52 protein-coding genes and 1 tRNA gene (2 of these 53 cut by a window edge) are annotated in these 56,608 nt (G+C 68.2%); 24 read left to right on the top strand and 29 right to left on the bottom strand.

The window, feature by feature from the left end; all coding sequences use genetic code 11:
- The 4 genes from JL101_RS03630 to JL101_RS03645 all read left to right on the top strand — a co-directional run.
- A protein-coding gene (locus JL101_RS03630) for an ABC transporter substrate-binding protein (RefSeq protein ID WP_203098474.1) crosses the window boundary here: on the top strand, positions 1-127 show its final stretch. 857 nt of this gene lie to the left of the window's left edge; the window shows 127 of its 984 coding nt (coding positions 858-984); its start codon lies off the left edge, out of view; the stop codon is at positions 125-127.
- A gap of 24 nt (positions 128-151) precedes the next feature.
- On the top strand, positions 152-1,066 hold the full coding sequence (locus JL101_RS03635) for an ABC transporter permease (RefSeq protein WP_203098472.1): 915 nt from the start codon (positions 152-154) through the stop codon (positions 1,064-1,066).
- Positions 1,063-1,857 (top strand): ABC transporter ATP-binding protein, encoded by a 795-nt coding sequence (locus JL101_RS03640; protein ID WP_203098470.1) that lies wholly within the window; start codon positions 1,063-1,065, stop codon positions 1,855-1,857. Before JL101_RS03635 ends, JL101_RS03640 begins: the two co-directional genes overlap by 4 nt.
- 277 nt (positions 1,858-2,134) lie before the next feature.
- Complete coding sequence (locus JL101_RS03645; RefSeq protein WP_203098469.1) at positions 2,135-2,434, top strand: XRE family transcriptional regulator; 300 nt, start codon at positions 2,135-2,137, stop codon at positions 2,432-2,434.
- Positions 2,435-2,475: 41 nt separating this feature from the next.
- On the opposite strand, the gene apbC is transcribed toward JL101_RS03645, so the two are convergent.
- Positions 2,476-3,576 carry an iron-sulfur cluster carrier protein ApbC gene (gene apbC / locus JL101_RS03650; RefSeq protein WP_203098467.1) on the bottom strand — a complete coding sequence of 367 codons (1,101 nt, stop codon included), beginning with the start codon at positions 3,574-3,576 and terminating at the stop codon, positions 2,476-2,478.
- Between the two features lie 156 nt (positions 3,577-3,732).
- Here apbC and hflK point away from each other — a divergent pair, with 156 nt between their 5' ends.
- The 4 genes from hflK (at position 3,733) to JL101_RS03670 (ending at position 8,058) form a co-directional block, all read left to right on the top strand.
- Positions 3,733-4,926 (top strand): FtsH protease activity modulator HflK, encoded by a 1,194-nt coding sequence (hflK, locus tag JL101_RS03655; protein ID WP_203098466.1) that lies wholly within the window; start codon positions 3,733-3,735, stop codon positions 4,924-4,926.
- Between the two features lie 11 nt (positions 4,927-4,937).
- The gene (gene hflC, locus JL101_RS03660; RefSeq protein WP_203098465.1) at positions 4,938-5,948 is read left to right on the top strand and encodes a protease modulator HflC; all 1,011 of its coding nucleotides are present in this window, start codon (positions 4,938-4,940) and stop codon (positions 5,946-5,948) included.
- 116 nt (positions 5,949-6,064) lie between these two features.
- Positions 6,065-6,253 carry a DUF2065 domain-containing protein gene (locus JL101_RS03665; RefSeq protein ID WP_201077431.1) on the top strand — a complete coding sequence of 63 codons (189 nt, stop codon included), beginning with the start codon at positions 6,065-6,067 and terminating at the stop codon, positions 6,251-6,253.
- Between the two features lie 284 nt (positions 6,254-6,537).
- Entirely contained in the window at positions 6,538-8,058 is a 1,521-nt protein-coding gene (locus JL101_RS03670; RefSeq protein WP_203098464.1) for a DegQ family serine endoprotease, read from the top strand.
- Positions 8,059-8,213: 155 nt separating this feature from the next.
- Here the strand turns inward: JL101_RS03670 and JL101_RS03675 are convergent, their stop codons facing one another.
- Together JL101_RS03675 and JL101_RS03680 are read right to left on the bottom strand one after the other, a co-directional pair.
- Positions 8,214-8,507: a type II toxin-antitoxin system RelE/ParE family toxin gene (locus JL101_RS03675; protein ID WP_203098463.1), complete on the bottom strand. Its 294-nt coding sequence runs from the start codon at positions 8,505-8,507 to the stop codon at positions 8,214-8,216.
- Between the two features lie 2 nt (positions 8,508-8,509).
- Positions 8,510-8,764, bottom strand: coding sequence for a hypothetical protein (locus JL101_RS03680; RefSeq protein ID WP_203098462.1), 255 nt, complete (start codon positions 8,762-8,764; stop codon positions 8,510-8,512).
- A 275-nt stretch (positions 8,765-9,039) separates the two neighbouring features.
- Here JL101_RS03680 and JL101_RS03685 point away from each other — a divergent pair, with 275 nt between their 5' ends.
- A complete protein-coding gene (locus JL101_RS03685; RefSeq protein ID WP_203098461.1) occupies positions 9,040-9,411 on the top strand; it encodes a tyrosine-type recombinase/integrase in 372 nt (123 codons plus the stop codon).
- Positions 9,412-9,454: 43 nt separating this feature from the next.
- On the opposite strand, the gene JL101_RS03690 is transcribed toward JL101_RS03685, so the two are convergent.
- From JL101_RS03690 to JL101_RS03725, 8 genes are all read right to left on the bottom strand, one after another.
- Positions 9,455-10,726 carry an AAA family ATPase gene (locus tag JL101_RS03690; protein ID WP_203098460.1) on the bottom strand — a complete coding sequence of 424 codons (1,272 nt, stop codon included), beginning with the start codon at positions 10,724-10,726 and terminating at the stop codon, positions 9,455-9,457.
- 218 nt (positions 10,727-10,944) lie between these two features.
- Positions 10,945-11,020 (bottom strand) — tRNA-Lys (locus JL101_RS03695).
- A gap of 138 nt (positions 11,021-11,158) precedes the next feature.
- Positions 11,159-12,310, bottom strand: coding sequence for a rod shape-determining protein RodA (gene rodA / locus JL101_RS03700; RefSeq protein ID WP_203098459.1), 1,152 nt, complete (start codon positions 12,308-12,310; stop codon positions 11,159-11,161).
- On the bottom strand, positions 12,307-14,223 hold the full coding sequence (gene mrdA, locus JL101_RS03705; protein ID WP_203098458.1) for a penicillin-binding protein 2: 1,917 nt from the start codon (positions 14,221-14,223) through the stop codon (positions 12,307-12,309). Before mrdA ends, rodA begins: the two co-directional genes overlap by 4 nt.
- Positions 14,224-14,240: 17 nt before the next feature.
- A complete protein-coding gene (mreD, locus tag JL101_RS03710) occupies positions 14,241-14,753 on the bottom strand; it encodes a rod shape-determining protein MreD (RefSeq protein ID WP_203098457.1) in 513 nt (170 codons plus the stop codon).
- Positions 14,754-14,772: 19 nt separating this feature from the next.
- Positions 14,773-15,657 (bottom strand): rod shape-determining protein MreC, encoded by an 885-nt coding sequence (gene mreC / locus JL101_RS03715; protein WP_203098456.1) that lies wholly within the window; start codon positions 15,655-15,657, stop codon positions 14,773-14,775.
- A 99-nt stretch (positions 15,658-15,756) separates the two neighbouring features.
- Positions 15,757-16,800, bottom strand: coding sequence for a rod shape-determining protein (locus tag JL101_RS03720; RefSeq protein ID WP_158043941.1), 1,044 nt, complete (start codon positions 16,798-16,800; stop codon positions 15,757-15,759).
- 143 nt (positions 16,801-16,943) lie between these two features.
- Positions 16,944-18,533, bottom strand: a complete 1,590-nt coding sequence (locus tag JL101_RS03725; RefSeq protein ID WP_203098455.1) for a 2-isopropylmalate synthase — start codon at positions 18,531-18,533, stop codon at positions 16,944-16,946.
- 1,022 nt (positions 18,534-19,555) lie between these two features.
- Here JL101_RS03725 and JL101_RS03730 point away from each other — a divergent pair.
- On the top strand, positions 19,556-20,197 hold the full coding sequence (locus JL101_RS03730) for a sigma-70 family RNA polymerase sigma factor (protein ID WP_201077449.1): 642 nt from the start codon (positions 19,556-19,558) through the stop codon (positions 20,195-20,197).
- A 612-nt stretch (positions 20,198-20,809) separates the two neighbouring features.
- On the opposite strand, the gene JL101_RS03735 is transcribed toward JL101_RS03730, so the two are convergent.
- The 5 genes from JL101_RS03735 to miaA form a co-directional block, all read right to left on the bottom strand.
- Positions 20,810-21,136, bottom strand: a complete 327-nt coding sequence (locus JL101_RS03735) for a hypothetical protein (protein ID WP_203098454.1) — start codon at positions 21,134-21,136, stop codon at positions 20,810-20,812.
- 166 nt (positions 21,137-21,302) lie between these two features.
- Positions 21,303-22,322 (bottom strand): ketol-acid reductoisomerase, encoded by a 1,020-nt coding sequence (ilvC, locus tag JL101_RS03740; RefSeq protein WP_203098453.1) that lies wholly within the window; start codon positions 22,320-22,322, stop codon positions 21,303-21,305.
- 90 nt (positions 22,323-22,412) lie between these two features.
- Positions 22,413-22,919: an acetolactate synthase small subunit gene (gene ilvN, locus JL101_RS03745; RefSeq protein ID WP_203098452.1), complete on the bottom strand. Its 507-nt coding sequence runs from the start codon at positions 22,917-22,919 to the stop codon at positions 22,413-22,415.
- A 105-nt stretch (positions 22,920-23,024) separates the two neighbouring features.
- Positions 23,025-24,800, bottom strand: a complete 1,776-nt coding sequence (locus JL101_RS03750) for an acetolactate synthase 3 large subunit (RefSeq protein ID WP_203098451.1) — start codon at positions 24,798-24,800, stop codon at positions 23,025-23,027.
- A gap of 163 nt (positions 24,801-24,963) precedes the next feature.
- Positions 24,964-25,905, bottom strand: coding sequence for a tRNA (adenosine(37)-N6)-dimethylallyltransferase MiaA (gene miaA, locus JL101_RS03755; protein ID WP_203098450.1), 942 nt, complete (start codon positions 25,903-25,905; stop codon positions 24,964-24,966).
- A gap of 59 nt (positions 25,906-25,964) precedes the next feature.
- Here miaA and serB point away from each other — a divergent pair, with 59 nt between their 5' ends.
- The gene (gene serB / locus JL101_RS03760; RefSeq protein ID WP_203098449.1) at positions 25,965-26,876 is read left to right on the top strand and encodes a phosphoserine phosphatase SerB; all 912 of its coding nucleotides are present in this window, start codon (positions 25,965-25,967) and stop codon (positions 26,874-26,876) included.
- Positions 26,877-26,892: 16 nt separating this feature from the next.
- Here the strand turns inward: serB and JL101_RS03765 are convergent, their stop codons facing one another.
- Entirely contained in the window at positions 26,893-28,038 is a 1,146-nt protein-coding gene (locus JL101_RS03765) for a hypothetical protein (protein WP_203098448.1), read from the bottom strand.
- Between the two features lie 196 nt (positions 28,039-28,234).
- Here JL101_RS03765 and JL101_RS03770 point away from each other — a divergent pair, with 196 nt between their 5' ends.
- Entirely contained in the window at positions 28,235-30,397 is a 2,163-nt protein-coding gene (locus tag JL101_RS03770; RefSeq protein WP_203098447.1) for a DNA topoisomerase, read from the top strand.
- A gap of 77 nt (positions 30,398-30,474) precedes the next feature.
- On the opposite strand, the gene JL101_RS03775 is transcribed toward JL101_RS03770, so the two are convergent.
- Together JL101_RS03775 and JL101_RS03780 are read right to left on the bottom strand one after the other, a co-directional pair.
- The gene (locus JL101_RS03775; RefSeq protein WP_228435269.1) at positions 30,475-31,155 is read right to left on the bottom strand and encodes a superoxide dismutase; all 681 of its coding nucleotides are present in this window, start codon (positions 31,153-31,155) and stop codon (positions 30,475-30,477) included.
- Positions 31,156-31,345: 190 nt separating this feature from the next.
- Entirely contained in the window at positions 31,346-31,714 is a 369-nt protein-coding gene (locus JL101_RS03780; RefSeq protein WP_203098445.1) for a cupin domain-containing protein, read from the bottom strand.
- Between the two features lie 185 nt (positions 31,715-31,899).
- Between JL101_RS03780 and leuC the strand changes: the two genes are divergently transcribed.
- The 4 genes from leuC to JL101_RS03800 all read left to right on the top strand — a co-directional run bounded on the left by leuC (position 31,900) and on the right by JL101_RS03800 (position 36,079).
- Complete coding sequence (gene leuC / locus JL101_RS03785) at positions 31,900-33,306, top strand: 3-isopropylmalate dehydratase large subunit (protein WP_203098444.1); 1,407 nt, start codon at positions 31,900-31,902, stop codon at positions 33,304-33,306.
- A gap of 15 nt (positions 33,307-33,321) precedes the next feature.
- Positions 33,322-33,933: a 3-isopropylmalate dehydratase small subunit gene (leuD, locus tag JL101_RS03790; protein WP_203098443.1), complete on the top strand. Its 612-nt coding sequence runs from the start codon at positions 33,322-33,324 to the stop codon at positions 33,931-33,933.
- A gap of 78 nt (positions 33,934-34,011) precedes the next feature.
- The gene (leuB, locus tag JL101_RS03795; protein ID WP_203098442.1) at positions 34,012-35,124 is read left to right on the top strand and encodes a 3-isopropylmalate dehydrogenase; all 1,113 of its coding nucleotides are present in this window, start codon (positions 34,012-34,014) and stop codon (positions 35,122-35,124) included.
- A gap of 103 nt (positions 35,125-35,227) precedes the next feature.
- Positions 35,228-36,079 carry an RpnC/YadD family protein gene (locus JL101_RS03800; protein ID WP_203098441.1) on the top strand — a complete coding sequence of 284 codons (852 nt, stop codon included), beginning with the start codon at positions 35,228-35,230 and terminating at the stop codon, positions 36,077-36,079.
- Between the two features lie 301 nt (positions 36,080-36,380).
- Here JL101_RS03800 and JL101_RS03805 read toward each other — a convergent pair whose 3' ends face one another.
- Positions 36,381-36,644 (bottom strand): hypothetical protein, encoded by a 264-nt coding sequence (locus JL101_RS03805; RefSeq protein ID WP_201077482.1) that lies wholly within the window; start codon positions 36,642-36,644, stop codon positions 36,381-36,383.
- A complete protein-coding gene (locus JL101_RS03810) occupies positions 36,641-36,991 on the bottom strand; it encodes a DUF962 domain-containing protein (RefSeq protein WP_203098440.1) in 351 nt (116 codons plus the stop codon). The genes JL101_RS03805 and JL101_RS03810 overlap by 4 nt, the downstream gene beginning before the upstream one ends.
- A 169-nt stretch (positions 36,992-37,160) precedes the next feature.
- Between JL101_RS03810 and JL101_RS03815 the strand changes: the two genes are divergently transcribed.
- The gene (locus JL101_RS03815) at positions 37,161-38,180 is read left to right on the top strand and encodes an aspartate-semialdehyde dehydrogenase (RefSeq protein WP_203098439.1); all 1,020 of its coding nucleotides are present in this window, start codon (positions 37,161-37,163) and stop codon (positions 38,178-38,180) included.
- Positions 38,181-38,346: 166 nt separating this feature from the next.
- Here the strand turns inward: JL101_RS03815 and pdxY are convergent, their stop codons facing one another.
- The gene (gene pdxY / locus JL101_RS03820) at positions 38,347-39,207 is read right to left on the bottom strand and encodes a pyridoxal kinase PdxY (protein ID WP_203098438.1); all 861 of its coding nucleotides are present in this window, start codon (positions 39,205-39,207) and stop codon (positions 38,347-38,349) included.
- Positions 39,204-40,571: a GGDEF domain-containing protein gene (locus JL101_RS03825; RefSeq protein ID WP_203098437.1), complete on the bottom strand. Its 1,368-nt coding sequence runs from the start codon at positions 40,569-40,571 to the stop codon at positions 39,204-39,206. Before JL101_RS03825 ends, pdxY begins: the two co-directional genes overlap by 4 nt.
- 233 nt (positions 40,572-40,804) lie before the next feature.
- Here JL101_RS03825 and JL101_RS03830 point away from each other — a divergent pair, with 233 nt between their 5' ends.
- Complete coding sequence (locus tag JL101_RS03830; protein WP_203098436.1) at positions 40,805-41,695, top strand: HpcH/HpaI aldolase/citrate lyase family protein; 891 nt, start codon at positions 40,805-40,807, stop codon at positions 41,693-41,695.
- A gap of 41 nt (positions 41,696-41,736) precedes the next feature.
- Positions 41,737-42,795, top strand: coding sequence for a MaoC family dehydratase (locus JL101_RS03835; protein WP_203098435.1), 1,059 nt, complete (start codon positions 41,737-41,739; stop codon positions 42,793-42,795).
- 157 nt (positions 42,796-42,952) lie between these two features.
- On the opposite strand, the gene JL101_RS03840 is transcribed toward JL101_RS03835, so the two are convergent.
- From JL101_RS03840 to JL101_RS03855, 4 genes are all read right to left on the bottom strand, one after another.
- Positions 42,953-44,350, bottom strand: a complete 1,398-nt coding sequence (locus JL101_RS03840) for a M28 family peptidase (protein ID WP_203098434.1) — start codon at positions 44,348-44,350, stop codon at positions 42,953-42,955.
- Positions 44,351-44,465: 115 nt separating this feature from the next.
- Positions 44,466-45,254 carry a transglycosylase SLT domain-containing protein gene (locus JL101_RS03845; RefSeq protein WP_203098433.1) on the bottom strand — a complete coding sequence of 263 codons (789 nt, stop codon included), beginning with the start codon at positions 45,252-45,254 and terminating at the stop codon, positions 44,466-44,468.
- Positions 45,255-45,543: 289 nt separating this feature from the next.
- Positions 45,544-46,716, bottom strand: coding sequence for an NAD(P)/FAD-dependent oxidoreductase (locus tag JL101_RS03850; protein WP_228435270.1), 1,173 nt, complete (start codon positions 46,714-46,716; stop codon positions 45,544-45,546).
- Between the two features lie 472 nt (positions 46,717-47,188).
- Entirely contained in the window at positions 47,189-47,566 is a 378-nt protein-coding gene (locus tag JL101_RS03855; RefSeq protein WP_203098432.1) for a hypothetical protein, read from the bottom strand.
- 197 nt (positions 47,567-47,763) lie between these two features.
- On the opposite strand from JL101_RS03855, the gene JL101_RS03860 reads away from it, so the two are divergent.
- Positions 47,764-48,750: a zinc-dependent alcohol dehydrogenase family protein gene (locus JL101_RS03860; protein WP_203098431.1), complete on the top strand. Its 987-nt coding sequence runs from the start codon at positions 47,764-47,766 to the stop codon at positions 48,748-48,750.
- A gap of 105 nt (positions 48,751-48,855) precedes the next feature.
- Positions 48,856-49,314: a hypothetical protein gene (locus JL101_RS03865; RefSeq protein ID WP_203098430.1), complete on the top strand. Its 459-nt coding sequence runs from the start codon at positions 48,856-48,858 to the stop codon at positions 49,312-49,314.
- Between the two features lie 34 nt (positions 49,315-49,348).
- Here the strand turns inward: JL101_RS03865 and JL101_RS03870 are convergent, their stop codons facing one another.
- Positions 49,349-51,352, bottom strand: a complete 2,004-nt coding sequence (locus tag JL101_RS03870; protein WP_203098429.1) for a YjbH domain-containing protein — start codon at positions 51,350-51,352, stop codon at positions 49,349-49,351.
- Positions 51,353-51,451: 99 nt separating this feature from the next.
- A complete protein-coding gene (locus JL101_RS03875; RefSeq protein WP_228435271.1) occupies positions 51,452-52,648 on the bottom strand; it encodes a pentapeptide repeat-containing protein in 1,197 nt (398 codons plus the stop codon).
- A 247-nt stretch (positions 52,649-52,895) separates the two neighbouring features.
- Here JL101_RS03875 and JL101_RS03880 point away from each other — a divergent pair, with 247 nt between their 5' ends.
- The 3 genes from JL101_RS03880 to JL101_RS03890 form a co-directional block, all read left to right on the top strand.
- A complete protein-coding gene (locus tag JL101_RS03880) occupies positions 52,896-54,575 on the top strand; it encodes a L,D-transpeptidase family protein (protein ID WP_203098427.1) in 1,680 nt (559 codons plus the stop codon).
- Between the two features lie 235 nt (positions 54,576-54,810).
- A complete protein-coding gene (locus JL101_RS03885; protein WP_203098426.1) occupies positions 54,811-55,392 on the top strand; it encodes a DUF882 domain-containing protein in 582 nt (193 codons plus the stop codon).
- A gap of 661 nt (positions 55,393-56,053) precedes the next feature.
- On the top strand, positions 56,054-56,608 hold the 5' portion of the coding sequence (locus tag JL101_RS03890) for a polysaccharide deacetylase family protein (protein ID WP_203098425.1). It continues 333 nt past the right edge of the window; 555 of the gene's 888 nt are visible here — the first part of the coding sequence; the start codon lies at positions 56,054-56,056; the stop codon falls past the right edge of the window.

Raw genomic sequence — 56,608 nt, forward strand, 5'->3', positions numbered from 1 at the left:
GGGGGACATTCCCGTGAAGTCGGCGGAGGGAACGGACCTGTACGTCAATCCCAAGGCCGCGGCGGCGATGGGCATCGCCCTTCCCGAGAGCGTGGTCGCCCGGGCCAGCAAGGTCGTCGGCCAGTGAGGATTTCGAATCGATGACCCTGGCATGAGCACCGTAGCCCTGCTGGGCGCCGCGGAACTGGGGCTGGTCTTCGCCCTGGTCGCCCTCGGCGTCTTCCTGTCGTTCCGCGTCCTCGACTTTCCCGACCTGACCGTGGACGGCAGCTTCCCGCTGGGCGCCGCCGTCGCCGCGACCCTGATCGTGGCGGGCTGGAACCCGTGGCTCGCCACCGGGACCGCCATGGCGGCGGGCGCGCTGGCCGGGATCGTCACCGCCACCCTGAACGTGCGCTTCAGGATCCTGCACCTGCTGGCCAGCATCCTGACCATGATCGCGCTGTTCTCGGTCAACCTGCGCATCATGGGCCGGCCGAACGTCGCGATCATCATCCAGGACACGGTGCTGACGCCGTTCTACGGGCTCGGCCTGTCCGACGCGGTGCTCCGGCCGCTGTTCGTGCTGGTCGTGGTCGCCGTCGTGGTGGCGCTGCTTGCCCGGTTCCTCGGCAGCGAGTTCGGGCTCGCCATGCGGGCGACCGGGGTCAACGCCCGGATGGCGCGGGCCCAGGGCGTCTCGACCGACCTGCACATCTATGCCGGGATGGCGCTGAGCAACGCGCTGGTGGCCCTGGCCGGCGCCCTGTTCGCCCAGACCAACGGCTTCGCCGACGTGACCAGCGGGATCGGCACCATCGTGATCGGCCTGGCGGCCGTCATCGTCGGCGAGACGGTGGTTCGCAGCCGGGTGATCCTGTGGGCGCTGGTCGGCTGCGTCGTCGGCTCCATCCTGTACCGGATCGCGATCCAGGTGGCGCTGAACGCCGACTTCATCGGGCTCCAGGCGTCCGACCTGAACCTGGTGACGGCCCTGCTGGTGGCCGGCGCGCTGATCCTGCCGCGCCTGCGCAATCCCCTCCGGGCCGGAAGACAGGAGCCCGGAACACAGGGAACTGCGCGATGATCGAGGTCAGGGACCTGCACGTCACCTTCGGCCGGGGCACGCCGCTGGAGAAGCACGCGCTGCGCGGCATCGACCTGACGATCCCGGGCGGCCAGTTCGTCACCGTGATCGGCTCCAACGGGGCTGGCAAATCGACCGTCCTGGGCTCGCTGGCCGGCGACGTCATCGCCGAGCGCGGCACCGTCGCGATCGACGGCACCGACGTGACCCGCTGGCCCACGCCGCGCCGCGCCGGGCTGGTCGCCCGGGTCTTCCAGGACCCCATGGCGGGCACCTGCGCCACCCTGTCGATCGAGGAGAACATGGCGCTCGCCGCAGCAAGGGGCCGGCGGCGCGGGCTGGGTCCCGCCGTCGGGCAGGGCCAGCGCGCCGGCTTCCGCGACCGCATCGCGGAGCTGGGCCTGGGGCTGGAGAACCGGCTGAAGGACCAGATGGGCCTGCTGTCCGGCGGCCAGCGCCAAGCGGTCAGCCTGCTGATGGCGACGCTGGCGGGATCGCGGATCCTGCTGCTGGACGAACACACCGCCGCCCTCGACCCCTCGACGGCGGACTTCGTCCTCGACCTGACCCGCCGGATCGTCGCCGGCCACGGCCTGACCACCCTGATGGTCACCCACTCCATGCGCCACGCCCTGGACCACGGCGACCGCACGATCATGCTGCACGAGGGCAGGGTGGTGCTGGACGTCGGCGGCGAGGAACGCGCCGGCCTCGACGTGCCCGACCTGCTGGCGATGTTCAGCCGCGTCAGGGGCCAGCAGTTGGCGGACGACAGCCTGCTGATCGGGTGAACCTTATACGGTACATCATCGGCAGCGATATCGCCGATATGGAGTTCTGCTGGTCGGTGGGCATGCCGGTCCGCAAATCCTTCGGCGGCGGCCTTTGAAAAGTTCGCTCCACGATCCGAAGCGGCAGAGTGGAGGCACGCGTTTACTTCGGAATCGATGGCAACCATGCGGTTTTCCTGCATGGCCATCAAGGCAAGGACGATCAGAGTCACGAGATCGCGGTGGCACGCCGCAGATGGTCCGATTACCTGAGGCGCAGCGGGAAGGGGCAGAAATCATGAAGGGGGAAGACATTTCTCCGATCGGCGACACTTTCGAGTCGTTCCTGGAGTCGGTAGACAGCCGGGAGGAAGTCTACAGCGCTGCCATCAAGCGCGTGATCTCATGGGAGCTTGAGGAGGCGCGCAAGGCTACCGATCTCACGAAGACCGCGATGGCGGAGGCGATGCAGACCAGCCGCAGCCAAGTGGAGCGCGTCCTCCACCCCGAGAATGTCGCGGTTTCCCTGGATGTCCTCAGCCGGGCGGCGCTTGCGGTAGGAAAGCGCCTCAAGGTGGAGCTCGTGGACGCCCCCTGATTTCCGACCCGGGTACCGGGCCGGAAATCAGGATGTCCCCCTCACTCGATCACGATCTTCGGCGTTCCCCGCTGCGGCCCCGCGACCTTGGACCAGACCCTGGCCGCGATCTCGCGGTAGACCTTGGCGTGCTCGCTGTCGGGGCGGGACATGACGATCGGCTGGCCGTCGTCGCTGGTCTCGCGGATCGCGATGTCCAGCGGGATCTCGCCCAGGAAGTCCATGCCCAGCGCCTCGGCCTCGCGCCGGGCGCCGCCGTGGCTGAAGATGTCGGTGCGGTGGCCGCAATTGGGGCAGCAGAAATAGCTCATGTTCTCGACGATGCCGAGCACCGGCACGTCGACCCGGCGGAACATGTTCAGCCCCTTGCGGGCGTCGAGCAGGGCTATGTCCTGCGGGGTGGAGACGATCACCGCCCCGGCCAGCGGGACCTGCTGCGCCATGGTCAGCTGGGCGTCGCCGGTGCCGGGGGGCATGTCGACCACCAGGATGTCCAGCTCGCCCCAGGCGACGTCGCGCAGCATCTGCTGGAGCGCGCTCTGCACCATCGGCCCGCGCCAGATCATCGGCGTGTCCTCGGCGACCAGGAAGCCCATGGACATCACCTTGATGCCGTAGTTCTCCATCGGCTGGAGCGTCTTGCCGTCGGCCGAGTTGGGCTTGCCGTTGATCGCCATCATGCGCGGCATGCTGGGGCCGTAGATGTCGGCGTCGAGCAGGCCGACTCGGAGGCCGTTCGCCTTCAGCCCGAGGGCCAGATTGACCGACGTGGTGGACTTGCCGACGCCGCCCTTGCCCGACGCGACCGCGACAATGGCACGCACGCCCGGGACCAGCGCCTTGCCGCCCGCGGCGGGGGCCGATGCCGGCCTGGAGGGGGCGGCGGGAGCCTCGCGGTGGGCGGTCAGCACCGCCGTCACCGAGGTGACGCCGGGGACCGCCTGCACCGCCTTTTCGGCCGCCTGGCGCAGCGGTTCCAGCTGCGGCCCGCGCTTCGGATCCACTTCTATCGAAAATCCTACGTTGGAATCCTTGACGACCAGCCCGGAAATCATGTTCAGACTCACGATGTCCGCCTGCCTGTCGGGATCGATCACGGTCCGCAGTGCGTCTAGTACCTGCGTCTCGGTAACCTGCGCCATGGTTGAAAACTCCGATCTTTTCCCAATATTGGCGGATAACTGTCAGCCCGGACGGCGCCGCGCCTACCGGCCGTTATAAGACCGGACCCGCGGCTTGGAAAGAGCCCGGAGTCCGACGTAAACGCGAGAGAATAAGAGAGAAAGGGACCGAGAGGCATGCCTTGGAGCAATCAGGGAGGGGGCGGTGGTGGCCCCTGGGGTCCGCCGCCCGGCAATGGGGGCGGAAACAACCCGTGGGGCAGGCCCGGCGGGTCCGGCGGCGGCGGTTCCCAACCGCCCGATCTCGAGGATCTGCTCCGCAAGGGACAGGACCGGTTCCGCCGGGTGATGCCGGGCGGCTTCGGCAGCGGCAAGGGGATCGCCATCGCGGCCGCGGTCGTCGTGCTGATCTGGCTGTTCAGCGGCGTCTACCGGGTCGAGGCCGACGAGCAGGGCGTCGTCATGCGGTTCGGCGAATGGGTGCGGACGGAGCAGCCGGGCCTGCGCTACCACATCCCGGCCCCGATCGAGACCGCCCTGACGCCCAAGGTCACCCGCGTCAACCGCATCGAGATCGGCTTCCGGTCCGGTGTCGGCGACGGCCGGCGGGCCGGCGGCGACCGCGACGTGACCGACGAGAGCCTGATGCTCACCGGTGACGAGAACATCATCGACATCGACTTCACCGTCCTGTGGGTGATCAAGGACGCCGGCCAGTACCTGTTCAAGATCCGCGATCCCGAGACCACCGTGAAGAAGGCCGCCGAGAGCGCCATCCGCGAGGTCATCGGCCGCACCGACATCCAGCCGGCCCTGACCGAGGCCCGGCAGGAGATCGAGAACAGCACGCTCCAGTTGCTCCAGACGATGCTCGACGACTACCAGGCCGGCATCGAGATCACCCAGATCCAGCTGCAGAAGGTCGATCCGCCGGCCCCCGTGGTCGATGCCTTCAACGACGTCCAGCGCGCCCGCGCCGACCGCGAACGGGTTCGGAACGAAGCCGAGGCCTACCGGAACGACATCATCCCGCGTGCCCGAGGCGAGGCCGAGCGGCTGATCCAGGAGGCCTCCGCGTACCGCGAGCAGACCGTCAGCCTGGCCCAAGGTGACGCCCAGCGCTTCCTGTCGGTCTACGACGCCTATTCCGGCGCCCGCGAGGTCACCGCCCGCCGGATGTATCTGGAGACGATGGAGCAGGTCCTGCGCGGCACCAACAAGGTGATCATCGACGGGAACGGCAACGGCGAGAACGGCGGCGCCAACGGCGTCGTGCCCTACCTGCCCCTGACCGAACTGCAGCGCATGCAGCGGCCCGCGGCTGCGGGGGGGCAGAATTCCGCTCCCGGCCCCACCCGTACGGCGCAGTGAGGAGCTGAGACATGAACAGAAATCTCGCCATCGTCGGCATCGTCGTCGTGGTCCTCGGCATCCTCGCGTCGGCCAGCCTGTTCACCGTCAACGAGACCCAGCAGGCGCTGGTGCTCCAGTTCGGCGAGCCGCGGCGGGTCATCCAGGAGCCGGGCCTCAAGGCCAAGATCCCGTTCATCCAGAACGTGGTCCTGTACGACCGGCGCGTGCTGGACGTCGATCCGCCGGTCGAGCAGGTCATCCTGGCCGACCAGAAGCGCCTCGACGTGGACGCCTTCGCCCGCTACCGGATCACCGATCCGCTGCGCTTCTTCCAGTCGGTCGGGTCCGAACAGATCCTCGAGCAGCGGCTCAGCACCGTGGTCGTCTCGGCGCTCCGCCGCGTGCTCGGCAATGTCACCGTCCTGTCGATCCTGTCGGACGAGCGCTCCCGCGTGATGACCGACATCCGCGATCAGGTCAACGGCGAGGCCCAGCGCTTCGGCATCGAGGTGGTGGACGTCCGCATCCGCCGCGCCGACCTGCCGGAGGAGACCAGCCAGTCCATCTTCGCCCGCATGCGGTCGGAGCGTGAACGCGAGGCCGCCGAGTTCCGCGCGCAGGGCCAGGAACAGGCCCAGCAGATCCGCTCCCGGGCGGAACGCGAGCGGACCGTCATCCTGGCCGAGGCCCAGCGCGATGCGCAGGTGCTCCGAGGCGAGGGCGACAACCAGGCGTTCCGCATCATCGCGGAAGCGACCGGGCGGGACCCGGAATTCTACTCGTTCTACCGGACGCTCCAAGCCTACCGCGACAGCCTGCGCAACGACGACACCACCATGGTGCTCTCGCCGACGGGCGACTTCTTCAAGTATTTCGGCAACCTGACCGGCGCTCCGGGCAGTGCCTCGGGAGTTCCGGGCGGGGCTCCCAACGGAACCCCCGGCGCCGCGGGCGGTCCGCCGGCGGCCCAGATCAGCCCGCCGTCTCCGTCGGCCACCCAGGGCGCGGAGAACGTCCAGCCGGGCGGCACGGCCAACTGAACCACGTACGACCCGGGCCGGCACCCACCTGACGGGTGCCGGCCCGTTCATTCCATGGACTTCCGCCGCGGTGCCGAATCGGCGCGCCGCGGCGCCCTCTCCTTCAAGGCATCGCGTTGACCACTGAACTGCTGACGGCGCTGGCTCTCGTGCTCGTGCTCGAGGGTATCGCCTATGCCCTCTTTCCCGACCTGATGCGCCGCATGCTGGCGATCGCCCTGATGACCCCCGTGGGCCAGTTGCGCATCGCCGGCCTGATCGCGGCGATCAGCGGGGTGGGGCTGGTCTGGCTGCTGCGGGGATGACCGCGGCCCGGCCGGCATCCCCGCCGGGGCGCAGATCCTTCGGCCGATGCCCATGCAATGCCTTACTTTCCCACCGCAAGAGCGTTTATTATCCGCGCTGACGGCATGACCCGGACTGGCCGTTGCCGGTCTGCGTGTACATATCGGCTGACACCGGCGATCGGCTGCGGTGCCCCTGGGCGGGCGCGCGGCGGCGCGGGCGGTGGCATAATCGAAGCAAGGAGAGAGCTTCCGTGACGAACAGTGCTCGAAGGAATGCCGCAGCGAATGCCGGAGGAGACGCCATGGCGATAGACAGCGGGCGGCGGCGCCCGGCTTGGTTCAGGCCCGCCTTGATCAGGTTCGCCGCCGGACTGCCGGTGATCGCGGCTCTGCTTTTCGCCTCCCCCGACATGGTCCATGCCCAGGGCCGCGCGAACGCTCCGGAGAGTTTCGCCGACCTGGCGCAGAAGCTGCTTCCCGCAGTCGTGAACATCTCGACCACGCAGAATATTCCGGAACGCCGCGGCGCCGGCCCGCGCCCCGGCCCCGAGATGCCGCAGTTCCCGCCAGGATCTCCCTTCGAGGAATTCTTCCGCGACTTCTTCGACCGACAGGGGCGGGAGCAGAACGCGCCGCCGCGCCGCGCCACCTCGCTCGGCTCGGGCTTCGTGATCGACGCCGAAGGCCTGGTGGTGACCAACAACCACGTGATCCAGGACGCCGACGAGATCAACGTCATCCTTCAGGACGACACCAACCTGAAGGCCGAGCTGGTCGGCCGCGACCCCAAGACCGACCTGGCGCTGCTGCGCGTCAAGACCGACCGCAAGCTGACGGCGGTCACCTTCGGCGACAGCGACGGGATGCGGGTCGGCGACTGGGTGCTGGCGATCGGCAACCCGTTCGGCCTGGGCGGTACGGTGACCGCCGGCATCATCTCGGCGCGCGCCCGCGACATCAACGCCGGCCCCTATGACGACTTCCTGCAGACCGACGCCTCGATCAACCGGGGCAATTCCGGCGGCCCCATGTTCAACATGCGGGGCGAGGTGATCGGCATCAACACGGCGATCTTCTCGCCGTCCGGCGGCTCGGTCGGCATCGGCTTCGCGATCCCCTCGACGCTGGCCCGCAGCGTCGTCGCCCAGCTCAAGGAGTATGGCCGCACCCGGCGCGGCTGGCTGGGCGTCCGCATCCAGGGCGTCACGCCCGAGATCGCGGAGAGCCTGGGGCTCCGCTCCGCCACCGGCGCGCTGGTCGCCAGCGTGACCCCGAACGGCCCGGCCGCCGAGGCCGGCATCCAGGCCGGCGACGTCATCCTGACCTTCGACGGCAAGGAAGTGAACGAGATGCGCCGCCTGCCGCGCGTCGTCGCCGAGACGGGCGTCGAGGAGCGGGTGCCGGTCAAGCTGTGGCGCCGCGGCCAGGAGCAGACGGTCCAGGTCAAGGTCGGCGAGCTCGAGGCCGCCGAGGAGTCCGGCATGCTGGCCGCGATCCCCGACGAGCCGGCCCCCGCCGCCCCGGAATCGGTCGAGGCGCTGGGCCTGAAGCTGACCGGCATCACGCCCGAGCTGCGCCAGCAGTTCGACCTCAACGAGCAGCTCCGCGGCGTCCTGGTCACCGAGGTCGCCGGCAACAGCAGCGCCGCCGAGAAGGACCTGCGCCCCGGCGACGTGATCGTCGAGGTCGGCCAGGAGGAGGTCTCCACGCCCCAGGACGTCGCCGCCAAGGTCAAGGCCGCCAAGGACGCGAACCGCAAGACCGTGCTGCTCCTGATCGACCGCCGCGGCGACCTGCGCTTCGTGGCGCTCAACGTGACCTGACGCCCAACGCCTGCTTCACGGGGAGGGGCGGCGTCCCGCCGCCCAAGGTGCGCGGGACGCGCACCCTCCCACGGGGGTGGCGAAGCGAGGCAGTGCCGGAGAGCGCGATGGCTGGAAGTCCTGACGGCGCTGGCCGGTCGCTTCCAGCAGGGCTGTTAGGATCTGAACAGGTCAGGAAGACTCCGCGCGCCATGCAGGATACGGACGATAAGGACGCCGTCGTCGCGAGGGCGGTAGAAAATCAGGTATTTACCGAACGGGAACATGCGGATTTCACTGCCTAAATCGTCCCGCTCACGGCCCAGCAGTGGGCTTTTTGCCAATGTTTTGAATGTTTCGCGCATACCCGAAACGAACTGTTCTGCCATGCGCGGACTGTCCTTGGCGATGAACGCACCGACACCTGCCACGTCCTGGATAGCGCGACGCGTGAGGCGAACGGATGGCATTCTTACTCGGCTCTATCGTCGATTATTCGCTGGATCTCGGCAAAGGCCTCGTCCTCGTCCAGAATCTTGCCTGCTTCGATGTCCGCCAGTCCCTCCTGTACCTTGGCGCGGATTTCAAGGAACTCGGCCGCGTCCTCCGCGGACAGCTTCCGGATATGGACGGCGTAGATCGCCCCTGCCTCTCCACCGTCCAGCGCGGCGGACAGCTCTGGCGGCAACCTGTCTACCGGAAACGCAAGTCTCGCATCTTCCCGCATGACCGACCTCTTCCCTGCTCACAGCCGCAGTCTACACAAGCGAGATCCCCTGTGGAACATGAAGCGAATGCCAAACCGGTAGCAGCGACCACGCCGGCGGTGACGCCAAAAAGCGAAGGTCCTGGAACGCATCGCCTTCCAGGGCCTTCAAAATTTGGTGGCGCGCAGAGACTCGAGCCTTGGGCCCGCTGATCAAGGAACAGCACGGCCAAAAGGCGGATTGATTCCAGGATAGCCACCCAACGGGAAATGGCCCGCCTCAGCCCCATGCCGGAATGGCCGCCGCCCGGGTTTGGGTGCCGGCCTCGGCCGAGCTGCGCCAAGTTCTCGACCCGTGGCTTGCAAGCCAACAGCATTTGACGATGCTACCGACCGAACGCGGCGGCGGTCGACGCCTGACCATTGACGCCTTCAGGCACATGATGGGCGACGCGATCGAAGCCGCAGGCCTTCCCGACGACGTCACCACCCACGGCCTCCGCTACACGGCCGCCACGGTCCTGCACGAGATCGGCTGCGACTGGGAGACGATCGCCTCGATCACAGGCCACGAGACGGTGGCCATGGTCCGCAAGTACACCGAGAAGCGCCGCCGCTCCCGCCTGGCAATCGCCAAGCTGGACGATGCCCGGAAGGGCGGAAAGTAAACTGGGTAATCGCCAATTCTCTGACCGGCAGAGGCGAGGAGCGCTAGCTCTCATCCGACTCGCGCGCTCCAGGTTGGAGTTGAAACGGGCGAGCGGCTGCGTAGGCTTTGAACAAGCTATCTTTGAAGCGGTAGTAACGTTCCCGTGTCTTCTCCAGAACTGCCCCATACTTCTCGTTCACCAACTGGCCGACATAGACGCTCACCACGCTCGCATCGACGCCCAGTTTAGCAGCCACGCGGGCATAAAGAGCCTGCGTGTGGATTTCATCAGCGTCCTCTCCAGCGAATTCTTTGAGGATCGTCTCGCGCGGGTAAGAATGGCCGATGGCGGTTTTGTAGAGTGTCTCCTGAATAGGCGCCGACTCTCGGATGGCGATCTCCTCAAGAGCGTGCTGTGCCATTTCGGGAGTGACCATGTCGACGCCCGCTGACATCGACGCGATCAGGGAATGTCGGCCAAGCAGGTGCACGAAGTAAGGGTGTCCACGGGCGACCTTGATGATCCAAGCCCGGGTCTCCGCGGGAAAAAGTACACGGTAGCCAAGCGCCTGCTGCGCAAGGTCGAATATCTCCTGCATTTCCTGATCGCTCATGGGCGGCACAAGTACGCAGCCACCTGTCAACTGACGGGCGACGGACTCGTGGTCGCGGATGAGTTCCTGAGGCGTCGTGGCGACACCGACCAGAGCGAACTTGACCATGTCAGACCCAACACTTTTGAGGATCGACGCAAGGCCCGCCTTGTCCTTGATACGATCGAACTCATCGATGATTATCAAGACGCCGGAGCCTGCCACCCCAGCCTTGGTGATCTCCTTGAGAGCGGTGGCGAACAAACCGTACAGGTCGGCCTCGACCTCCTCGCGCTTCTCCACAAACTTAGATCCGCCCTTGCCGCCAACATCCACAATCTTGAGCTTCAAGGTACCCGACGCTTCAGCGGTCCGCTCGCGAGAGACAATGCGGAAAGGCAACCAATCACCAAGTGCATCCGCATTAGTTAGCAACCGCACCAGAAGCTCTTCCACTCCGGTAATGCTGTCATCGCATTGGAGATAGACCGGTATGAAATCGAAAGGACTGAATGGCTCACGCTTCAAACGCTTTATGACCGCAGGGTCATTCTGCGACATCAGTTGGAGTTGCCGGGCGAGGCTGGATTTTCCCACGCCGCGGTTCCCGTATATTACGATGTGGCCACCCTCCATCTCCAACGCATCGGCCAATGCCTGCAACTGGTCCTGCCGTCCGGCGAAGCGGTCGGTATCCTGAATTTCCTTGGTCGGCGTGAACACGTTTGCAGGGGAAACCATGCGGGGCGTCTCGCAATTATGGAGAGGAGATGGATGATCGTATAGCAGCGCCGGCTAGGCGGGGTTAGGCTTATCTGATGTGTCCCTATCCTATAGTAGGATCGCTTCAGTGCCGCCAGATCAGAATTGTAAAATGCCTTCTGACCAGTCTGCAAAACGCCATTAAGCCGGAAAAGCAAAGGCCCTGGAAAGCGTCGCTCTCCAGGGCCTTCTGAATTTGGTGGGTGCACAAGGACTCGAACCTTGGGCCCGCTGATTAAGAGTCAGCTGCTCTACCAACTGAGCTATGCACCCGCAATGTCCGCCGCCGTGTTTCGTTCGTTCCCGACCGTTGCCCAGCGACGAGGGGTAGATAGCAAAGCGGACCCGCCTTGTCGATGCCAAAAAACCGCTTCCATGACAGTTTTTTACCAGTCCGCCACGGCTCTCCGGTCACAGTTCCCCGGCGACGGTGCGGCGGGTGATCCGGACGTCGCGGTGGATATAGACCGACATCACCAGCCCGAAGCCGAACAGCACCGTCAGCATCGCCGTGCCGCCGTAGGAGATCAGGGGCAGGGGGATGCCGACCACCGGGATCAGGCCCATCACCATGGCGATGTTGATGAACACGTAGAGGAACAGGTTGGTGGAGACGCCCAATCCCACCAGCCGGCCGAACTGGTTGCGGCAGCGGAGCGCGATGATGACGCCGTAGGCGATCAGCAGGCTGTAGAGCAGCAGCAGCCCGGTGCCGCCGATCATGCCCAGCTCCTCCGCCAGCATCGTGAAGATGAAGTCGGTCTGCTTCTCCGGCAGGAAGTTCAGATGGCTCTGGCTGCCCATCATGTAGCCCTTGCCGGCCACGCCGCCGGACCCCAGCGCGATCTTCGACTGGGTGATATGGTAGCCGGCGCCCAGCGGGTCGTTCTCCGGGTTCAGGAAGATCAGCACCCGGTTCTTCTGGTAGTCGTGCAGGAACTGCCACGCGACCGGGATCGAGGCGGCGCCGCCCGCGATGATCACGGCGAACTTCCACAGCCGCACGCCGACCAGGAAGAAGATCGCCCCGCCGACCATCATGACCATCAGCGCGGTGCCCAGGTCCGGCTGCTTCATCACCAGCCCGACCGGGGCCAGCACCATCAGCAGCGGCACGATCAGGAAGGTCGGCCGCCCGACCTCCTCCAGCGACGCGGCATGGAAGTAGCGGGCGAGCGCCAGCACGATCGCGATCTTCATGATCTCCGACGGCTGGATCTGGATGATGCCCAGGTCGATCCAGCGCTGCGCGCCCATGCCGATCTCGCCGACGATCTCGACCGCGATCAGCAGCACCAGGGCGACGGCGTAGATCGGATAGGACAGGCGGATCCAGAGCCGCAGGTCGATCAGGCCCACCACCACCATCACGCAGATGCCGGCGCCGAACCGGACGGCCTGGCGCGACGCCCAGGGGTCGACGTTGCCGTTGGCCGCCGAATAGAGCATCGCCCACCCGACCGAGGCGATGGCGGTCAGCAGCAGGATCAGCTTCCAATTGATCTGCCACAGCTTCTCGCCCAGCGAGAGCTCCGGCTGGTGGCCCAGGAAATCGCCGTTCATCCGCCGATCCTCCCCGGCTTGTCGCCCAATCCCGGGGGCGGCGCCGGCTGGGCCGGCTCCGCCGGGACCGCGCTGGAGACCTGGGGCACGCCCCGCGCGCTGTCGCGGCGCTGGACCTCCAGCAGGATGTCGCGGGCGATCGGCGCCGCCACGGCCGAACCGCCGCCGCCATGCTCGACGATGACGGCGCAGGCGTAGCGCGGCGCGTGCAGCGGCGCGAAGCCGACGAACAGCGCGTGGTCGCGCTGGCGCCACGGCAGCTGCTCGTTCTTCAGGACGCCGGTGCTGCGCTCCGCCATGGTGATCCGGCGGACCTGGCTGGTGCCCGTCTTGCCGCCCATCTCGAAGCCGGCCTCTGCTATGCGCATCTTGTAGGCGGTGCCGCCGGGCTGGTTCATCACGGCGTTCATGCCCTGGAGCACCAGGTCCAGGTGGCCCTTGTTGACCCCCAGCGACGGCCAGGCGGTCTGTTCCGCCGGCCCGCGCTCGATCTGCTTGGTCAGGTGCGGCTTGACCGCGAAGCCGCCGTTGACCAGCCGCGACAGCATCACCGCCAGCTGGAGCGGGGTCGCCAGCACGTATCCCTGGCCGATCGCGGCGATCAGCGATTCCCCCTGGGTCCACGACTTGCCGAGGTTGGCCTGCTTCCACTCGCGGCTGGGCATCAGCCCCGGCCGCTCGCTGGGCAGGTCGAGCTGGGTCCGCTGGCCCATGCCGAACTTCTTCGCCATGTCGTGGATGCGGTCGATGCCGATCCGGCGCGCCAGGTCGTAGAAGAAGGTGTCGCAGGAATGCTTGAGCGCGCCGACCAGGTCCAGCGTGCCGTGCCCGCCCTTCTTCCAGCAATGGAAGCGGTGGTCGCCCAGGTCCATGTGGCCGGGGCAGAACACGGTGTGGCGCGGGCCGACGATGCCGCTGTCCAGCGCCGCCAGCGCCACCAGCATCTTGAAGGTGGAGCCCGGCGCGTACTGCCCGGCGACCACCTTGTTGGTCAGCGGCGTCGTCGGGTCGGACAGCAGGTCCTCCCAGGTCTCCGCGTTGATGCCCGTCGTGAACAGGTTGGGATCATAGCTGGGATTCGACGCCATGGAATAGATGCCGCCGGTATGCACGTCCATCACGACGGCCGCGGCGCTCTTCTCCTCCTTCAGCCGGTCCTGGGCGTATTGCTGCAGGCCGATGTCGATGGTCAGCGTGATGTCTCGGCCGGGCTGGCCCTCCTGGCGGGACAGCTCGCGGATCACCCGGCCGACCGCGTTGACCTCCAGCTGGCTGGTGCCGGCGACGCCGCGCAGGCTGGCGTCGTGGAACTTCTCCATGCCGGACTTGCCGATGCGGAAGCCGGGCAGCGCCAGGACCGGGTCGCCGTTCAGCTCGGACTCCGACACGGCGCCGACATAGCCCAGGAAATGGGCGGTCGCCGCCTCGTACGGGTAGCTGCGCAGCTCGCCGACCTCGATCGAGACGCCGGGCAGGTCGGGGGCGTTCACTTCGATCATGGTGACCTGGTCCCAGGTCAGGTTCTCCTTCACCGTGACCGGCACGAAGGCGCGCTTGCGCTGGATCTCGCGGGTGATGCGGCGCCAGTCCGCCTCGGTCAGCGGCACGATCTCCGAGATCAGCGTCAGCATGCGGTCGATCTTGCGCGCCTGCTCCGACACCATGACCACGCGGAAATTCTGCTGGTTCACCGCCAGCGGCACGCCGAACCGGTCCAGCACCTGGCCGCGCGACGGGGCGAGCAGCCGCATGTTGATCCGGTTCTCGTCCGCCAGCACCGTGTAGCGGTCGGACTCCAGCACCTGCAGGTAATACATCCGGGCGACCAGCGTCGACAGCAGGCCGGCCTGCATGCCGCCCAGCATCAAGGCCCGCCGGGTCAGGCTGCGGTATCTATCGGTATCGCGCTCCATGGCGGGAAGGGACCTCGTCAGGCCTGGAGAAAGGCGCGGTGGATGCGGATGAACAGCCAGCCGAACAGCGGGAACACCGCCACCGTCATGGTCGACTGCATCAGGGCGGAGTTGGGCGACAGCAGCCGCAGGTTCAGGATCGACCAGGCGAGCCAGCCTACGAAGCCGGCGCCGAAGGCCACCAGCGCGAACCCGAACCACAGCATCGCGAAGGACGTCCCCAGGAAGAAACGCCGCTGGGTCAGCACCACCCAATAGACCAGCACATGGATCAGCGGCGTCATCCCGAGCGGGGCGCCGCTCAGCAGGTCCTGCAGCAGGCCCAGGCCGAACGCCATGCTGGGGCGCAGCAGGTCGGGGCGGTGGATCACCCAGTAATAGACCGCCATCAGCGGCAGCATGGGGGCCACCGGGGCATAGTTGGGCAGGTGCAGGGGCACCATGCCGACCAGCATCAGGGCCGCCGTGATCGCCAGGGGCGCCATGTTGCGCCCCGTCTGGTCGATCCTGCTCCAGAAGCCGCCGGTCATGGGCAGGGTCCCGCCGGCGTCAGTTCAAGCCGCCGGCGGCGTCCGCCGGGGCATTGGCGCCAAGGCCGCCGGGAAGCCCGAAATTGACCAGCTGGACATGCTCGACCCGTCCGGGATCGACGAAGGGCTGCACCCGGATCGCGCTCTCGCCCACCTCCGCGACCAGCCCGACCGGCAACCCCGGCGGGAACATGCCGCCATGGCCCGAGGTCACCACCCGGTCGCCGACCGCCGGCGCGGCGTCGCCCGGCAGGTAGAGCAGGCGCGGCTGTCCGGAATTGTCGCCGCCCATCACGGCGCGCTGGCGCGACGGCTCGATCACCACCGGGATGCGCGAGTTGAGGTCCGTGATCAGCAGGACGCGCGACGACCATTCCCCCGCCTGGACCACGCGGCCCATCAATCCCCGGCCGGACACGGCCGCCTGGCCGGGCCTGACGCCGTCGCGCTGGCCGGCGGTGACGACGACGGTCCGGACGAAGGCGCCGCCGGGATCGGCGACGACCCGGGCCGTGATATAGGAGGCGGCCAGTTCGGGCTTGTAGTTCAGCAGGCTGCGCAGGCTGCGGTTCTCGGCGTCGAGCCGCTGGGCCGCCTGCTGCCACTGCAGCAGGGCCGCGTTCTCCTGACGGAGCCGCTCGTTCTCACCCCGCAGGTTGACGATCTCGTGCAGGCTCTCGACGAAATGGGCCGCCGTCGCCGCGGGGCGGGAGATCGCGTCCAGGATCGGGGCGAAGGCATCGGTCACCCGGACGCGCAGCCCGTCCACCAGGACGGTGTCGACCTTGCCGACCATCATCAGGGCTATGGCGGCGAACACCAGGAGAAGGAACGAGAACCGCTGGGCCAGCGCACGCAGGGGTGCGGCGAGACGAACCACGGATCCGGTGGCACGTGTCTTCACGGGGCCTTTCCTGTGCTCTGCGGGGCTGAAAGCCGGATGTCAGGAGGTTGCACGGGCGGCAGCCCTCCTGGAGGGAGTTTGCCGCGCCAATTATGAATATCAGGAGTACATCTGGATGAGAACGTGCTTAAGCGTCTTCATCTCTTCGAGAGCCCGGCCCGTGCCCAGCGCCACGCAGGACAGCGGATCGTCGGCGATGGAGACCGGAAGGCCCGTCGCGTGGCGCAGCACATAGTCCAGGTTGCTGAGCAGGGCGCCGCCGCCGGTCAGGACGATGCCCTTGTCCACGATGTCGGCGGCCAGTTCCGGCGCCGTGTGCTCCAGGGCCACCTTCACCGCCTCGATGATGGCGCTGACCGGTTCGGACAGGGACTCCGCGATCTGGCGCTCGCTGATGATCAGTTCCTTGGGAACGCCGTTCATCAGGTCGCGGCCCTTGATCTCCATGATCCGGCCCTCGCCGTCCTCCGGCGGGCAGGCGGAGCCGATCTCCTTCTTGATCCGCTCGGCCGAGCTTTCGCCGACCAGCAGGTTGTGGTTGCGGCGGATATAGCCGATGATCGCCTCGTCCATCTTGTCGCCGCCGACGCGGACCGAGCGGGAATAGACGATGCCGCCCAGCGACAGCACGGCGACTTCGGTCGTGCCGCCGCCGATATCGACCACCATGCTTCCGGTCGGCTCGGTCACCGGCAGGCCCGCGCCGATCGCGGCGGCCATCGGCTCCTCGATCAGGAAGACCCGGCGGGCGCCGGCCGACTCGGCCGATTCCTGGATCGCTCGGCGCTCGACCGCGGTGGAGCCCGACGGCACGCAGATGATCACCTGCGGGCTCGCGAAGCTGCGCCGGTTGTGCACCTTGCGGATGAAGTGCTTGATCATCTCCTCGGCGACTTCGAAGTCGGCGATGACGCCGTCCCGAAGCGGCCGGATCGCCTGGATGTTGCCGGGCGTGCGCCCCAGCATCATCTTGGCCTCGTCGCCGACCGCGAGCACCTGCTTCTTGCCGCGGATGGTGGCGATGGCGACGACCGACGGCTCGTTCAGGACGATTCCCCGCCCCTTGACGTACACGAGGGTGTTGGCCGTACCCAGGTCGATCGCCATGTCGGCCGACAGGACGCCGAGCAATTTGGAAAACATGGAGTTGATTAACTCTTCATCCGGTTGACGCGGCCCATCCGAGACAACGGCGGCTCATTGGCGAGCCGCCGTCGGAGGTAATCTGGATGGAGGCTCGGGGTACGAACCACCATCCGTTTGAATAGAGCAACGCCGCAAACCACTCAAGCGGAGAGTGCTTCGGGCGCCGTTTTCTGACGCTTGGTCAGCAGCTTGTTCAAGGCGTGCACATAGGCGCGGCAGCTCGCCACCAGGGTGTCGGTGTCGGCGCCCTGGCCATTGACCGTCTTGCCGTTCTCCTCCAGCCGGACGGTCACTTCCGCCTGCGCGTCGGTGCCCTCGGTGACGGCGTGGACCTGGTACAGCTGCAGCTTGGCCTCGTGCGGGAACAGCGCCGAGATCGCGTTGAAGGTGGCGTCGACCGGGCCGGACCCGGTGGCGACCGTGCTCACCGTCTCGCCGTCGATCTCCAGCTCCAGCTCGGCCCGCTGCGGACCCTTGGAGCCGGCGACCACCGCCAGCGAGACGAAGCGGATGCGCTCGTTGGTGCTGCCGATGCTGTCGTCCACCAGTGCTACGATGTCCTCGTCGAAGACGTCCTTCTTCTTGTCTGCCAGGTCCTTGAAGCGGACGAAGGTCTCCTCGATCGCGTTGTCGCCCAGCGCGTAGCCCAGGTCCTTCAGCTTGGCGCGGAAGGCGGCGCGGCCGGAATGCTTGCCCATGACCAGGGTCGAGCGGTTCAGGCCCACCGACTCCGGGGTCATGATCTCGTAGGTCTGGGCGTTCTTCAGCATGCCGTCCTGGTGGATGCCGGACTCGTGGGCGAAGGCGTTCTTGCCGACGATCGCCTTGTTCGGCTGGACGACGAAGCCGGTCACCGCCGATACCAGGCGGGACGCCGTCATGATCTGCTCGGTCTGGATGCCGGTGGTGTAGGGCAGGGCGTCGGCGCGGGTGCGCAGCGCCATGACGATCTCCTCCAGCGCCGCGTTGCCGGCGCGCTCGCCCAGGCCGTTGATCGTGCATTCGATCTGCCGGGCGCCGGCGGTGACCCCGGCCAGCGAGTTGGCGACCGCCAGGCCCAGGTCGTTGTGGCAATGGACCGAGAAGATCGCCTTGTCGGCATTGGGCACCCGGTTGATCAGCATGGTGAACAGGGCGCCGTATTCCTCCGGCACGCCGTAGCCGACCGTGTCGGGGATGTTGATCGTGGTGGCGCCGGCCTTGATCGCGGTCTCGACGCAGCGGCACAGGAAGTCGTGCTCGGTGCGCGAACCGTCCTCGGCGCTCCATTCCACGTCCTCCACATGGTTGCGGGCGTGGGTGACGCTGTCCCAGACGGCCTGCAGCACCTTCTCCGGCTCCATCTGCAGCTTGTACTTCATGTGCAGCGGGCTGGTGGAGATGAAGGTGTGGATGCGCTTGCGCTCGGCGAACTGCAGGGCCTCGGCGGCGCGGTCGATATCGCGGCGGTTGGCGCGCGACAGTCCGGCGATGACCGAGTTGCGGACGACCTTGCCGATCTCGCGCACGGCCTCGAAGTCGCCGTTGGAGGCGATCGGGAAGCCGGCCTCGATCACGTCCACGCCCATCTCCTCCAGGACGCGGGCGATGCGCAGCTTCTCCTCCAGGTTCATGGAGGCGCCGGGCGACTGCTCGCCGTCGCGCAACGTGGTGTCGAAGATGATGACGCGGCCGGCGTCGGAAGAGGAGGGGACGGCGTTGACTGGGGTCTGGTCGGTGGCGGCGGTCATGGAACTTGATCCTTCTGTGCTTACCGGTGCCCGCGGCCCCCTTGACGGGACCGGATTGCGGGCAGGACCGATATCAATGATGCGACGGCGATGGATGGCGCGAGCGCCATGATCCCCCTGAACACCTGTCAATGACGACGGCGGCGCTCAGGGGCGCATAAGTCGCAGAAGGAGAGCCCCATGCAGCCCACGGGCAGACAGCAGCACTTCCGGCAGGGGCAGGGAGCCGCCCGTGCTGGCGATGGCCGGGGCGCGCGCACCGATCCGGTCCCCGCGGGGGGCCTTCATGATGTCGGACGTGCGAGCCTGCGTAATCACCAGTTTCTACCTTCGGTCAATCGGTCAGCACCGCCGGGGTGCCGGGACCGGCTGCTGGTGCCAAGGTGGCGCCGGTATGGTTAAATTTGCGTTAAGGCGTCTGGCCGGCTATCGTGCCCGACCAAGGCCCCAGGCCCGGTATGTCTAAAGCAAGGGGCGGGTGTCCCGCAACCGTTTTCCGCCTGATGTCCCGGATGCCTCGGGACGTTCCGGACTGGGATCCGGGTCTCGAAGGCAGGCCAAGGACAGGATTGTGACATGTAAATGATTACAAAACGTCAGAATATGACGTTGGAGGTAGCGTTCTGTTTCTTAAAGATAGGTCGTGTTGCGGGGCAGGGGGCTTATATCCTAGACGTAACGGCGACGCCCCGGTGATCCGGTTCCGGGAAGTCCTGCAGGATGTAAACCGATGATGACGAAGGAAATCACGCGGTCTAAGCCGCAATCTTTCGAAGCCGGAATTTTTTGCGGGTCGCGGGAACAAAGCGGCGTCCAAAGGTTTTACTGCCCAGGAGTTCGTGTGTTTGGCGCGCCGCTGGCGTCCAGCCGCGGGACCGGGCGGTGGTTCACCCAAACAGGCCGGCGCTGCCGTCTCGGGACGGCGGCCGGCTGGTCAGGAAGTGGAATAATGGTGTTGCGCTCAACCATCCCATCCTTGCTCAACAGCGCGAAGTCGGAAATGTCCGGGGAGGCTGTCACCCATGTCTGAAAACACGCTTGACCGGTTGGAACAGGAAATTCCCGCTCTGCGCCGTTTCGCGCGGGCTCTGGTCGGTCACCCCGAGCGGGCCGACGACCTCGTCCAGGACACCCTCGAGCGGGCGCTGACCCGGTTGGACAGCTACACCCCGGGCACCAACATGCGCGCCTGGCTGTTCACCATCCTGCGCAACGCCCACATCAACGAGCTGCGCCGCGCCCGCACCACCGCGACGCCGGACGAGACGCTGGAGGCCCTGAGCCCGCCGGCGCCGGCCGCCCAGGAGCACGGCCTCGCCGTCCGCGACCTGGAGCGGGCCCTGGCCCGGCTGACCCCGGAAATGCGCGAGGTGCTCCTCCTCATCGGCCTTGAAGGCATGAGCTACGAGGAAGCGGCCGACGTGCTGGGCGCCAAGGTCGGCACCGTCAAGTCGCGCCTCTGCCGCGGCCGCGAGGCGCTCCGCCGCCTGATGGACGGCGAAGTGGGCGAGGACGGCGTGACCCGGTTGCCCGGCCGCCCGCTGACCCCCGCCACGAGCCGCGAGATGGCCGCCGTCGTCCTCGCCTTCCAGCGCTCCGCCGCCGCCGCCGCGCGGACCGTGCATTCGGGCATGGAGTTCGAGGAACGCCGCACCGGGACCTGATCCCGCATCGGACCGAGACCGGAAAGGCCGCCGCCCCGGAAGGGGCGGCGGCCTTTTCTTATGGCTCTGCCACAGGCAAGACTGCAGGTTCAGGACGACGCCGGGACGGTTCGGCGACTTGACGCCCCGCCGGACCGCAGACCGCGTAAGCGGGGCGGCAAGGTGCTGCCTGTCGGCGGCGCTGATGGCAGCAAGAGCAGCGTGCCGTTCCACTCGCCGCGATGCGTTGTTCCACGGCCCCACCTACGGTTTGGTGCAGGGCGGAGGTGACGCGGGCCGTCGATCGTAGGTTGGGCCGTGGCCCAACGCATCGGTCCGGCTGCCCCGGCCGGATCAGGCACAGCCCTAACAACTACGACGAAATCCACGTGCGCCGCCTTTCGCACTCCTGTTCGCCAATCTCGGTGTTCTCGATGACGAAGTGCGGCTACTTGCTGTCGATGAACGCTTTCGCGGCCCGGTCCTTGGGATAGTGCAGGTCGCTGTTCAACCCGTCACCGACTGCATCGACACGACCAATCGCATGTCAAAGGGCCGGCAGCAGATCCAGCAAGTCGGCCATCCGGAGGCCGTTGAACGACCCCGCAGCGGGAATGATGACGGTGCACCTTTTCACGACTGCTGCCAGAGTTTGGCGAAAGTCACGGCTTGGTTCTCGACGTCATAGGGTGGCGGCAGCGGCAGGTCGGCATCCCCAAGCGCGACGAGCAACTCGGCGTAGTCGCGCAGCCCGAGAAGTCGAATGGCCTCGTTCCTGGCCAAGCGTCCCTGCGAATACGCCAGCAACGGATCGTCCGCGACGGGGTCGGTGCCATTCGAAGTCACCGCCTCCAAGTTCTCTCGGACAATCGCCGTCATCGTCGTCCCATGCGCGGCGGCATACGGCTCGGCCCGAGCCATAAGATCGTCTGACAGGTTGAGCGTCGTGTTCCTGAGCATATGGCACCCGCACGCATCACAGATAGATGTGAGAACCGCTTCCGGGATCGATGCCACGCCGACGCAAGGTGCGAACAGAGCCCTTTATTCGACGATCGCCGGCCGGAGCCTGGGAACCGGGGCTGACCCCGGTTCCCTTCGCCTGCACCGGCGCAGGACGCCCCGATCAGTTCTTGGTCTTGTCCACCAGCTTGTTGGCGGAGATCCAGGGCATCATGGCGCGCAGCTTCTCGCCGACTTCCTCGATCTGGTGCTCGGCGTTGCGGCGGCGCATGGCCTTGAAGCTGGGCTGGCCGACCTTGCACTCCTGGATCCAGTCGCGGGTGAAGCGGCCGGACTGGATGTCGTCCAGGATGCGCTTCATCTCGGCCTTGGTCTCCGGCGTCACGACGCGCGGGCCGCGGGTGTAGTCGCCGTACTCGGCCGTGTTGCTGATCGAGTAGCGCATGTTGGCCATGCCGCCCTCGTAGATCAAGTCGACGATCAGCTTGACCTCGTGCAGGCACTCGAAATAAGCCATCTCGGGCGCGTAGCCGGCTTCCACCAGCGTCTCGAAGCCGGCCTGGATCAGGGCGGTCAGGCCGCCGCACAGCACGGCCTGCTCGCCGAACAGGTCGGTCTCGCACTCTTCCTTGAAGGTCGTTTCGATCACGCCGGCGCGGCCGCCGCCGTTGGCAGAGGCGTAGGACAGCGCCAGCTCCAGCGCGTTGCCCGAGGCGTTCTGGTGGACCGCCACCAGCGAGGGCACGCCGCCGCCGCGCACATACTCGCTGCGGACGGTGTGGCCGGGACCCTTCGGCGCGATCATGAACACGTCGATGTCGGCGCGCGGCTCGATCAGGTTGAAGTGGACGTTCAGGCCGTGGGCGAAGGCCAGGGCGGCGCCTTCCTTCATGTTCGGAGCGAGATGGTCGCGGTACAGGTCGGCCTGGAGCTCGTCGGGGGTCAGCACCATGATCACGTCGGCGACCTTGGCGGCCTCGGCCGGGGTCATGACGGTGAAGCCGGCGGCCTCGGCCTTGGCGCCGCTCGGGCTGCCCGGACGGGCGCCGACGATCACGTCCTTTACGCCGCTGTCGCGCAGATTGTTGGCATGGGCGTGGCCCTGGCTGCCGTAGCCGACGATGCAGACCTTCTTGCCCTTGATCAGGTTGACGTCGGCATCACGATCGTAATAGACGCGCATGGTGGATGTTCCTCGGTTTTCGCTACAGTCGGTTAATTCCGGGCACAATAGGCCGGGTTTGGGGCTGGGGGAAGTTCCGCGCTTTCGTTTCTACAGGCTGGCGGCGCCTTTGGAGATGGCGGCGGCGCCGGTCCGGCTGACATCGACCAGCCCGAGCTGACGCATCAGCCCGATGAAGTCGTCCAGCTGGGCCGCCGTGCCGGTCATTTCGAACACGAAGGAGTTGAGCGTCGCGTCGACCACGCGGGCCTTGAAGATGTCGGCGATCCGCAGGCTCTCGATGCGCCGGTCGCCGGTGCCGGCCACCTTGATCAGCGCCAGCTCGCGCTCGATGAAGGGACCCTCGTCGGTCAGGTCGCGCACCCGGTGGACCGGAACCAGCCGGTCGAGCTGGTTCTTGATCTGCTCGATGATCATGCGGGTGCCGCTGGTCACGATGGTGATGCGCGAGACCTGCTGCTCGGCATCCACCTCGGCGACGGTCAGGCTCTCGATGTTGTAGCCCCGGCCGGAGAACAGGCCGATGACGCGGGCGAGCACGCCCGGCTCGTTGTCGACCAGGACGGAGATGGTGTGCTTTTCGATGTTGATTTCCACGGAACGGGCTCCAGCAGGGATGGCATTGGGTTGGTTGGTATGGGCGCATGACGACCGGCCCCGCGCCGTCGCGGGACCGGCCTTTCGACCGCGGAAAGCGGCGCCTTATACCAGGACCATGCCTTCCTCGGGAGTGCTGTCCCGCTGCATCCCGTTGCCCTGCTGGTCCGCCGGGCCCAGCAGGATTTCGTTGTGTGCCCTCCCGCCGGGGATCATCGGGAAGCAGTTTTCCTTCTGGTCCACGCACATGTCGACGATCACCGGGCGGCGGACGTCGATCATTTCCTGAAGCACCGCGTCCACCTCCGACACCTTGGTGGCGCGCAATCCCACGCCGCCGAAGGCCTCGGCCAGCTTGACGAAGTCGGGCAGGGCCTCGCTGTAGCTCTCCGAATAGCGGCTGCCGTGCAGCAGTTCCTGCCACTGGCGGACCATGCCCATGTACTGGTTGTTCAGGATCAGCACCTTGATCGGCAGGCGGTACTGGACCGCGGTCGCCAGCTCCTGCATGTTCATCATGAAGGACGCCTCGCCCGACACGTCCACCACCAGCGCGTCGGGATGCGCGATCTGGGTGCCGATGGCGGCCGGCAAGCCGTAGCCCATGGTGCCCAGCCCGCCCGACGTCATCCAGCGGTTCGGCTCCTCGAAGGGGATGAACTGGGCGGCCCACATCTGGTGCTGGCCGACCTCGGTCGTGATGTAGGTGTCGCGGTTCCGGGTCAGCTCGCGCAGCCGCTCAAGCGCGTATTGCGGCTTGATCACCGGGTCGGAGTGGATGTAGCGCAGGCAGTCGCGGCCCCGCCACTCGGCGATCTGGGCCCACCACTGCTTCAGCGCCTCCTTGTCCGGACGCTTCTGGCGGGCCTTCCAGATGCGGATCATGTCTTCCAGGACATGGGCGCAGTCGCCGACGATCGGCACGTCCACCCGGACGTTCTTGTTGATCGAGCTGGGATCGATGTCCACATGGATCTTCTTGCTGCCGGGCGAGAACTCCGACAGCTTGCCGGTCACGCGGTCGTCGAACCGCGCGCCGATATTGATCATCACGTCGCACCCGTGCATCGCCAGGTTGGCCTCGTAGGTGCCGTGCATGCCCAGCATGCCCAGGAACTGCGGGTCCGACGCCGGATAGGCACCCAGGCCCATCAGGGTGTTGGTGCAGGGATAGCCCGTCATGCGGACGAACTGGGTCAGCAGCTTGGAAGCCAGCGGGCCGGAATTGATCACGCCGCCGCCGGTATAGAAGATCGGCCGCTTGGCGTTGGCGATCAGCTCGACCGCCTCTTCGACGCGGGCGATCTCCGGCTTGACCTGCGGGCGGTAGGTCTTGTGCCTGACCTCGTTCGGCGGCACGTACGGGCCGTCTGCGAACTGCACGTCCTTGGGGATGTCGATCACGACCGGGCCGGGGCGGCCGCTCTTCGCGACCCAGAACGCCTCGTGCATGGTCCGCGCCAGGTTGGCGACGTCCTTCACCAGGTAATTGTGCTTGGTGCAGGGCCGGGTGATGCCGGTCGTGTCGGCTTCCTGGAAGGCGTCGTTGCCGATCAGGTGCGTCGGCACCTGGCCGCTCAGGCACACGATCGGGATGCTGTCCATCAGCGCGTCGGTCAGGCCGGTGACCGCGTTGGTGGCGCCGGGGCCGGACGTTACGAGAACGACGCCGACCTTGCCGGTCGAGCGCGCATAACCTTCCGCCGCATGGACAGCCGCCTGTTCGTGACGCACCAGGATGTGGCGCAGGTCGTTCTGCTTGAACAGGGCGTCATAGATCGGAAGTACCGCGCCGCCGGGATAGCCGAAAATGACGTCTACGCCCTGGTCCTTCAGGGACTTGATGACGATCTCCGCACCGGTCAGCTTGTTCTCGGACATCTTTGACTACCTTCGTGTGTAGCGCACCCGCGCGCACCGCGGATGCCTCGTCTCCGTCTATGAAAATCCCGTTGTTTCTCAGGAATTTCAGCAAGTTGGCACTTCGGCCCGGGGCTGTGCCGAGGGCCGGGAAGCCGCAACCTAATCAAAACATTTTCCAGGGTCAACCCATTTTGCGAATTATGTTGCGAACCGTTTGTTGCATGCTTTCCGAATCTTGCGCGTTAATCACATGGCTGCCATGCGCCGGGCCGAGCTGGTGGCGGAACCAGGTGCCCTGCCGTTTGGCGTAGCGCCGGGTCGAGGTCTTGGCGGCGGCGACCGCGTCCTCCAGCGCGGCCTCGCCGCGCAGATAGGCCGAAAGTTCCGGCACGCCCAGCGCCTTCAGGGCCGGCAGGCCGGGGGAGAGGTCCAGCTCCAGCAGCGCGCGGACCTCGTCCAGGGCGCCGCGCTCCATCATGATGTCGAAGCGCCGGTCGCAGGCGGCGTACAGCGCGCCGCGCGGCGGATCGACCACGAACGGCACGAAGCGCAGGCCGGGCGGCGGGCCGGCCGCCGGGGCGGACTGCCAGTCGGTGATCGACCGGCCGGTCGCCTCCAGCACCTCCAGCGCGCGGCCCAGGCGCTGGCCGTCGCCCGGCTTCAGGCGGGCCGCCGTGGCGGGGTCGCGTTCGGCCAGCAGCGCGTGCAACCCCGGGGCACCCAGCGCTTCCCGGCGCTCCCGCACGGAAGCCCGGACCGCCTCGGGGATCGGCGGGATGTCGGCCAGCCCCTCCATCAGCGCCCGGATATAGAGGCCGGTGCCGCCGACCACGATCGGCAGCCGCCCGGCCGCGTGGGCCTCGGCGATCTCCGCCAGGGCCAGCGCCTGCCAGCGCGCCGCCGAGCAGCGCTCCGACGCCGGCAGCGCGCCGTAGAGCCGGTGCGGCGCCCGCGCCTCGTCCTCCGCGGTCGGCCGGGCGGTCAGGACCGGCAGCTCGGCGTAGATCTGCATGCTGTCGGCATTGATGACGGTACCGCCGAATTCCTCGGCCAGATCGAGTGCCAGCGCGGATTTGCCGCTGGCGGTAGGTCCGCCGACGACGACTACGGGTTTATCTGGCATGGACAACGCTTGGTGAGACATTTCATAAAGGCGGCCGACCCTCGCCCGCGGATACTTCCATGAACAATGTTCTGACCCTGATCGCCGATCCCGCCGCCGCCGACCTGGACGATAGCACGGTAGGCGCCGCGCGCGCCGCCCTGAAGGACCTGGGGGCCGAAACCGGCGCTCCGGACTGGCTCGCCCCCGGCGTCGCCTGCGACATCCCGTTCGACGGGCTCAACTGCGACCAGGCCGACGCGGCGCTCCACACCGCCTTGCCCGGGCGTCCGGTGGACCTGATCACCCAGCCGGCCGAGGGACGCCGCAAGCGGCTGCTGGTGGCCGACATGGAGTCCACCATCATCCGGCAGGAGATGCTGGACGAACTGGCCGAGCTGGTCGGGCTCAAGGACCTGATCGCCGGGATCACCTGGCGCGCGATGAACGGCGAGATCGACTTCAAGGACGCGCTGCGCGAGCGGGTGGCGCTCCTCAAGGACCTGCCGGTCGAGGCGCTGGACCAGGTCTACGGCCGGGTCGACCTGATGCCGGGCGCGCTGGCGCTGGTCGCGACCATGAAGGCGAACGGCGCTTACTGTACCCTGGTGTCCGGCGGCTTCAAGTTCTTCACCGAGCGGGTGCGCGCCACGGTCGGGTTCGACGAGGACCAGGCCAACGATTTCGAAATCGCGGACGGAAGGCTGAGCGGCCGAGCGGTCGAGCCGATCCTGGACAAGGACGCCAAGGTGGCCGCCCTGATCCGGGTCGCCGGCGCCCAGCGGATCCCGCTGCGGGAGTCCATCGCGGTGGGCGATGGCGCCAACGACCTGCCGATGCTCCAGGCCGCCGGGCTGGGCGTCGCGTTCCACGCCAAGCCGGCGGTGGCGGCCCAGGCGCGGGCGCGGGTGGAGCGCTCCGACCTGACGGCGCTGCTTTACGCCCAGGGCTACCGGACCGAGGAGATCCAGGCGCCCCGCCTGATCTCCTGACGTCCGGCGCTTCCCGTCACGCCGTTTTCCGCTCCGCGTCCGGAGCATCCGGAGCGTCCGCCGGCTGCGGAGCGTCCGCCGGCGGGGCGGCCTCTGGCTCCGCGGCGGCGGGGGCCATGGCGGCCGCCGCGGCCGTCGTCGCGGCGGCGACCGCCGCTACCGCCGCGGCGCTGCCCGCCAGGGTGCCCGGGGCACCCTCCGCCGGGGCCTGAGCATCCGCCGCCGCGGGAGCGGAGGTGGGAGCGGGAGCAGGCGCGGGAGCCGGAGCAGGCGCGGGAGCCGGAGCAAGAACCGGCGCGAAGTCCGAAGCCGCCGGGGCGGAGCCGCGGGCGGGAGCCGCGGACGGGTCCGTCTTCTGCTTGAACAGGGATTCGACCGTGTCCACCAGCCGCTGCAGGATCGTGTAGACCAGAGTCGCCGAGAAGCCGCCGAGCAGGGCCAGCAGCGGCTTGCTGAAGGTGGCAGCCGCCGAGGTCGAGGTGACCGCCCCGGTCGCCTGGTCGATCTCCGGCCCGATCGGGATCATCTGCGACAGGACGAGCCCGGCGATCACGCCCAGGCCGATCCGGATCCAGTAGGACGATTCGAAATGCGGGTCGTAGGTGCCGGCCCCGATATAGGAGTGGGCGATGAACAGCGCGTGGAAGCACCCACCCATCGCCGCCGCGCTCATCAGGAAAACCAGCACCAGGAAGCTTTCCATCCCGCTCATCGAATAGATGTCGGACGCCAGGTTGGGAAGGTTGACGGCGTCCGACAGGCTGGTCAGCACGAACAGCAGGGTGAACAGAGTGGCGCCGACCACCAGCCTCCGGATCGACGGCAGCGGCCCCAGGCAGGAGATCCAGCCGTTGCGCGCCCGGTCGATCTGGAGCAGGTAGATCGTCCGGGGCGACGCCGGCGCCACCACCCTGGCCAGCTGGGTATGGATCGCGCCGAGCGTCGCGAGCGGCACCCCTCCGGAATTCACCGCCGTCTCGACCAGGTCCAGGGACTGCATCAGCGGATCCGGTATCACGGTCCCGCTGCCCATCGCGTGCCGGGCCATGGCGTCGCATTCCAGGGCGATCCGCTGGGTCAGGGTGACCTCGCCCCATTCCGCTTCGGGCGAACCGTTCGCGGCCGCCAGCCGGACCAGATTGTTGACCGATGTATCCGTCACGGATGGCCTCCAGGAAATTGACAACCGAAAGGACATGAGATTTCGCGGAAAGCATAAATAAATTATAAAAGACAAATCATGCACTACCGCGGCGTGTGCGGCTCTGGCGGAGGGCTGCAACCCTCCGCCGATGTTCTTGATTTGTTTGCGCGTACCCCTTAATGTAGACCTGTCCCCACAGCCCGGCATGCTTCCCATGGCGACCGTCATCATCACGGAAAAATCCAGTCAGGCCAAAGACCTGCGCGCCGCGCTGGGCGACCGGTTCGGCCGCATCCTGCCGGCGGAGGGGCACCTGCTGCGGCTGGCCGAGCCGGACGAGGTCAATCCCGCCTGGAAGCGCTGGTCCTCGGCCCTGCTCAAGCCCGACGGGCTGTACCCGACTCGGCCGGACCCGAACGGCAACAAGCCGGCCAAGTTCCAGGCCATCGCGTCGGCGCTGAAGGCGTGCGACCGGGTGATCCTGGCGACCGACTGCGACCGCGAGGGCCAGCTGATCGGGCAGGAGATCCTGGAGCATGTCGGGTTCCGCGGGCCGGTGCTGCGCGCCATCTTCACCGCGCAGGACCCCAAGACGATCCGCGACGCCTTCGACCGGCTGAAGCCCAACGCCGAGCTGCGCCCCGTCTACGAGGCGGCGGTCGCGCGCCAGCAGGCCGACCAGATCTTCAACCTGTCCCTGACGCGCACCGCGACCACGACCCTGCTGGCGCCGGGCGTCAAGGGCGTCATCGGCATCGGCCGGGTCAAGACGCCGACCCTGGCGATCGTCTGCCTGCGCGAGCTGGAGATCCTGAACTTCAAGCCGGAGGATTATTTCGAGGTCACGGCCACCGCGACGGTGGGGGCCGGCACCTTCCTGATGCGCCACGCCCCGCCGCCCAAGGACCGGATCAAGGACCGCGCCCGGGCGGAGGCGATCGCCGCCGCGGCGGAAGGCTGCCGGGGACCCCTGGCGGTGACGGTGGAGGAGAAGCGGCAGGGTCCCCCCCGCCTGTTCGACCTGCCCGCGCTCCAGAAGACCTGCGGCCAGCGCTGGGGCTGGAACGCCGACAAGACCCTGGCGGTCGCCCAGGAGCTGTACGACGGCGACGGTAAGAAGCTGATAACCTATCCCCGGGCCGAGGCCCGCTACCTGTCGGAGAACCAGATCGCCGACGTGCCGGCGGTCGTCGGCGCGCTCACGGCATTACGGGGCTTCGCCCACCTGGACATCTCCCGCCCGGTGATCCGCAAGGGCAAGTCCGGCCATTTCCACGACAAGTCGCTGGAAGGCGTGTCGCACCACGCGATCGTCCCCAACGTCAACGTCCTCAACGACCTGGAGCCCCGGCTGGCCCGGTTGAGCGACGACGAGAAGCGCCTGTTCGCGCTGATCTGCCGCTCCTACCTCGCGATCGTGATGCCGGACTACGAGTACCGCCAGACCACAATCACCATGCCGGTGCCCGTGCCGGGTTCAATGCCGCCGGGCAAGCCCGTGGAGTTCCGCACCATCGGCCGCGTGCCGATCCGGCTGGGCTGGAAGCAGGTCTTCGGCGGCACCGAGCCGGGCGCCCCCGCCGAGCCCGAGAACGAGCAGACCCTACCCCCCGTCAACGACGGTGACCCCGCCACCCTGTCCGACGCCAAGGTGGAGGCCAAGCGCACCCAGCCACCGCCCCGCTACAACGAGGGCACCCTGATCGACGCCATGCAGAACGCCTGGCGCTTCGTCGAGGACCCGGCGCTGCGCGACCGGCTGAAGGAAGCCAAGGGCATCGGCACGCCGGCGACCCGCGCCGAGGTGATCAAGGGGCTCAAGCGGCAGAACATGCTGGCGACCGACGGCAAGCTGGTGGTGCCGACGCCGGCCGGCCTCCACCTGTTCGAGCTGCTCCGGACCTCCGCGCCCGTGCTGGTCGATCCCGGCACCACCGCCGTCTGGGAGATGCGGCTGGACGAGATCGTGACCGGCCGGGCCGAGTTCCGCCACGTCATCGACGGCATCGCGACCGAGGCCGAACGCCTGATCGGCGCCCTCCGGTCCCGCCGGGGCACGGCCCTGGACCTGGGCGCCCCGGCCCCTCCCGTCGCCAAGACCCCGTCCAAGCGCCGCGCCGCCGCACCCGGAACCGCGCGCAAGCGAAAGTCCGCGGCGCCTGCCGACGGCGAGGCTTCTGCGGCACCGAAGCGCCGCCGGGCCACCACGCCGCGCAAGGCCGCGCCCAAGCCGTCCGGCAATCCGCCGACCGAGAAGATGCTGGCCTTCGCCAACAGCCTCGCGACCCGCAAGGGCGTCCCGCTGCCCCCGGAGGTAAGCACCGACTTCGACGCCTGCCGCAAGTTCCTGGACGCGCACGCCAAGGTCTCGCCCTGACACCCGGAGGGTGCGCGTCCCGCGCACCATGGGCGGCGTGACGCCGCCCCTCCCCGGAAACGACGCCGGCGGCGGCCTCAGACCGTCAGCGACCCCGCCTTGGCGGCGGCGTAGCGCTCGCCGACCTTGGCCCAGTTCACCGTGTTCCACCAGGCCTTCAGGTAGTCGGCCCGGCGGTTCTGATAAGTCAGGTAATAGGCGTGCTCCCACACGTCGTTGCCCATCAGCACGCGCTTGCCGTCCATCAGAGGCGTGTCCTGGTTCGGCCGGCTGTCCAGCGCCAGCTTGCCCTGGCGGTCCACCGTCACGAACACCCAGCCGGACCCGAACACCCGCGCCCCGGCGCCGTTGAACAGCTCCTTCATGGACTCCAGGCCGCCCAGGTCGCGGTCGATCGCGGCCTTCAGCTCGCCCGCCGGGGCACCGCCGCCCGGCCCCATGATCTGCCAGAACATGGTGTGGTTGGCGTGCCCGCCGCCATTGTTCCGGATTGCTGTCCGCACCGCCTCGGGCATCTCGCCGAGCTTCGCCAGGATGTTCTGGAGCGGCATCTCCGCGACCCTGGAATGGTCCTTTACCGCCGCGTTCAGGTTGTTGACATAGGCCGCGTGATGGCGCCCATGGTGGATCTCCATGGTCTTGGCATCGATGTGCGGCTCCAGCGCCGACGGCGCATAACCCAGCGGCTCCAGCTTGAACGGCCCCGACGGCGCCTGGGCCCACGCCCGGCCCACCGCTCCGCCCGCCAGCGTGACCATCGAGACAGCCCCCGCAGCCGCAAGAAATCCGCGGCGCCCCATCATCAGCATCGCTCGTGCCCTCCCTGATGCAGTCTTCGGCGGGTGCCTCATGCCGGCACCGCCCCATTGCCTAAATGGGCGCCGTGCATTTTCTCTTCGAGACTGATCGGAGCGCACTTTCGATCAGTCTCCAACAGATCACCGCCTCCTACTCCACCGCCTCGAAGCTCGCATAAAGCTTCCGCGCCCGCTCCACCACCTCCCAAGTCCCCACGAACCCCGCCGGCATCACGAAGGCATCCCCCGCCTTGAAGGTCCGCTCGCCGCCCGCCTCGTCGCGCACCACGACCACGCCCGCCAGCAGATGGCAGAACTCGTTCTCGGTGAAGTTCACCCGCCACACGCCGGGGGCGCCCTCCCAGATGCCGGCCGAGAACTGGCCGGTTGCATCGGTGAAATGGTTCCACGCCACCTGGTCGGGAGATCCCGCAAGGATGCGCTCCTCGTCCGGGCGGATGACATATTCCTCGGACGGGGTCTCCCCGATCACGGCGAGGTCGGAGATGCGTTTCGACATGAAATTTCCTTTTTCCGGGGGCGCCGCGCATGGGATGCTCCGAAATGCGCTGGCTGTATTGCATTAAAGTCTAGTCCCTTGAGACGCGGAGGGGCAGGGGCTATGTTGACGCCCAGAGGCGAGTCCGGCCCCCGGGCCGGGCAGTTCGGGTCCCCCGATGGAACGTGAATCAGAGAATTAAAGAAATGGCCAAGCCGCGCACTCTCTTCGACAAGATCTGGGACAGCCACGTCGTCCACCGCCAGGAGGACGGCACCTGCGTCCTCTATATCGACCGTCACCTGGTGCACGAAGTGACCAGTCCGCAGGCTTTCGAGGGACTGCGACTTGCCGGGCGCAAGGTGCGCCGCCCGGAAGCGACGCTGGCCGTCGCCGACCATAACGTGCCGACCAGCGACCGCAGCCAGGGCATCGCCGACGAGGAGAGCCGCATCCAGGTCGAGACGCTGGAGATGAACGCCCGCGACTTCGGCGTGCCTTACTACGCCATGGACGACATCCGCCAGGGCATCGTCCACATCATCGGGCCGGAGCAGGGCCTGACCCAGCCGGGCATGACCATCGTGTGCGGCGACAGCCACACCGCGACCCACGGCGCGTTCGGCGCGCTGGCCTTCGGCATCGGCACGTCCGAGGTCGAGCACGTGCTGGCGACCCAGACGCTCCAGCAGCGCCCGGCCAAGAACATGCGCATCACGGTGGACGGCGACTTGGCTCTCGGCGTCACCGCCAAGGACCTGATCCTGGCCGTGATCGGGGTGATCGGCACCGCCGGCGGCACCGGCCACGTCATCGAATACGCCGGCAAGGCGATCCGCGACCTGTCCATGGAAGGCCGCATGACCGTCTGCAACATGTCGATCGAGGCGGGCGCCCGCGCCGGCCTGATCGCCCCGGACGACACCACCTTCGACTACCTGAAGGGCCGCCCCTACGCCCCCAAGGCCGGCGCCTGGGAGCAGGCCGTGGCCTACTGGCGCACGCTGCCCAGCGACGAGGGCGCGGTCTACGACAAGGAAGTGGTGCTGAAGGCGGAGGACATCGTGCCGCAGGTCACCTGGGGCACCAGCCCGCAGGACGTGCTGCCGATCACCGGTTCCGTGCCCAACCCGGCCGACATCGCCGACAAGGCGAAGCGCGCCGCGATCGAGCGCGCGCTGGACTACATGGGCCTGACCCCCGGCACGCCGCTCAACCAGGTCAAGGTGGACAAGGTCTTCATCGGCTCCTGCACCAACGGCCGGATCGAGGACCTGCGCGCCGCGGCCACGGTCGCCCGGGGCCGCAAGGTCGCCGACGGCGTCTACGCCATGATCGTCCCCGGCTCCGGCCTCGTGAAGGAGCAGGCGGAGGAAGAGGGCCTGGACGTGATCTTCAAGGAGGCCGGCTTCGACTGGCGCGAGCCCGGCTGCTCCATGTGCCTCGCCATGAACGCCGACAAGCTCAACCCCGGCGAGCGCTGCGCCTCCACCTCGAACCGCAACTTCGAGGGCCGGCAGGGCCGCGGCGGCCGTACCCACCTGGTCAGCCCGGCGATGGCCGTGGCGGCGGCGGTGACCGGCCACCTGACCGACATCCGCGAACTCGCCTGAGGAGCGTCCCGCATCATGGAAAAATTCACCACGCTGACCGGGGTCGCGGCCCCGCTGCCGATCATCAACGTCGATACCGACATGCTGATCCCCAAGCAGTTCCTCAAGACGATCAAGCGGACCGGCCTGGGCAAGCACCTGTTCGACGAGATGCGCTACACCCCGGAAGGGGCGGAGAAGCCCGACTTCGTGCTGAACAAGCCGGCCTACCGCCAGGCGAAGATCCTGGTCGCCGGCGACAATTTCGGCTGCGGCTCCTCGCGCGAGCACGCCCCCTGGGCGCTGGCCGACTTCGGCATCCGCTGCGTCATCGCCCCCAGCTTCGCGGACATCTTCTACAACAACTGCTTCAAGAACGGCATCCTGCCGATCGTCCTGCCGCAGGAGCAGGTGGACTTGCTGATGGACGACGCCGAGCGCGGCTCCAACGCCGTCGTCACGGTGGACCTGGAGAAGCAGGAGATCACCGGCCCCGACGGCGGCACGATCCGGTTCGACGTCGATCCCTTCCGGAAGCACTGCCTGCTGAACGGCCTGGACGATATCGGGCTGACGCTGGAGCACGCCGGCTCGATCGACACTTACGAGACATCGCAGCGCGGCACGCAACCCTGGCTGTGGGCATAGCGCATCAGGGGAGCTTTTCAGGAGCGCCCCGGCGCACTACAAAGCTCCGCAGCACATAATCCATGGAGTGAACACGCGATGTCCGCCAACAAGAAGCTGCTGATACTGCCCGGTGATGGTATCGGCCCGGAAGTGATGCGCCAGGTGCGGCGCGTGATCGACTGGATGGATCGCAAGAGGCGTGTGACGTTCGACGTTCAGGAAGGCTTGGTCGGCGGCATCGCCATCGACCACTACGGCGTTCCCATTTCCGACGAGACGATGGCCGACGCCATGGGCGTCGACGCCGTGCTGCTGGGCGCCGTCGGCGGCCCCAAGTGGGACAATATCGGCTTCGACAAGCGCCCCGAGGCCGGCCTGCTGCGCCTGCGCAAGGAGCTGGGCCTGTTCGCCAACCTGCGCCCGGCGATCGTGTTCGACGCTCTCGTGGACGCCTCGACCCTCAAGGCGGACATCGTCCGCGGCCTGGACCTGATGATCGTCCGCGAGCTGACCGGCGGCGTCTATTTCGGCGAGCCGCGCGGGATCGAGGAACTGCCCGACGGCCAGCGCCGCGGCGTCAACACCCAGGTCTACACCACGTCGGAGATCCACCGCGTCGCCCGCGTCGCCTTCGAGTTGGCGCGCAAGCGGCAGAACAAGGTCTGCTCGGTCGAGAAGGCCAACGTGATGGAATCCGGCCTGCTGTGGCGCCAGGAGGTGACCGCCCTGCACAAGGCCGAATATTCCGACGTCGAGCTGTCGCATATGTACGCCGACAACTGCGCCATGCAGCTGATCAAGAACCCCAAGCAGTTCGACGTCATCGTCACCGACAACCTGTTCGGCGACATGCTGTCGGACGAGGCGGCGATGATGACCGGCTCGCTCGGCATGCTGCCGTCTGCCTCGCTGGGCGCCCCGGACGACACCGGCCGCCGCCGCGCCCTGTACGAGCCGGTCCACGGCTCCGCTCCGGACATCGCCGGCCGCGACCTCGCCAACCCGATCGCGACGCTGCTCAGCTTCGCCATGATGCTGCGCTACTCGTTCGACATGAACGAGGACGCCGACCTGATCGAGAAGGCGGTCCAGACCGTGCTGAACGGCGGCACCCGCACCTCCGACATCATGGCGCCGGGCATGGCCCGCTGCTCCACGTCGGTGATGGGCGACTCGATCGTCCGCGTGCTGGACAAGATCGCGTCCTGAACCGATCCGAAGCGCGGGCCGGCCCCGGCCCGCGCTTCCCGATATCCCGATACGCCTCGCGTCACCGCGCCGCATCGACCATCGCGCGCAAAACCGCCATGAGATGCATGCACAGGCATGCAAGGGGCGGCTCGTGGGGCACGATTACGACGCGACGATCAAGGCGCTGGTCTGGACCGGCACCCCGGCCCTGCTGCGCATGCTGACCGGCGCCGACGTCGAGCGCTTCGTCCCCACCGAGTTCGCCAGCATCCGCCTGCGCCGCCCCGACATGGTGGCCGAACTGGCCGGCGGCGGCGTCTTCCACCTGGAGCTGGAATCAGGCACTTCTCCGGACATCGTCTGGCGGATGTACGAGTATTACGGCCTGATCTCCGAACGCTACGGCAACGCGCCGGTCACCCAGCTCGTGCTGCGCCTCGGCGAGCGCCGGGCCGACGAGCCCGTCGGCATCTTCCATCCCAACCTGAACTTCCGCTTCGAGGTCCGCTACATCGCCGACTTCGACGCCGGCCCGCTGCTCGACAGCCCGTCGCCCGACGACGCGGTACTGGCAATCCAGTGCAAATGCGACGATATTCGAGAGCGCGTGCGCGCGATCCTGGCGCGGCTCGCGACACTCGGCAGGCGGGACCGGAACGACGCGGCCAACCGGCTCCTGACCCTGTCGAAACTGCGGAAAGCCGCCCCGGTCGTAGTGGAGGAGGTCAGGAACATGGCAGTGCAGTTCACTCTGGAAGAGTACCCGCTGTACGACGAGGCCTTCGCGAAGGGACAGGTGAAAAGCCTGCTGCGCCTTATCGAGCGCCGCATCGGATCGGTTCCCGGCCATGTGGCTGAGCGCGTCCGCCAGGGATCTGCCGATGATCTCGACCGCTGGTTCGACGCCATCGACGATAGCCGGAAGCTGACTGCCGCCGAACTCGACGCGATCCTCGATCTGCGTCCAAACTGACATGCAGTTCCTGGACAACCACCGCCCTGATCGGCAAAGCGCCCCATCCCCGTAGGTCGGACTTCGCCCGCAGGGCGAACTCCGACAGCGGGCTATACCTAACCCATGATGGAGACCGGTAACATGGCCGGCGCGGGCACGAAAGCAATCCTTAACCGTTCAAGGATAAAATACCTAAAATCCCACCTCTCCGCGAAACCTCCGGCCATGCCCGCATTCCCTGCCGAGCCCGGCGCCGTCACCCCGTTCGGGTCCCCATGATGACGGATGCTGACACATGCGGCCAAACCCCGGGGGGTCCTCACGGGAATTTCCGGCTGTTCTCCACCAGCAGCACATACAGTTCCTTGATGAAGTCCTGCTGCTTCAGCCGGCCGAAGGGCAGGTTGTCGCAGGCGAAATCGACCAGCCCGTCCGAGGCCTTGGTCGGCACGATCTCGAACCCGGCCTTGCGCAGCGCGATGATCACCGCCGTGGCCTGCTTCACATAGTCCTCGTTGAAGAACGACTTGTCCGCGTCCTTGATCGCCAGGGCGATCGTGTCGCGCAAGAGATTGGTGCTCACGCCGGCTCCCGTCTGGAGTGCTGATCCGCGTGACGGCGCAGTTCGGCATCCAGCCGCCCCGTCACGAACAGGTAGAACATGCGGAAATCGCTGGCCAAAGACCAGAGCGGATAGGTGAACGTCGCCGGCCGGTTCCGCTCGATCGCCATGTGGCTGATCCAGGCGAACGCGTAGCCGGAGACGACGGCCGCCACGACCAGCCAGCCGTTGCCGGTCGCGGCGGCGGCCCCCAGCAGGACCAGCGCCAGCGCGGTGCCGGCGAAGTGGAAGGCCCGGGTGCCCGGCCGGCTGTGCTCGGCCAGGTAATGGGGCCAGAACTCGCGATATGTCGAATAGTCGCGCGCCATGTCCATCCTCCAGGAGCAGCGTCCTCCGGGGACTCATCATGTCGAATCACCCCCGTCCTTGCAAACGGGCGGCGCGGGGCATAAGTCAAGTACCCTTGACGGATAGTCACGGGCGCCGTCCCAAAAGGCGCGCCCGGTCCGATACCCAGAAAAGAAACAGGAACGCATCATGGGCTACAAGGTCGCGGTCATCGGCGCCACCGGCAATGTCGGGCGCGAGATGTTGACCACCCTGGCGGAGCGCAATTTCCCGGTGGACGCCGTCGCCGCCCTCGCGTCGGAAAACTCCATCGGCACCCAGGTCTCCTTCGGCGAGAAGGATATCCTGGACGTCCAGGACCTCGCCAAGTTCGACTTCCGGGGCTGGGACATCGCGCTCTCGTCGCCCGGCGGCAAGGTGTCCGCCCAGTACGCGCCAAAGGCCGCCGGCGCCGGCTGCGTCGTGATCGACAACACGTCCCATTTCCGGATGGAGCCGGACGTGCCCCTGGTCGTGCCGGAGGTCAACCCCGAGGCGCTGGCCGGCTACACCAAGCGCAACATCGTCGCCAATCCCAACTGCTCGACCATCCAGATGGTGGTGGCGCTGAAGCCGCTGCACGACCTCGCCCGCATCAAGCGCATCGTGGTCTCCACGTACCAGTCGGTGTCGGGGGCGGGCAGGGACGGCATGGACGAGCTGTTCAACCAGACCCGCGCCATCTACGTCAACGACCCGGTCGAGAAGCGCAAGTTCGACAAGCAGATCGCCTTCAACGTCATTCCCCACATCGACAGCTTCATGGAGGACGGCACCACCCGGGAGGAGTGGAAGATGATGGTCGAGACCAAGAAGATCCTCGACCCCCGCATCACCGTCACCGCCACCTGCGTGCGCGTGCCGGTCTTCATCGGCCATGCCGAGGCCGTCAATGTCGAGTTCGAACGGCCGATCACGGCGGAGGAGGCGACCGAGGCGCTGCGCGAAGCCCCCGGCATCACCGTGATCGACCACCGCGCCGACGAGGGCTTCGTCACCCCGGTGGAATGCGCCGGCGACGACCCCGTCTTCGTCTCGCGCATCCGGGAGGACTTCTCGGTCGAGAACGGCCTGAACCTCTGGGTCGTCGCCGACAACCTGCGCAAGGGCGCCGCCCTCAACGCGGTGCAGATCGCGGAACTGCTGGCAGGCAGCTATCTGCGGAAGTAACGGGCGGCAACACGCTTCCTTCATCATGCCCGGATCAAGTCCGGGCATGAGGAGATCATGAGGAGACCTCGATGAGACCATGAAGAGGTCATGGGGAGATCAGGCGCCGCACCGCCGTGGATCATCCCTGTCCATCGCCGTAATCTGTGGCAAGAATCCCTTCCCCCTAGCGCACCTTGGCGACGTCGAACAGCCGCCCCGGGCGCACCAGCTCGTCCTGGGCGGCGATCAGCTGAAGCTCCCGCGTCCCGACCTTCAGCGTCGCGGCGAACACGCCGTAGATCGCCGCCGCGGCATGCCCCAGGGCCGCCGCCGCGTCGCCGGTCTCCAGGTACTTCGCCAGGAACACCGCGGCCACGCAGTCGCCCGCCCCGTTGGGCGGCGGGTCCAGCGGCAGGCGGGGCGTCGCCACCACATAGGCGCCGTCCGGCGTGTCCAGCAGCATCTCGATGGTGTCGGGGGCCGCCTCGGCACGGGTCAGGCTGGTCAGCAGCACCAGCTTCGGCCCCAGCGCGCGGGCAGCCGCCGCCGCGGCCAGCGCGTCCTCCATCGAGCGGACCTCCCGCCCGGTCAGGAACTCCAGCTCGAACTGGTTGGGGGTGATGATCCCGGCGGCGGGGACCGCGTGCTCCCGCATGAAGCTGCGGATGTCCTCGCTGACGAAGAAGCCGCGCCCGACGTCGCCCATCACCGGGTCGCAGCAATAGACCGCGCGGGGGTTGCCGGCCTGGACCCGGCGGACCGTCTCGACGATCACCTGGCCCAGGGCCGCCCCGCCCATGTAGCCGGACAGCACGGCGCCGCAACGGTCCAAGCCGCCGCGCTGGCCGATGCCGTCGATCACGTCGGCGATGTGCTCGGGCGTGAAGACCTGGCCGGTCCAGGACCCGTAGCCGGTATGGTTGGAGAACTGGACGGTATTGACCGCCATCGCGTCGAACCCGAGGCGCTGGAGCGGGAACACGGCCGCACGGTTGCCGACATAGCCGAAGGCGACGTGGGACTGGATGCTGAGGATCTGTTTCATGGCGCCGCCAACGGTGCCACAAGCTCGCGCGCCGCACCAGCCCGCATCACGCGGTTCCGCCCCGCGGCCTTGGCCTCGTAGAGCGCCTGGTCGGCCCGGGCCAGCGGCTGCTCGATCCGGCTGTCGTCGCGCCGGCCCTCCGCCACGCCCAGGCTGACGGTGAAGCGGATCCCGGTGCCCGGCGCGCCCGCGGCGGACATGCCGGACATGGCGGGCAGGCGCAGGCCGGCGACATGGTGGCGGACCCGCTCCGCCACGGCCATGGCCTCGTCCTCGCGGGCTTCCGGCAGCAGGATGGCGAACTCCTCGCCGCCCATGCGGCCGGCCAGGTCGTTCTCCCGGATCACCGGGCGGAAGGCGGACGCCAGGAGCATCAGCGCCTCGTCGCCGACCGCGTGCCCGTAGGTGTCGTTGATCCGCTTGAAGTGGTCGACATCGGCCATGATCAGGCTGAACGGGGCGCCCGACCGGCGCAGACGCGCCAACTCGCGCTCGGCGCAGTCCAGCAGGTGGCGCCGGTTGGCGATCCCGGTCAGCGGGTCGGTGGTCGCCAGCAGCACCAGCTCCGCCTCGGTCCGCTTGCGGCCGGTGATGTCCCGGATCATGGCGGTGAAGATCGGGCCTTCCGGCCCCTCGGACCGGGACAGCGAGATCTCGACCGGAAAGCCGGTGCCGTCGCGGCGCCGGCCGCTCACCTCGGGCCGGTCGGCCATGACCTGCGCGGTCACGGCATTGCGCAGGAATTCGCTGAAATGGGCGGAATGCCGGGCGCGCAGCGGCTCGGGGACCAGCCGCGACAGCGGTTCGCCCAGGATCTCGTCGGTGCGGTAGCCGAACATCCGTTCCGCCGCCGGATTGAACAGGACGATGCGCTGGCCGGCATCGACCGACACGACGGCGTCGTGGGCGAGGTCCAGGATGTTCTTCAGCCGCGCCTCCGACCGGCGCAGCCGGTCCTCCAGCTGGCCGCGCGCGATCGCGTGCCGCACCGCGCGCTCGATCATGGCGTCCTCGAACTCGCCCTTCACCAGGAAGTCCTGGACGCCGGCCTCGACCGCGGCCAGCGCCATGTCGTTGTCGCTCAGCCCGGTCAGGACGATCAGGGGCAGGGTGGGCGCGGCGCGGCGCACCGCGCCGATGGTCTGGAAGCCCTGGCTGTCCGGCAGCGACAGGTCGAGCAGGACGACATCGTAGCGCGTCTCGGCGAGCAGCGTCAGCGCGTGCGCCAGCGTCTCGACCCAGGTCACCCCGAACTGGCCGCGTCGGCCGCCCAGCGTCCGGGTCACCAGATCGGCGTCGCCCGGCTGGTCCTCGACGAGCAGGACGCTGATGATCTCGGCGGTATGGCCTGCGGGAGCGAACATTCTGATTGCGGTCCGCCGTCCGCCAGGGGAAACGGAGCCTCCCGGGGATGGGCGATTCATCGGTGGAAACGACGATATCATATCAAATTGCGGGGGAGATCGGACGCAAAATCCGCCACCTAAGCGTGGCGCGTCATTGTGCTGCACCTCCGCCCATGTCGCCGATTGCCCTTTGCCGCACCCGCGCTGTAAGGTCCCGGCCGAATCAAGCCGGCATCTTCGGGAGAACACCCATGGCAATGACTGTCCGCCCCCGTCGCAGCGTCCTCTACATGCCGGGGTCCAACCCGCGGGCCATGGAGAAGGGCAAGACCCTGCAGGCCGACGGGCTGATCCTCGACCTGGAGGACGCGGTCGCTCCCGATGCCAAGGCGCAGGCCCGGACCCAGATCGGCGACGCGATCCGGGGCGGCGGCTACGGAAGGCGCGAGCTGATCGTCCGGACCAACGGGCTCAATACCCCCTGGGGCTACGAGGACCTGGTGTTCGCCGCCACCTCGGGCGCCGATGCGGTGCTGCTGCCGAAGGTGGAGTCGGCCGACATGGTCCGCCAGGCGGAGCAGGTGCTGGCGGCGTCCGGCGCTCCGGCCGACCAGCGGATCTGGTGCATGATGGAGACGCCGCTGGCGATGCTCAACGTCAAGGAGATCGCCGGCGCCTCCCCCCGGCTGGGCGGTCTCGTGATGGGCACCTCCGACCTCGCCAAGGACCTCCACGCCGCCCACACGCGGGACCGCCTGCCGATGATCACCAGCCTGGGCCTGTGCCTGCTGGCGGCGCGGGCCTACAACCTCGCCATCCTGGACGGCGTCTATCTCGACCTGAACGACGACGAGGGGTTCGCCGCCAGCTGCCGGCAGGGGCTGGAGCTGGGCTTCGACGGCAAGACCCTGATCCACCCCAAGACTCTGGCCGCCGCCAACGCGGTGTTCGGCCCGTCCGCCGAGGAGGTGGCCTGGTCCCGCCGAATCATCGACGCCTTCCAGGCCGCCGTGGCCGAGGGGAAGGGCGTGGTTCTGGTGGACGGCAAGCTGGTGGAGAACCTGCACGTCGAGAACGCCCGCCGCCTGGTGGCGCTCGCCGAAGCGATCGAGGCCATGGACGGCGACGCCGCGGCCGCCTGACACCCCCATCCCAGTTCCCGCGTCAGGAGAGAGCCAAGGCCATGACCAAGACCAATCCCGGCAACTACTTCGAAGATTTCCGCCTGGGCCAGGAGATCGTCCACGCCACGCCGCGCACCGTGACCGAAGGCGACATGGCGCTCTACGTGGCGCTCACCGGCTCCCGCTTCGCCCTGCATTCGGCGGACACCTTCGCCCAGGACCTCGGGTTCGAGGGTGCGACCATCGACGACGTGCTGGCCTTCCACGTGGTGTTCGGCAAGACCGTGCCCGACGTCTCGCTGAACGCGGTCGCCAACCTGGGCTACGCCGCCTGCCGCTTCGGGGAGCCGGTCTATCCCGGCGACACCCTGTCCTCGGTCTCCCAGGTGATCGGCCTGAAGGAGAATTCCAACGGCAAGACCGGCACGGTCTATGTCCGCTCCATCGGCGTCAACCAGCGGGACGAGATGGTGCTGGATTATTGCCGCTGGGTGATGGTCCGCAAGCGCGACGAATCGGCCCCGGCGCCCGACCCGGTGGTTCCCGAGCTGCCCGACGCCGTCGCGGTCCACGACCTGATCGTGCCGACCGGCGCCGGCTTCGCGGTCTACGACACGGTCGCGGCGGGCTCCCCACACCTGTGGGACGACTACGAGGAGGGCGAGCGGATCGACCATGCCGACGGCATGACGATCGAGGAAGCGGAGCACGCCATGGCGACCCGCCTCTACCAGAACACCGCGCGCGTCCACTTCAACCAGCACACCGAGAAGGACGGGCGGTTCGGCCGGCGGCTGATCTATGGCGGCCATATCATCAGCATCGCCCGCGCCCTCAGCTTCAACGGGCTGGCCAACGCGGTCCGCATCGCCGCGATCAACGGCGGGCGCCACGTCGCCCCGACCTTCGCGGGCGACACCATCTATGCCTGGAGCGAGGTGCTGGAGAAGCACGAACTGCCCGGCCGCCACGACATCGGCGTGCTGCGCCTGCGCACCGTCGCCGCCAAGGACCGGCCCTGCGCCGACTTCCCCGGCACCGGGGCGGACGGGAAGACCGACCCGTCCGTCGTGCTCGACCTCGACTACACCGTGCTGATGCCGCGCCGGGTGTCCTGACCGGCCCAGCCGCCCTGGTGTTTCGGCGCAACCGTAGGTCAGCCTTCGCCCGCAAGGGCGAACGCCGACACCCTGCGCCGACGCTCCGGCCATGCTGTCGGCGTCGGCCTTCGGCCGAGGCCGACCTACGATAAACCGATCAACAAAACCGTGCCGCTCACGAGGGCTCGCGCTCCTTCCCGGCCTCGGGATCGCGGGCCAGCGTGAGGACGGCATGGGCCGCGGCGTCGGCCATCTGGTGGAGCACGGCGGCGTCTATGTTGGTCAGGTCGTCGCAGGCTTGGTGGTAGCAGGGGTCGAACGGCTGTCCGGCGGTGCCGCCGAACCGGGCGGCCGACTCCTCCGACTTGATCTCCCCGGCGCCGGTATAGAGCCCGCCGGTCGGGATGCCCGCCCGGGCGAAGGGCGCGTGGTCAGATCCGCCGCGCATCGGGGTGGACCCCGCCTCCAGCCCGATCGCGGCGAAATAGTCCCTGAACACCCGCTCGATCGCGGCCGGGCCGTCATAGATCAGCCGGCCGGGATTGGGCGAGCCCAGCATGTCGAAGTTGAGCACGGCGGCCAGCCTGCCGCGCTCCTCCTCCGGCAGGGACTGCAGATGGTGGCGGGAGCCGACCAGCCCGACCTCCTCGGCGCCCCAGAAGGCGAACCTGACCCGGTTGGCCGGCTGCTCTCCGCCGCCCAGTTCGGCCATGCGGAGCGCGGTCTCCAGCACGACCGCGGCGCCGCTGCCGTTGTCGTTGATGCCCGGCCCTTCCGGCACGCCGTCCAGGTGGGCGCCGACCAGCACGGTGTTGCCGGTGGTCCCCTCCGGCCCGTCGGCCACGACGTTGCGGCTCGACCTGGTGCCGGTGCGGGCATCGACCGCCAGCCGCACCTCCGGCCGGGCCTCGCGCAGCCTCAGGCCGATCTCCGCCGGAACGCCGACCACCGGGACCGGCGCCGGATCGCCCAATTGGCCACGGAAGGCGCCGGTGCGCCCCTCCGTGCCCTCGTTGTAGATCACAACGCCTTTGGCCCCGGCCGCCGCGGCATGGCCGACCTTGGTCTGGAAGGTGCAGGTGCCACGCCGGACCAGGGCGATGGCGCCGCGGGTGAAGCCCTGGAAGTCGGACGCCTCGCAGGCGAGCGACGAGCCCGACGGCGGGACCACGCGGGCGGTCACGTCGCCGCTGCCGGAATTGGCGAGGGTTCGGACCTGGTTCCGCTCCAGCGCGACGCCCGGCGCGGCCAGCACGGGCGGCGCGGTCTCCTCGAAGAAGGGGAACTCGAACCGTTCGAAGCGGACCGTGTATCCCGCCTGTTCCAGCAGGGCGGCGACATGGTCGGCGGAGCGCTCGTGGCCGGGCCGTCCGGCGGCCCGGTTGCCGCCGTTCTCCTCGGCGATCCGCTGGAACGAGCGGAGATGGCCCAGCAGGCCGTCCTCCGTCACCGCGTTCCGGAGCGCCTCGGTGGCCGCCACGTCCGCGACGGCCGGGACTGCGGCGAGGCACAGGGCACCGGCCAGGACGGCATGGCGCGCGGCGGACATCCACGGCGACGCTCCATCACGCATCGGATCTGCTCCAGGTTCGGGAAGGCACGATCGGATACATAGGGCCGCGACGCGGATTGTCCGCTTGGCAAGGGAAATACCTTGGTTTCGCCCCAATCCCGGGCGACTCGGCGGATCAGTCCAGTTCCGCCACCTCGGAGGAGGCGAAGACGCCGGACGCCTTGGCGATGCTCGGCTCGTAGGGATGGCGCTTGCGCGGGTAGACGCCGCTCAGCCGCTTCACATAAGCCTCGGTCTCGCGGTAGGGGGGAATGCCGCGGTACCGCTCCACCGCGCCCTCGCCGGCATTGTAGGCGGCGGCGACCAGCGCCACGTCGCCCCGGAAATAGGCCATCAGCCAGCGCAGGTAGCGCATTCCGCCCTGGATGTTCTCCTTCGGATCGAACGGGTCCTTGACCCCGAAGCGCTCCGCGGTGTCCGGGATCAGCTGCATCAGCCCCTGGGCGTTGCGCGGCGACACCGCGTCGGCGCGGTAGCCGGACTCGATCTGCATGATCGCCAGCACGAAGTCGGGATCGAGGCCGTAGCCCGGCGCCATCGACCGCACCATCTTCTCGATCTTGGCCGGGGCGGGCAGGTGGCCGGCGCCGCGGACGCCGGGGACGTAGCAGCCCGGCGCCTGGACCTGCTTGACGCTCGCCACCTTTGGCATCAGCTCGCGGGCTTCCATATGGCCAAGCTCGATCGCCCGGCGGACCCAGGCTGCCGCCATGGCCTGGTCGCGCGGCGCGCCCTTGCCGGCGAGGTAGAACTGGCCGAGCCGGTACGCGGCGATCGGATGCCCCTTCGCCGCCGCCTGGCAGTACAGGCTGAAGGCCCGGCCATGATCCAGGGCGACGCCGACGCCGTTTTCGAACCGCCGGCCCAATTCGAACTGGGCCCGGGTGCTTCCGGAATTGGCCAAGGTCTCAAGGGCAAGTACAGTGCGATCCGGCGTTGCGGCATATGCGGGAATAGTACTGAAGCAAAGGCCGAAAATAATCAACGTTCGTCGGATTGCCTTCATTGCCGAGCGACTTTCATTTGATCAAGACTGACCTGTTCGAAGTAACACAGGGCGTCTCGTCGCCCAAGAGCAACTTTCGGCTATCGGGAAGCCCATCCGGTTCACCCCGATGCCCGCCATGGCCGCCCCCGCTTCTCCGGTCGATACCCGGCGAAGCGGGGCGGCCCTGCTGGCGGGCCGGGCCGGATCAAGCCTGGAGGGGAGCCGTCTCGCGCTCCAGCAGGACCGCCTCCGCCTCCGCCGCGATGGCGAGCGAGGCGGTGATGCCAGGCGATTCGATGCCGTAGAGGTTGAGCAGCCCCGGCACGCCGTGCTGGCGCGGTCCCTGGATCATGAAATCGGCGTCGGCCACCCCGGCCGCGACCAGCTTCGGCCGGATGCCGGCGTAGCCGGGCTGGAGCGCGTCGTCGGGCAGGTCCGGCCAGTAGCGGCGGATCGCTCCGTAGAACTTGTCGGCGCGGCGGATGTCCACGTCGTAGTTGATCCGGTCGATCCATTCGACGTCCGGTCCGAACCGGGCCTGCCCGGCCAGGTCGAGCGTCAGGTGGACGCCCAGGCCGCCCGGTTCCGGCACCGGATAGATCAGCCGGCTGAACGGCGCCCGCCGGGCGAGCGAGAAATAATTGCCCTTCGCCAAGTGGATCGGCGGGATCGAGTCCGCCGGGATGCCCTGGATCGACCGCGCGATCTCCTGGGCGAACAGCCCGCCCGAATTGACCACCAGGTTGGCGATCAGGCGGAACGGCTCCGGGCCGCCCGTCTCGATGATGATGCCGTCGTCGGTGACCCGCCCGCCGGCGACCGGGCTGTTGAAGGCCACCATGCCGCCATGGTCCTCCAACTCGCCCTGGTAGGCCAGCATCAGCCCGTGGGTGTCCACGATGCCGCTCGACGGGGAATGCAGGGCGCCGACGGTGTGCAGCGCCGGCTCCAGCGCCGCGACGTCGGCGGCGCTCAGCCATTCCAGGTCGGTCACGCCGTTGGCCCGCGCCTTGGCGTCGATCTCGGCCAGCTTGCCGCGCTGGCCCTCGTCGGTCGCGACCAGCAGCTTGCCGCAGCGGCGATGGGGAACGCCCCGGTCGGCGCAGTAGGCGTAGAGCGCGTCGCGGCCCCGGACGCACAGCCGCGCCTTCAGGCTGCCCTTGGGATAATAGAGGCCGGCATGGATGACCTCGCTGTTGCGGGAGCTGGTGCCGCTGCCGATGCAGTCCGACCCTTCCAGCAGGACGACGTCCCGGCCGGCCAGGGCCAACTGGCGGGCCACCGCCAGCCCGATCACTCCAGCGCCGATCACCACGCAATCGACTCTCTCCGGGGCCACGCCGTCCAGGGCGCGGTTCGGCTGAATTTCGCTCATCATCACCTGACTGATCGCTGAAACCCGCGGATCGGCCCGCCTGCGCGCCGGCCCCGTCCGCCAATCTGTCCAGCGGTCACTATGCCGCGCGACGACGGGGCACGTCCATGGCTCCGACGAACGCGCCCAAGAAAGAGGGCGGCGTCCCCTTCGGGGGACACCGCCCTTGCCAGTGCGAGGCTAAACATCGAGAGGCATTGGGATAGAGAAACGGCCCGAACCCCACTTCGTCCGGACCCGGCGCCGGGTACTGCAGTAACGACGGTCCGGCGACGCCGATCCAGACCGTCATCCACGGTACGACGGCAATCGTGTCGATCAAGGATGGAGGATCCACGGTCGATACCTTCCGCTTTTATCCTCGGTAGTCGGAGAACTATTGAACCTCCGACCCTGATCCAGCGACTGCCGAAGTTATACCCGGTTAACATTGGCTGCGGGCTTCACGTTCCCTTGGCGGTTCAAAATTTTCTTTTCACCGCCTCGTGCCAGCCTTCGCCTTGCCGAGCGCATTGGCCGGGGTCCAGGTCGGCCGGCCTCGGCCGGTCCCGTTCATGCCGGTGCGCTGCGGCGTGGCCTTGGCTACCGCCTGGGGTTTGGGCGGGGCCGCCACCCGGGCCGGCGCCGGCCTTGCCGGGACCGGCGTCCGTGCGGGTGCCGCCTTGGCGGGGCCGGCGGTTCTCCGCGCCGGAACGGCGGCTTCCTGCGGCGGCTCTGCGCAGGAAAGCAGCCCGTGGTAGGCGGTTCGGAAAAGCTGCGGGAAGGCGTCGAACGTCTCGTTGTGGGATCGGGCATACGACAAGGCGATCTTCGTGGCCATCCTGTGGATGTCTGCACGCTCGCTGATGCTCATCGGTGGGGGCTCCTCAGTGTCCGCCCGGACAGGGCAATCCTGCCCATTCGGCTGATTAACGCCGGCCATGCCGCTGTGTTCCCCCAAGGACTCGCCGAAATTGCGGAAACGGCGGCGGTACTCCCGAACGACTCGCAACCGCTTTCGCCCGTCGTCGTTAACGTATTGGAATCAACCCCAACAGAGAAAGCCAGGCCATGCGAAGTATTCGATACGAGCGCTTCGGCGAGCCGTCGGATGTCCTTTTCCTGCAGGAGCGGGAAAAACCCCGGCCCGGCCCCGGCGAGGCGCTGGTGCGCCTCCGGCTGCGCTCGATCAATCCGGCCGACCTGCTCCAGGTCCGCGGCCTCTACGGCCAGTTGCCGCAGCTCCCGGCGACCGCCGGGATGGAAGGCGTCGGGGTGGTCGAGGAACTGGGCGAAGGCGTCGGGGAAGGGACCGGCCCGGCGGTCGGCAGCCGGGTCATGCCGCTGGGGAGCCCGGTTTGGCAGGAATATGCCTGCGTCAAGGCGGCGGCGCTGCTCCCGATCCCCGACGCCATGCCCGACCCGGTCGCGGCGCAGGCCTTCGTCAACCCGGTCACCGCATGGCTCATGACGGTGGAGGAGCTGAAGCTCAAGCCGGACGACACGGTCCTGGTGACGGCGGCCGGCTCGGCCCTGGGGCGCATCGTCATCCAGCTCTCCCGGCGCCTCGGGTTCAAGGTGATCGGCACCGTGCGCCGGGCGGCCCAGGCCGACGAGCTGATGGCGCTGGGCGCCCACGCCGTCGTCTCGACCGCCGACGAGGACCTGCGCGGGCGCGTGCTGGAACTGACCGGCGGCCGGGGCGCCGACGGCGCGATCGAGGCGGTCGGCGGCGCGGTCGGGGCGGCGGCGGCGGGCGCGCTGGCGCCGGGAGGCACGATGCTGGTCTATGGCCTGATGTCCGGCGAGCCGATTCCGGTCCCGGTCACCGACATGATCTTCAAGAGCTTGCGGATCAGGGGCTTCTGGCTGGCAGACTGGGCCCGGACGGCGCCGGAGGAAGCGCGCCGCGCCGCGATTTCCAAGGTGTTCGGCCTGCTGGCCCAAGGGGAGATCGATCTTCCGGTGTCCGCCGTCTATGATCTGGCCGATATCCGCGACGCGGTCCTTGCCGCGGAGTCTTCCGGCCGTCCCGGCAAGGTCCTGCTCGGCGGCTAGCGTACCGGGATCCGGGGGGCGGGATCTCCGGCAGCGTCCGGGGCCGTTCCGGCCCTCCGCCCCGGTGCATAGAGCCTGTCGCAAAGAAATGAGGAGGAATCCATCATGAAGACGAACCGCGCTCCGGTCGTGGCGATCCCCGTCATGCTCCGTGCCGTGATCCTCGGGGCCGCCATCCTCGGCGCCGCCGGACCCCTGGCGGCCCAGCAGTCCGCGCCCGCCGTCACGGCGACTCCCAACCGCCAGATGCAGCCGACCGCCACCGGCCGCACCCAGGCTCCGCCGGCGGCTCCGATGGCTCCCTCTTCCGGCGCCTCGTCCGGGACCCAGCTCAGCCTGGAGCAGGGGCGCCCGTCCGTCACCGACCGCATGGGCAGGGACCAGCGCGAGATGGAGCTGGTGCAGACCAGCCTGCTGAACCGCTTCGGCGGCATGGGCTTCGCGGAAATGCGCAACTTCCGCAAGATCGGCGAGAACTACGCGGCGGAGGTGCGGACCGTCGAGGGCGTCTGGATCAACGTCGTGATCGATCCCGCGACCGGCGCGGTCACCGTCCAGCAATAGGCGGTTCCCCGGGGGGCGCCGCCGTCCGGCCGGCTCACTCCAGCAGGCGGTTCCAGGTTCCCATGATCCGGCCGACGCCGGAGCCTCCGGTCAGGTCGTACAGGCGCAGGGGCTGGTCGACCCGCTGGCCGGCGTCCCGGCCCAGGGACCTGACCGCGACTTCCGATGCCAGCCCGCGCCCGGAACCGGACAGGGGGCCCGGCAGCAGCCCGAGCGGGATGCGGATGCTGATCCCCTGGTCCATCGCCCCGGTTCCCGCGTCGGTGACCGTGGCATAGGCCCCGATGCGCACGCCGCCCTCGAAGGCGCGGCTCAGCTCCAGCGTCGCCCCGAGGTCGCCCGCCAGGTAGCGGCCGGCCCTTATCGTCCCATGGGTCAGGCCGTCGCGGCTCTCGTAATAGACGCTGGCATGGGCCGAGGCGTAGCCCTGCGCCTCGAAATAGAGCAGGTTGCCGGGTACCCGCTTCGCCACCAGGTCGGCATCGGCCCCGGCGGCCCAGCGGGCGCCGAACGGCCGGAACAGCACCTCGGCCTCCCAGCCGCCGAACATCTCGTCCAGGTGTCCCGCGGACAGGCGGGTGTGCCAGTCGGAGACGGGGTTCCACAGCCACGCGGTGTACAGGTGGTCGGCCGTGACCGCGACGCCCTCGGCGTACCGGGCCAGGTCGCCGCGCACCGTCGGCAGGCCGGCGTCCCGCCCGCCGGCCGATCGCCGTGCCAGATCGCTGCCCAGGTTGAAGCGCAGCCCGGCGCCGGTGACGAACCCGCCCGCCAGCCCGCTCGCCACCGCCGCGTCGAGGGTCGCGCGGTAGGCCGGCGACCCGGAGCGGAAGGCGGGCGACAGGTCGAGCCGCGGGGTCAGCGTGAAGTCCCAGCGCTCGCCCGGCGGCCGTGGCGGGGCGTCGATGCTCCCGGCCCGTTCCAGCTCCGCCGTCCGCCAGATCTCGGCCGGCGAACCGGCATGGCGATCCGCGCGCTCCAGGTCGGCGCGCAGGATGGACACAGCGGTCCCGTTCAGCTCCGCCGGGCCGAGCACCACGGTCAGCATCTCGACCTCCGCAGGCGCGCGTGCCGCCATGATCCGGGCCGCCCGACCGGCCGTGCGTGCCGGCGGCCCGTCGGGAATCTCGTCCAGCCAGACCGTCGCTTCTTCTTCGTCGATCCTGGCCGCCCGGGCGGCCATCCCGGCGGACCGGAGCGCCGCCAGGATGCGCCGTTCGGCGGTGCGCGGAGTCGTCCGCGCCGGGCGGGCAACCGGCGCAGGGCGCGCGGCCTTGGCCGGCGGGGCTGCGGAGGGACGGCGGTCCAGCCCGGCGGCGTCGAGGAGGAACGCGCCGCGCAGCATGGCGTAATGCCCCTGCTCGAGCCCGGCGCCGACCTCGATCCAGGGCAGCGGGCGCCACGCCAGGCCGACATTCACCGGGAACGGGCGGGACAGGCCGGGGTGGGCCGCCCGTTCGGCCCGCAGCAGGTCGCCGGTATAGTCCAGCTTCAGCGACAGCCCGTCGACCGGGGTCCGGACCTCGACCCCGCCGATCGGCGAGACGCGGGAGCCGAACGGGCTCCCCTGCGCGAAGCGGCCCCAGCCGACGCCCAGGGTCCAGTCGGTGTCGAACCACCGCCGGCTCATCACGAGATAGCCGGCCGCCTGTCCGCCGGTCTGGAACAGGCCGCGGGCGCCGATCGAGACCTCGGGCCGGCCGGCATCCTCGCGAAGCAGCCTGAGCTTCAGGTCCAGTCCGCCCGACTGCCCGCCGGGACGCTCATGGGTCGCGATCCCGGTGGATTGCCGGAGGGTCACCTCCAGGTCCGGCAGGGCCTGGAGCGTGACGAAGCCGTGCCGGTACAGCGGCGTCCAGGCCACGCCGGCGGCCAAGGTGTCGGGCGGCAGCATGCGGGCGCCGGGGACCTGCAGCAGGCCGGTCCCGCCGGTGTCGGTCAACGAGGGGCCGGCACCGGCGGGGGACGCCAATGCGGCGGCCAGGAACGCCCCGAGGCCGACGAGGCCGTGCCGGCATGACCCGGTGGATGGAACCATTGCCGACACGCGCATAGACCGGGAGCGGACTTGAGGATTGCTCCCATTTAGACGCGATCGGAATACGATTGCAACCGCCGGGATGCCGCAGCGGCCCGGTCAGCGGAAATAAGGCGCTCCGGGCAGCTTGGCGCCGGTCAGGTCGGCGCCCGCGAGGTCGGCGAGGTCGAGATTCGCCTCGCTGAGGTTGGCCGAGGCCAGCTGCGTGCCCACGAGATGGGCCCGGCGCAGGTCCGCCCCCAGCAGCGACGTCGCCCAGATCCGGCCGCTCGGCTTGCCGTTGCCGTCCAGGATCTGCGCGGGGCACAGCAGCGCGTCGTGCAGGTCCGCGCCGTTCAGGCGGGCGTAGCTGAGGTTGGCGCCGGACAGGTCGGCGCCGCTGAGGTTGGCGCCGGACAGGTCGGCGCCGGACAGGTCGGCCATGATCATCCTGGCGCCCGCCAGCAGGGCCTTGACCAGCGACGCTCCGCGCAGGGTGGCGCCGCTCAGGTTGACGTTGCGCAGGTCGACGCGGTTGAGGTCGGCGCCGTCCAGTTCGGCCCGGGCGCCCCGCGCGCCGCCGCTCTCGATCCAGCGCTCGTGGTTGTTGATCACCCGCTGGATCTCCAGCCCCAGGGTGTCCAGCATCTTGGTGAAATGAGCGCCCGCGAGGTCGGCATGGGTCAGGTCGCAGCCGGACAGGCGGGTGCCGACCAGGTCGGCGTTGTGGAACCGGGTGCCGGCCAGCGCCGCGCCGTCCAGGTTCGCGCCGCACAGGCGGCATTCCGACAGGTTCGTGCCGGTCAGGTTGGCTTCGCTGAGATCCGCATTCTGCAGGTTGCAGCCGGTCAGGTCCGCCCCGGTGAGGTCGGCCCGGCGCAGCGACGCGGCGGTCAGGTCCGTCCGCGAGCACAGTCCCGCGGGCACCGGCAGGCCATGCCAGGGCGCGCGGGGCCTGGCCTGCGGATCCGGCGGGCCGTCGGCGGGAGCCATCAGGTTCCCCTCGCGCAGGTCGGCGTCCCGGAAATTGGCCCCGGCGCAGTCCGCCGAATGCAGCCGGGCGCCGCGCAGGTCGGCACCGGAAAGATCGGCGCCGCGCAGGTCGCAGTGGCGCAGGTCGACGCAGAACAGGTCGGAGCCGGACAGCCTTGCGCCCGCCAGGTTGGCCCTGGCAAGCTTGGCGCCGCGCAGCAGGGCGCCGCGCAGGTCGACATGGCAGAGATCCAGTCCCTCGAGGTTCGACAAGGAAAGATCGGCGCGGGTCCCGCCCGCCAGCCCCCTGACCCAGCGCGAGTGCCTGTCCAGAACATCCTGCAAGAATTCGGGCGTCATCATCTTCCGTCGGCGGATCGTGGCACCAGGCGAGCATTCTGGTGGCCGCTCATGCCTCGCGTGCAGGATGGCCGTAATTCATTACAGAACAATAAACCCTTATGACTCCAGGGTTGCCCGCGACGTCCGCCCCGTGGCCGCCGGGCTGCGGGGCGGGACAAATTTGGAACCAAGGTGCCTACCACTTCATTTAGGTGTATAGTCGTCCCGAAAGAGGCGTGGTGGAAAGTCGATGAGAGTCCTTCTCCGTAGAGTCCTGGTCCTTTGCGCCCTCGGCGGCTGGCCCGGCGCGGCTCCCGCGCATGCGGTCGAGCCGTTCCTGCCGGCGCTGGCCGAGGCGACCGAAGCCGATGTCGCGATCGCGCGGCGGCTCAGCAAGGACGGCCCGCTCGAGGTGGACGGCCAGCGGCTGCGCAATCTTGCCGCGCTTCGCCGCTTCTATGCCGAGAGGGGCTTCGATCCGGCCTGGACCGACGGCGCCGGCCTTGCCCCCGCGGCACCCGGGCTGGTAGCGCTGGTCCGGCAGGCGGAGCGGGAAGGGCTGGAGCCGCAGCATTACCATCCCGACGCGATCGAGCGGCGGCAGGGCATGGCCGACGTGGCGACGCTGGCCGAACTGGACCTGCTGATCACCGACGCGGTCATGGAATACGCCGTCGACCTGCGCGCCGGACGCCTGACGCCCCGCCAGATCGCCGCGGAGCTTGCCGCGGTGCCGCCCCGCCTGGACCCGCAGGAGATCGCCCGGGCCGCCCTGGCGGCTCCTGACCTCGCCGCGTTCCTGACCGGCTTCACGCCGCCCCATCCGCAGTACGCGGCCCTGCGCGACGTGCTGAAGCGGTACCGGACGGTCGCGGCGGCGGGCGGCTGGCCCGCGGCGGGCGAGGGACCGGTGCTGAAGCCGGGCATGCGGGACGCCGGCGTGCCGGCCTTGCGGCGGCGCCTCGCCGCGACCGGCGACTATGCCGGCAAGGACCTCTCCTCCACGCTGTACGACGCTCCCCTGGAGGCGGCGGTGAAGCGGTTCCAGTCCTACAACGGCCTCAGCCAGGACGGCGTGGTCGGCGCCTCGACGCGGGCGGCTCTCAACGTCCCGGCGGCCCGGCGGGTCGGCCAGATCATCGCCAACATGGAGCGCTGGCGCTGGATGGAGGATGACCTGGGCGAGCGGCACGTCATGGTGAACATACCCGGCTACACCCTCAAGGGCGTGGCGCCGGGGGTCGAGCCGCTGCGCATGCCCGTGATCGTCGGCACCGTGGAGCGGCCGACGCCGGTGTTCAGCCACCGCATCAACCATCTGGTGTTCAATCCGACCTGGACGATTCCGCCCACGGTCGCCCGCAACGACATCCTGCCGAAGCTGATCCGCAATCCCGGCTACCTGAAGGAGCACGACATAACCCTGTACGAGAGCTGGGCGGCCGGCGCGCGGAAGCTCGACGCCCGGGGGATCGACTGGCGGAGCGTCGGGTCCAGGATCACCCGTTACCGGATGCGCCAGGATCCGGGACCGAAGAACTCGTTGGGACAGGTCAAGTTCATGTTCCCCAACGATTTCGACGTCTACCTGCACGACACCCCGGCGCGCGACAAGTTCAGCCGCAACGCCCGCGGCCTGTCGTCGGGCTGCGTCCGCGTCGGCGACCCCGACGCCCTGGCCCGGTTCCTGATGGAAGGCATGGCGGACTGGACGGAAGAGCGGCGCCGGCAGGTGCTCGACGCCGGGGAGACGAAGACCGTCTGGCTGCGGCAATCGATCCCGGTCCACCTGACGTACCAGACCGTCTTCGTCGATGACGCCGGCCGGACCCAGTTCCGGGAGGATATCTATGACCGCGACGGCGCCTTCATGAACGCCCTGATGAAGCGGCTGCCGACCCAGCAGACCGTGGCGCAGGCGGTGGACTGATCGGCCCCGCGCCGGCCGCCCCGGCGCGTCCCGCCCGCGCCGGAAGATGCGGCGCCGCCGCCATGTCTCGAAATGGTCACTCCGCGGCCGCTGGAATATAGCGGTATCAGCGGCTTATCCCGTGTATGTAAACCTTTGCTTAACCCGCCCCGGCAATGCTGGGGCCGTCGCGCCAACATATTGATGCGGTCGCCGGGTTTTATTTGGATTTGCAGGTGTTTTCGCTGGGGGCGGGATGATGCGGGATGAGCGCGCGGAGCAGGGCCGGGCAAGCATGGTCGGGCGTCGTTCATTCCTCTGCTTCGGTGTCGCCACCGCCGCTTCCGTCATCCTGGATCCCGTGCAGGCCCTGGCCGCGAGCCGGGTCGCCCCGCCCCGGCGGGTGTCGCTCCTGAACACCCACACCGGCGAGCGGCTCACCGCGGAATACTGGAACCGGGGGCGCTACCAGCGCGACGCGCTGCGGGCCATCGACAGGATCCTGCGGGACCACCGCACCGATGCGGTTCACCCGATCGATCCCGGGCTGCTGGACACTATCCATGCGCTGCATTCCCGGCTCGGCGCCCGCGCGCCGCTCCACGTGATCTCCGGCTACCGCTCGCCCGAAACCAACGAGATGCTGCGGGAAACCGGCGGCGGCGGGGTCGCGCGGAGCAGTTTCCACATGCGCGGGATGGCGATCGACATCCGGGTGCCGGGGACCGACACCCGGATGGTCAGGCGGGCGGCGCTGCGCCTGCGGGCAGGGGGCGTCGGCTTCTATCCCCAAAGCGATTTCGTCCATCTGGATGTCGGGCCGGTCCGCTCCTGGTGACGATGGCGGTCGCGGCATACCCGAAGTAGTTCTGCCGCTTTTTTCATCATCGAACCAAGTGTTTGGCTGATAGAACCCGTTCTATCGAAAGATGAATCGAGGACGGATGCTTCATGTCATTCGTGCAGACCCGTGCCCGCGTTCCGCGCGCAAGGGGAACGCGTCGCGCCGAAGGCTAATGCTGCTTGGTGCTTTCCACCTATTACTCAGAGAACGGTAGCGTATTGGAATATTTTGTATCAAAATTATGTTCCGGCCGAAGTAAACTTTGTGGCTTGCTCCCCCGAAATAAAAAGCATGAGCAGCGGGAGCAAACGTTTTCGGCGATCGGGGTAACCGAATTTCTTCCGGCTGTTGGCCCTGGTAGGGCCACGTTGGCGCTTTAAGTGAAATTATGGGTACTTGGTCATTTCCTCCTACGAAAGCAATGTATTGCCTCATGGAGGGGGGACAGAAAGCTGTTTTCGTGGTTGTCTAGGCAGGCATTTTCAGCCCAGGGGAACATTCGTTGGGTAAATTCATCATCACAATAGATACAGAGGGCGACAACATATGGAACGGCCCGCGTGAAACCACGACGCGCAATGCGACGTACCTTCCGCGCTTCCAGGACCTTTGCGAGCGGCACGGGCTGAAGCCGACATACCTGGTGAACCATGAGATGGCCGTTTCCCCGGCCTTCGTCGAATTCGGCCGGGACGTCCTGGCACGGGGCCAGGGCGAGATCGGCATGCACCTGCACGCGTGGGACTCCCCGCCGTCGGTGCCGCTCACCGAGAACGACCACAAGTACAAGCCGTACCTGATCGAGTATCCGGTCGAGGTCATGAGGGCCAAGATCGACTACATGACCAAGCTGCTGCAGGACGTCTTCGACACGCCGATCACCAGCCACCGTGCCGGCCGGTGGGCGATGAACGAGACCTATGCCGGCATCCTGATCGACCAGGGCTACCTGGCCGACTGCTCGGTGACGCCGCATGTGGACTGGAGGGGGACCGCGGGTAATCCGGCCGGCAAGGGCGGCACCAACTACCAGGGCTATCCCGGCGTTCCCTATTTCGTCGATCCCGCCGATCTCGGCCGGCCGGGCCAGTCGCAGCTTCTCGAAGTGCCGATGACCGTGTCCAAGCGCCTGCCCCTGGCGCTGCGCGACGTCTTCGACGGCTACCTCCAGCAGGGCGGCCTTCCGGTCCGCCTGCTGAACCGGATGATG

Origin of the sequence: Skermanella rosea (assembly GCF_016806835.2) — a bacterium.
Classification (GTDB): Bacteria; Pseudomonadota; Alphaproteobacteria; order Azospirillales; family Azospirillaceae; genus Skermanella; species Skermanella rosea.

Bases quoted from the DNA above. Each gene is read 5' to 3' on its own strand.
- JL101_RS03680 (WP_203098462.1), bottom strand. From the start codon at position 8,764: ATGCGGGAAGATGCGAGACTTGCGTTTCCGGTAGACAGGTTGCCGCCA.
- JL101_RS03780 (WP_203098445.1), bottom strand. From the start codon at position 31,714: ATGTCGAAACGCATCTCCGACCTCGCCGTGATCGGGGAGACCCCGTCC.
- JL101_RS03815 (WP_203098439.1), top strand. From the start codon at position 37,161: ATGGGCTACAAGGTCGCGGTCATCGGCGCCACCGGCAATGTCGGGCGC.
- JL101_RS03730 (WP_201077449.1), top strand. From the start codon at position 19,556: ATGTCTGAAAACACGCTTGACCGGTTGGAACAGGAAATTCCCGCTCTG.
- JL101_RS03635 (WP_203098472.1), top strand. From the start codon at position 152: ATGAGCACCGTAGCCCTGCTGGGCGCCGCGGAACTGGGGCTGGTCTTC.
- JL101_RS03860 (WP_203098431.1), top strand. From the start codon at position 47,764: ATGCGAAGTATTCGATACGAGCGCTTCGGCGAGCCGTCGGATGTCCTT.
- JL101_RS03835 (WP_203098435.1), top strand. From the start codon at position 41,737: ATGACCAAGACCAATCCCGGCAACTACTTCGAAGATTTCCGCCTGGGC.
- hflC (WP_203098465.1), top strand. From the start codon at position 4,938: ATGAACAGAAATCTCGCCATCGTCGGCATCGTCGTCGTGGTCCTCGGC.
- JL101_RS03775 (WP_228435269.1), bottom strand. From the start codon at position 31,155: ATGGTCACGCTGGCGGGCGGAGCGGTGGGCCGGGCGTGGGCCCAGGCG.
- miaA (WP_203098450.1), bottom strand. From the start codon at position 25,905: ATGCCAGATAAACCCGTAGTCGTCGTCGGCGGACCTACCGCCAGCGGC.
- JL101_RS03800 (WP_203098441.1), top strand. From the start codon at position 35,228: ATGCATGCACAGGCATGCAAGGGGCGGCTCGTGGGGCACGATTACGAC.
- JL101_RS03720 (WP_158043941.1), bottom strand. From the start codon at position 16,800: ATGTTTTCCAAATTGCTCGGCGTCCTGTCGGCCGACATGGCGATCGAC.
- JL101_RS03865 (WP_203098430.1), top strand. From the start codon at position 48,856: ATGAAGACGAACCGCGCTCCGGTCGTGGCGATCCCCGTCATGCTCCGT.
- pdxY (WP_203098438.1), bottom strand. From the start codon at position 39,207: ATGAAACAGATCCTCAGCATCCAGTCCCACGTCGCCTTCGGCTATGTC.
- JL101_RS03685 (WP_203098461.1), top strand. From the start codon at position 9,040: ATGGCCGCCGCCCGGGTTTGGGTGCCGGCCTCGGCCGAGCTGCGCCAA.
- leuD (WP_203098443.1), top strand. From the start codon at position 33,322: ATGGAAAAATTCACCACGCTGACCGGGGTCGCGGCCCCGCTGCCGATC.
- JL101_RS03770 (WP_203098447.1), top strand. From the start codon at position 28,235: ATGGCGACCGTCATCATCACGGAAAAATCCAGTCAGGCCAAAGACCTG.
- JL101_RS03825 (WP_203098437.1), bottom strand. From the start codon at position 40,571: ATGTTCGCTCCCGCAGGCCATACCGCCGAGATCATCAGCGTCCTGCTC.
- JL101_RS03640 (WP_203098470.1), top strand. From the start codon at position 1,063: ATGATCGAGGTCAGGGACCTGCACGTCACCTTCGGCCGGGGCACGCCG.
- leuB (WP_203098442.1), top strand. From the start codon at position 34,012: ATGTCCGCCAACAAGAAGCTGCTGATACTGCCCGGTGATGGTATCGGC.
- JL101_RS03735 (WP_203098454.1), bottom strand. From the start codon at position 21,136: ATGCTCAGGAACACGACGCTCAACCTGTCAGACGATCTTATGGCTCGG.
- leuC (WP_203098444.1), top strand. From the start codon at position 31,900: ATGGCCAAGCCGCGCACTCTCTTCGACAAGATCTGGGACAGCCACGTC.
- JL101_RS03870 (WP_203098429.1), bottom strand. From the start codon at position 51,352: ATGGTTCCATCCACCGGGTCATGCCGGCACGGCCTCGTCGGCCTCGGG.
- JL101_RS03645 (WP_203098469.1), top strand. From the start codon at position 2,135: ATGAAGGGGGAAGACATTTCTCCGATCGGCGACACTTTCGAGTCGTTC.
- serB (WP_203098449.1), top strand. From the start codon at position 25,965: ATGAACAATGTTCTGACCCTGATCGCCGATCCCGCCGCCGCCGACCTG.
- JL101_RS03670 (WP_203098464.1), top strand. From the start codon at position 6,538: ATGGCGATAGACAGCGGGCGGCGGCGCCCGGCTTGGTTCAGGCCCGCC.
- JL101_RS03855 (WP_203098432.1), bottom strand. From the start codon at position 47,566: ATGAGCATCAGCGAGCGTGCAGACATCCACAGGATGGCCACGAAGATC.
- JL101_RS03750 (WP_203098451.1), bottom strand. From the start codon at position 24,800: ATGTCCGAGAACAAGCTGACCGGTGCGGAGATCGTCATCAAGTCCCTG.
- JL101_RS03885 (WP_203098426.1), top strand. From the start codon at position 54,811: ATGATGCGGGATGAGCGCGCGGAGCAGGGCCGGGCAAGCATGGTCGGG.
- ilvC (WP_203098453.1), bottom strand. From the start codon at position 22,322: ATGCGCGTCTATTACGATCGTGATGCCGACGTCAACCTGATCAAGGGC.
- JL101_RS03810 (WP_203098440.1), bottom strand. From the start codon at position 36,991: ATGGCGCGCGACTATTCGACATATCGCGAGTTCTGGCCCCATTACCTG.
- JL101_RS03690 (WP_203098460.1), bottom strand. From the start codon at position 10,726: ATGGTTTCCCCTGCAAACGTGTTCACGCCGACCAAGGAAATTCAGGAT.
- mrdA (WP_203098458.1), bottom strand. From the start codon at position 14,223: ATGGAGCGCGATACCGATAGATACCGCAGCCTGACCCGGCGGGCCTTG.
- JL101_RS03725 (WP_203098455.1), bottom strand. From the start codon at position 18,533: ATGACCGCCGCCACCGACCAGACCCCAGTCAACGCCGTCCCCTCCTCT.
- JL101_RS03880 (WP_203098427.1), top strand. From the start codon at position 52,896: ATGAGAGTCCTTCTCCGTAGAGTCCTGGTCCTTTGCGCCCTCGGCGGC.
- JL101_RS03675 (WP_203098463.1), bottom strand. From the start codon at position 8,507: ATGCCATCCGTTCGCCTCACGCGTCGCGCTATCCAGGACGTGGCAGGT.
- JL101_RS03840 (WP_203098434.1), bottom strand. From the start codon at position 44,350: ATGCGTGATGGAGCGTCGCCGTGGATGTCCGCCGCGCGCCATGCCGTC.
- JL101_RS03830 (WP_203098436.1), top strand. From the start codon at position 40,805: ATGGCAATGACTGTCCGCCCCCGTCGCAGCGTCCTCTACATGCCGGGG.
- rodA (WP_203098459.1), bottom strand. From the start codon at position 12,310: ATGAACGGCGATTTCCTGGGCCACCAGCCGGAGCTCTCGCTGGGCGAG.
- apbC (WP_203098467.1), bottom strand. From the start codon at position 3,576: ATGGCGCAGGTTACCGAGACGCAGGTACTAGACGCACTGCGGACCGTG.
- JL101_RS03850 (WP_228435270.1), bottom strand. From the start codon at position 46,716: ATGATGAGCGAAATTCAGCCGAACCGCGCCCTGGACGGCGTGGCCCCG.
- hflK (WP_203098466.1), top strand. From the start codon at position 3,733: ATGCCTTGGAGCAATCAGGGAGGGGGCGGTGGTGGCCCCTGGGGTCCG.
- mreD (WP_203098457.1), bottom strand. From the start codon at position 14,753: ATGACCGGCGGCTTCTGGAGCAGGATCGACCAGACGGGGCGCAACATG.